The organism is Pseudomonas sp. B414, from assembly GCF_055408445.1.
In genome coordinates this window covers 1-54,348 of record NZ_JBUZTQ010000032.1, presented here as the reverse complement: position 1 = coordinate 54,348, position 54,348 = coordinate 1, and the positions used below count along the sequence as shown (strand labels likewise).

Here is a 54,348-nt window from a genome sequence, read left to right as displayed (position 1 = left end):
CTCCGGTCCTGCTCCGTGGGCACGCCGCCACGGGCCATCCATGGCCCATCGCGGCTCTCCCGGCATCCATGCCGGTCGACCCACTACGCAGAACCTCCACTCGGCCTCCCGGAGGGCGAGTAAATCAAAAGCCAGATCAAAAGCAGATCAAAAACCCAATCAAAAACTCTCAGGTATGCAGTGCTGTTTACCTTTACTCCAGCATACAAGCAGCCTCGTTCCTTCACCTGCGGTTACAGAGGCAGGTCAGCCTGAAAATGCTCCGCCAGCAGTGCCGCAAACGCATCCCGCGGGCTGTGCAGGCCGGTTTCGCTGTGCCAGAAAAACAGGTTGGGCATGGGCGCCAGTTCGGCAAAACGATAGGTGGCCAGGTGCGCAGTGCCGCCAAAACGCTCCAGTATCCCCTCCGGCACCAGCGCCAGCCCCGCACCGGCACTGACGCAACCAATGATGCTGCCCCAGTTGGCGTAATCGACACTGTTGATCTCCAGGCGGTGTTCAGCCACCCAGTTTTCCAGCGCCGCCCGGTACGGGCAGCCCACCGGCCACATAAACACCGTGTGTTGATGTACATCGCCAAGCCCGGCAAGTGGCTCCAGTTCCGGGCTCGCGATCAGCACCAGTTGTTCGTGATACAGGGTCGTTTTCGACAGTTTGGGCAGATTGATTCCGCCTGCGACCAGCACCCCGTCAAGGCGGTGGTGTTTGACGTCTTCAAGCAGTTGCTGCGACTTGCCGGTGACCAGCTCAAGAGACACCTGCGGGTAGCGCTGATGAAATATCGCCAGTATCGGCGGCAGCCGCCCCGTGGCACAGGACTCGATAGCGCCGATGCGCAGTTTGCCGGTGGGGATGGCGTGAGGTGTTACGGCACGTTTGGCCTGATCGACCAGAGCCAGGATCTGCTCGCTGTAACCCAGAAACACCAGGCCCGCCGCACTGATGCGCAACCCCCGGCCAGCACGGGTAAACAGCGCTGTGCCCAGCTCGCTTTCCAGTTGCTTGATGCGGGTGGTGATATTGGACGGCACGCAATGCAGCTGTTGGGCTGCCAGCGCAATGCTGCCGCATTCGGCTACGGCCTTGACCATGCGCAACTGGCTGAGCTCCATTGTTCACTCCTGATGAATTCTGGGCTCTTTATATCTCACTTGTGGCCGATTGCGAGCGCGATAAACACTGCTCGCCACTTCATTCGGGTTTACAGGTCGTTAACGTGTCGCTTTCTCTCAAACTTGTGGCGGCCATGGCCGCCGTGGTGCTGTGTTGGGCTTATTCGCCGATCGGCATTCATATCGGCCTGGAGAGCTATTCGCCGGGGCATCTGGCCTTGCTCAGGTTTTTGATTGCATCGGCGTTTATGGCGGTGATTGCCCTGTTCGCGGGCATTGGCCTGCCGCGGCTGCGGGATGTGCCCTGGTTGATGCTGCTGGGTTTTTTCGCGGTGGTGCTGCATCACGTGGTGTTGAATATGGGCCAGCGCTGGGTCAGCCCGGGTGCTGCGAGTGTGCTGGCGCAGACGGCACCGCTGTTCAGCACGCTGATTGCCGCCATTTTTCTCAAAGAGTCGGTAAGCCGCTGGCGCTGGTTGTGGGTAAGCGTGGGGCTGGTGGGTGTGGTGCTGGTGATATGGGCCGACAAAGGTGTGGGTGAGTTCCACCCGCAAGGGTTGTTGCTGTTATTGGCCGCGTTGTCATGGAGCATCTACTTTGCGCTGCAAAAGCATTATGGCAATCGCTACAGCCCGCTGACTGTTGTTTGCTATATGGTCTGGGTCGGGACGTTGATGCTGTGCGTTTACTGGCCCGGGCTGGTGGACGAGATGCGCAATGCTCCGGCGCGGGTCAATTGGGCGGTGTTGATTCTTGGCCTGTTTCCCAGCGCATTGGCGTATCTGTTGTGGGGTTATGTGCTGGCGCACACCGAGGTCAGTCGCTCGGTGGGGGTGATGTACCTGATCCCGCCAGTGGCCATGGTGATGGCGGCGGTTGTGCTGGGCAGTGCTGTTGCGCCGGGTGTGGTGCTGGGTGCTGCGATTGTGGTGGGCAGTGTGATTGTGATGAGCCGGCTCAAGGGTTAAAGCCGATAAAACCCCTGCGCGTTCTGCCACAGTGCCCTGCGCGCGCCGTCTTCACCCAGTGCATCTATCAGCAAGGCGATATCGTTGTCCTCAAACGCACGGGGCGCGCGGGTTGAGGGGAGGTCGGTGCCGAACATCAGGGCGTGCGGGTTGGCGCTGTGAATCTGTTGCAGTACGTGCGGTACGGCGAAATCGACCCGGCCAAAGCCGCAGGCCTTGATCCGTACGCCGTGTTCGGCCAGGCGCAGCAGGCAGGGCAGGCCTTCGTGGCTTAAACCCAGATGGTCGATGCTCAGCGCTGGCAAGCGGCGCAGGCGCTCTTCGATGGCTGCCAGCTCGCGTGAGTCGATATACAGCTCTGAATGCCAGCCCACTTGCTCATGGACACGCTTGGCCAGGGCTTCAAGTTGGTCAAGCTGCTCGGAGCCGCCGCGCTTGAGGTTGAAGCGCAGGGCCCGAACACCGTGTTGGTGCAGGGTGTGCAACTCATCATCGGTGACGCTGGCGGGCAGTTGGGTGACCCCCACAAAGCCCGGGCCGAGGCGTTTCAGGGCTGCGATCAGGTAAGTCTGATCAAAGCCCTGAAACGACCCCGAAACCACCGCGCCGCCGACGATGCCCAAAGGCTTTACCCGTGACAGGTACTCATCAACGCTGAAAAACTCGGGCAAGTAACCGTTGTTGGGGGTCAGCGGGTAAGCACTGTCGATGATATGGCAATGAGCATCGAAGATCGGGGGCATGGTGGTGCTACCTGTGAGTTTCAGGCTGAGAGGGGGCAGGTATTGCATATCACGGGCTCACAAAAAACCTGTGGGAGCCGGGCTTGCCCGCGATGGCATCACCGCTACTTCAGGCAAGCCGCGCCGCCTGCATCGCGAGCAAGCCCGCTCCCACAGGAACTAGCCCAGTTCGCTGACGTAAGTGCCTGTGCCCTTGAGGATGTTCTGCAAGGTTTCTTCAACTTCAGCCAGGTCCGCCGCCGCGGTGCTGTGCAGGATTTCCAGAAAGTCGTCGCCCTTGAGCACGTCAGCATCGCCCGCGCCTATTTCGATCAGCAGGCGGGTAGGGCTCAGGGTGACTTTAACCCCGTCCAGTGTCGATGGCTCGTCCTCAAGGGTGATTTCCAGCTCGTCTTCGTCCGGGTAGCGGGTCATCAGGAACATTTCGCCGCTGTCAGTGTGGCAGCACAGCATGGCCATGTTGTCTTCTTCGTCGTCGCACGGGTTGGCGAGCAGGTGGTCGGTGGTCATTTGCATGGGGAATTCCTGGCGCTCTGGGCGCGGGTAGGTCGAACAGAGGCCGATTTTGCCAGCCCGAACCGATTTATGCAGGTTTGAATGGTGAAACAGCGTAAATGGACAGTCATTTCTGGTGTTGAAATAAGAAAGTACGGCGCTTTTATGAAGGTTTTTCGCTTGTGAATGCTAGGGTTATTCAGTGACAGCCCCCTGAGGTTGCGTCCCGATGACCGAATATGTCGCCGCACCGTAAGCAGGCCGTACAGCGCAATCGTTAAGCTGCGCGGTGATTGTTATCCGTAAAGGCACAGCCTGTTTCGCCGGCAGTGGCCTTTGCAGATACCCATCCTGGAACGTGAATGTGACCCATGGGTCACGGCCAGCTTCACCTCCCTGTCATGCTGTGCTTTCAAGGTGTATGGCCAAGGTGAATGTCAAGGCAGCCCCTGCACAGCATTGGCAACTCCCCACGCGGGAACAGCATGCGACGCTTCTCTCAATAACAAGCCCAAGCGGAGTACCACAGATGGCGTTCTTCACCGCAGCCAGCAAAGCCGACTTCCAGCATCAACTGCAAGCGGCACTGGCGCAGCACATCAGTGAACAGGCACTGCCACAAGTGGCGCTGTTCGCTGAGCAATTCTTCGGCATCATTTCTCTGGATGAACTCACCCAACGGCGTATGTCCGACCTCGCCGGCTGCACGCTGTCGGCCTGGCGTCTGCTCGAGCGCTTCGACCCGGCCCAGCCGCAAGTGCGGGTCTTCAACCCGGATTACGAACGCCACGGCTGGCAGTCGACCCATACCGCGGTTGAAGTGCTGCATCACGATTTGCCGTTTCTGGTGGACTCGGTGCGTACCGAGCTGAACCGTCGCGGCTACAGCATCCACACCCTGCAAACCACAGTGCTGAGCGTTCGTCGCGGCAGCAAGGGCGAGCTGCTGGAAGTTTTGCCCAAGGGCAGCACCGGCGAAGGCGTTTCGCAAGAATCGCTGATGTACCTGGAAATCGATCGCTGCGCCCATGTCGCTGAATTGAATGTGCTGAGCAAGGAACTGGAACAGGTTCTGGGTGAAGTACGGGTTGCCGTGGCGGACTTTGAGCCGATGAAGGCCAAGGTGCAGGAGTTGCTGACCAGTATCGACAACTGCCAGTACCAGGTTGCGGCGGATGAAAAGGCTGAGATCAAGAGCTTTCTGGAATGGCTGGTGGGCAACCACTTTACCTTCCTTGGCTATGAAGAGTTTGTGGTACGTGACGAGGCCGACGGCGGCCATATTGAATATGACCCGCAGTCGTTCCTTGGCCTGACCAAACTGCTGCGCGCCGGGCTGACGCCTGAAGACCTGCGCATTGAAGATTACGCGGTCAGTTATCTGCGCGAACCGACCCTGCTGTCGTTTGCCAAGGCCGCACACCCGAGCCGTGTACATCGCCCGGCTTACCCGGACTATGTGTCGATCCGCCAGATCGATGCCGACGGCAAGGTGATCAAGGAATGCCGCTTTATGGGCCTGTACACCTCCTCGGTGTATGGCGAAAGCGTGCGGGTGATCCCGTATATCCGTCGCAAGGTGGCCGAGATCGAACGCCGTTCGGGCTTCCAGCCCAAGGCTCACCTGGGCAAGGAACTGGCGCAGGTGGTCGAAGTTCTGCCCCGTGACGACCTGTTCCAGACCCCGGTGGATGAGCTGTTCACCACCGTGATGTCGATTGTGCAGATCCAGGAGCGCAACAAGATCCGCGTGTTCCTGCGCAAGGACCCGTACGGCCGCTTCTGCTACTGCCTGGCCTATGTACCGCGGGATGTGTACTCCACTGAAGTGCGGCAGAAAATCCAGCAGGTGCTGATGGATCGCCTGCAGGCTTCGGATTGCGAGTTCTGGACCTTCTTCTCGGAATCGGTTCTGGCCCGCGTACAGCTGATTCTGCGGGTTGACCCAAAAAACCGGATCGATATCGACCCGCTGCTGCTGGAAAAGGAAGTGGTCCAGGCCTGCCGCAGCTGGCAGGACGACTACGCCAGCCTGGTGGTTGAAAGCTTCGGCGAGGCTAATGGCACCCAGGTGCTGGCTGACTTCCCGAAAGGCTTCCCGGCAGGTTACCGCGAGCGCTTTGCCGCGCACTCGGCCGTGGTCGACATGCAGCACCTGATGAGCCTGAGCGAGAAAAACCCGCTGGTGATGAGCTTCTATCAGCCGCTGGGTCAAAGCGCCGGACAAGAATTGCATTGCAAGCTGTACCACGCCGATACGCCGCTGGCGCTGTCCGATGTGCTACCGATCCTGGAAAACCTCGGCCTGCGCGTATTGGGCGAGTTCCCGTACCGTCTGCGTCACGCCAATGGCCGTGAGTTCTGGATCCATGACTTTGCCTTTACTGCTGGCGAAGGCTTGAACCTGGATATTCAGCAGCTCAATGACACGCTGCAGGATGCCTTCGTGCATATCGTGCGCGGCGATGCCGAGAACGATGCGTTCAACCGCCTGGTACTCACCGCTGGCCTGCCGTGGCGCGACGTGGCCTTGCTGCGTGCCTACGCCCGCTACCTGAAGCAGATCCGCCTGGGCTTTGACCTGGGTTATATCGCCAGCACCCTGAACAACCACACCGATATCGCCCGCGAATTGACCCGGTTGTTCAAGACCCGCTTCTATCTGGCGCGCAAGCTGACCACCGAAGATCTGGAAGACAAGCAACTGCGTCTGGAACAGGCGATTCTGACAGCCCTGGACGATGTTCAGGTGCTTAACGAAGACCGCATCCTGCGTCGTTATCTGGACCTGATCAAAGCCACCCTGCGCACCAACTTCTACCAGCCGGATGCCAACGGTCATAACCGTTCGTACTTCAGCTTCAAGTTCAACCCGCACCTGATTCCCGAGTTGCCCAAGCCGGTACCGAAGTTTGAAATCTTCGTCTACTCGCCACGGGTTGAAGGCGTGCATCTGCGCTTCGGTAACGTGGCGCGCGGTGGCCTGCGCTGGTCGGACCGTGAAGAAGACTTCCGTACCGAAGTGCTGGGCCTGGTAAAAGCCCAGCAAGTGAAGAACTCGGTGATTGTGCCGGTGGGCGCCAAGGGTGGTTTCGTGCCGCGTCGCCTGCCATTGGGCGGCGGTCGTGACGAGATCCAGGCTGAGGCGATTGCCTGCTACCGGATCTTTATTTCCGGCCTGCTGGACATCACCGACAACCTCAAGGACGGTGCCCTGGTGCCGCCTCTTAACGTGGTGCGTCACGATGGCGATGACCCGTATCTGGTAGTGGCTGCCGACAAGGGCACCGCGACCTTCTCCGATATCGCCAACGGCATTGCCATCGATTACGGCTTCTGGCTGGGCGATGCGTTCGCCTCGGGCGGCTCGGCCGGTTATGACCATAAAAAGATGGGCATTACCGCCAAGGGCGCCTGGGTCGGCGTGCAGCGCCACTTTAAAGAGCGCGGCATCAACGTTCAGCAAGACAGCATCAGCGTGGTCGGCGTCGGCGATATGGCCGGTGACGTGTTCGGTAACGGCTTGTTGATGTCCGACACGCTGCAATTGGTCGCGGCCTTCAACCACCTGCATATCTTTATCGACCCGAACCCGGAGCCTGCCAACAGCTTCGCCGAGCGCCAGCGCCTGTTTGACCTGCCGCGCTCGGCCTGGTCGGATTACGACACCGGGATCATGTCGGCGGGCGGCGGGATTTTCTCCCGTAGCGCGAAAAGCATCGCCATTTCCCCGGAGATGAAAGAGCGCTTCGCTATCACGGCCGACAAGCTGACCCCGACCGAACTGCTCAATGCCTTGCTCAAGGCGCCGGTGGATCTGCTGTGGAACGGCGGCATCGGTACTTACGTCAAAGCGAGCAGCGAAAGCCACGCCGATGTCGGCGACAAGGCCAACGATGCATTGCGCGTCAATGGCAATGAGCTGCGCTGCAAGGTCGTGGGCGAGGGCGGCAACCTGGGCATGACCCAGCTGGGTCGTGTCGAGTTCAACCTCAATGGCGGCGGCTCCAACACCGACTTTATCGACAATGCCGGCGGTGTGGACTGCTCTGACCACGAAGTGAATATCAAGATCCTGCTCAACGAGGTTGTGCAGGCTGGTGATATGACTGAGAAGCAGCGCAACCAGTTACTGGGCAGCATGACCGACGAAGTCGGCGGTCTGGTGCTGGGCAACAACTACAAGCAGACCCAGGCGATTTCGCTGGCGGCCCGTCGTGCTTATGAGCGGATTGCCGAATACAAGCGCCTGATGAACGATCTGGAGGCCCGTGGCAAGCTGGACCGTGCCATCGAGTTCCTGCCGTCCGAGGAGCAGCTCACCGAGCGCGTAGCGGCAGGCCACGGCCTGACCCGTGCCGAACTGTCGGTGCTGATCTCGTACAGCAAGATCGACCTCAAGGAGGCCTTGCTCAACTCCCGGGTGCCGGACGACGACTACCTGACCCGTGACATGGAAACCGCGTTCCCGCCGATGCTGGTCAGCAAGTTTGCCGAAGCCATGCGTCGTCACCGCCTCAAGCGCGAAATCGTCAGCACCCAGATTGCCAATGATCTGGTCAACCATATGGGCATCACCTTTGTCGAGCGCTTGAAAGAGTCGACCGGCATGAGTGCCGCCAACGTGGCCGGTGCCTACGTGATCGTGCGTGATATTTTCCACCTCCCGCACTGGTTCCGTCAGATCGAAGCGCTGGACTATCAGGTCCCGGCTGAAATCCAGCTGGCGCTGATGGACGAACTGATGCGCCTGGGTCGTCGTGCTACCCGCTGGTTCCTGCGCAGCCGTCGCAACGAACTGGATGCCGCCCGTGATGTGGCGCACTTCGGTCCGCATCTGGCAGCGCTGGGGCTCAAGCTCGACGAGTTGCTGGAAGGTCCGACCCGCGAAGGCTGGCAGACCCGCTATCAGGATTACGTCGAAGCTGGCGTCCCTGAGTTGCTGGCGCGCATGGTGGCCGGTACCACGCACCTGTACACCCTGTTGCCGATTATCGAAGCGTCGGATGTCACCGGGCAGAATGCTGCCGATGTGGCCAAGACCTACTTCGCTGTGGGCAGTGCGCTGGACCTGACCTGGTACTTGCAGCAGATCAGCAACTTGCCGGTGGAAAACAACTGGCAGGCGCTGGCTCGTGAGGCGTTCCGTGACGATATCGACTGGCAGCAGCGGGCAATTACCATCTCGGTATTGCAGATGCCCGATGCCGGCGAAAGTATCGAAGCGCGTCTGGCCCTGTGGCTTGAGCAGAATCACGCGATGGTAGAGCGCTGGCGCGCGATGCTGCTGGATCTGCGTGCCGCCACTGGCAATGACTACGCCATGTACGCGGTAGCCAACCGCGAACTGCTGGACCTGGCGTTGAGCGGTCAATCAGGGATCTGACAGCCTGAGTCACCGATAAAAGCCCCGGCTCATTTGCAATGAGCCGGGGCTTTTTTGTTTTCGGGAGCTACCGGCTAATCAGATGCCGATATTGCCCAGTGTTTGCACAATGCTGCGCAGGGTAACGGCCAGAGTCGGATGATCGACCTCGAAGCGCTCTACCGCGAGGTTGACGCTGTCGGCCAGGCTGGAATCGTTGGTGGCTTTTTCGATATTGATCTGAGCCTGGATTTGTGTTGCAAGCTGGTTCAAATGCTCACGTTCTTCCTGGGTGAGCGGCGGGTTCTGTTCCAGTTGCTCGCGCAAGGTGTTGAGTTGTTCTTGCAGGTCGCGGGCAGGCATAGCATTTATCCTTTATTGATAGGCTCTGATATAGACCTTCGCAATGAACAAAAGATCAGTATGTTCAACAGATTCTAGATTAATCCACTCGCGCGCAGTGTGCATGATCTCTATCAAAATGCATGGGCACCGCCCGCTGATTTAAAAAGCATACCGGGGTGTGGAACGTCTCACTTTGATGCAAGTCTGTTGTGGGTATTGCTTGGGGGGCTGCCTAAAAGACATTTGCCGTTATACTGACGGCCTGACTCAGGGCATAGCGCCCAAGTGCCAAGTATTTTCAGGGAGTTTTGCTATGCGCTGGACTGATCGTCTCGCCCAATTGTTTGTCTGTGCCGGTGTGGCCATGCTGCCATTGGCTGCCAATGCCGCCACCGAAGATGACCCGTTTGAAGGATTTAACCGGGTTGTATTCAAGTTCAACGACACCATTGATACCTATGCCCTGAAGCCGCTTGCCCAAGGCTATCAGTTCATCACTCCGCAGTTTCTGGAGGATGGTATCCACAACATGTACCGAAATATCGGCGACATTCGCAACCTCGCCAACGATGTGTTGCAGGCCAAACCTCACGCTGCCGGTGTCGATACTGCGCGTTTGCTGCTCAACACCACCCTGGGTGTGGCGGGCTTCTTTGATCTGGGCACCAAGATGGGCCTGCATCGCAACAGCGAAGACTTCGGCCAGACCCTGGGCCGTTGGGGCGTAGAAAGCGGCCCTTACCTGATGCTGCCGCTGCTGGGGCCAAGCACCGTACGGGATGCCGTAGGCCTTTACCCGGACTCCTTTACCGAACCCTACCGCTATATCAACGATGTGCCTGCACGCAACATGACCCTGGGCATGGAGTTGATTGATGCCCGGGCCAGCCTGTTGTCGGCCGAAAAATTGATCACCGGCGATAAATACGTCTTTATTCGCAATGCTTATCTGCAAAGCCGTGAATTCAAAGTTAAAGACGGGCAGGTTGTCGACGACTTCTAAGTCGTTTGACCGCTGCGCAAAAAACGGCCCCGGTGGCCGTTTTTTGCATTGTTGCAGATGAGAAACACTAAGGTTAAGGGCTTGCCTGACCTAGGTTTTAGTTGCCGTAATCGTGGTTCTTATAACCCGCAGTAATTTAACGTGACGAACACCTCAAGCCGCCATCGGCCTGAGCTTGAAACCCCCCGCGGATGGGAGTACCGTCTGCGCCTTACACGGGCACCTTTGTAGGATCGAGCAACACAGTCGATTTGAATCAGGGATGTTCACAAGCCATTTCAGTTGTTGAGCCCGACGTTTTCGAGCCTCAATGACAACCTAATTCTGGCGCCGTTTGCCCACATGCAAAAAACCAGTGCCACGCTGCTGATCATTGATGACGACGAAGTAGTACGCGCCAGTCTGGCGGCCTACTTGGAAGACAGCGGCTTTAGCGTCCTTCAGGCCAGTAATGGCTTGCAAGGCCTTCAGATGTTCGAGCAAGAGCAGCCGGATCTCATCATCTGTGACCTGCGCATGCCGCAAATGAGTGGTTTGGAGCTGATTCGCCAGGTCGCCCAGCGCTCGGCGCAAACACCGGTGATCGTTATCTCGGGTGCAGGTGTGATGAGCGATGTGGTCGAGGCCTTGCGCCTTGGTGCTGCCGACTACCTGATCAAGCCGCTGGAAGACCTCGCCGTCCTGGAGCATTCGGTTCACCGTGCCCTCGACCGTGCCCGCTTGCAGCTGGAAAACCAGCGTTATCGGGACAAGCTTGAGTCGGCCAACCGGGAGCTGGAGGCCAGCCTGCATTTGCTGCAGGAAGACCAGAACGCCGGCCGGCAGGTGCAGATGAACATGCTGCCGGTCAGCCCGTGGACTATTGATGAGTTCAATTTTGCGCACAAGATCATCCCGTCCCTGTACCTGTCCGGCGATTTTGTCGACTATTTCCGGGTTGACGAGCGTCGGGTAGCCTTCTATCTGGCGGATGTTTCCGGGCACGGTGCATCTTCTGCGTTTGTCACGGTACTGCTCAAGTTCATGACCACGCGCCTGCTGTTCGAGTCCAAGCGCAATGGCACCTTGCCTGAGTTCAAGCCCTCCGAAGTGCTTGGGCACATCAACCGTGGTTTGATCAACTTGAAGCTGGGCAAGCACGTGACCATGGTGGGTGGTGTGATCGATGAAGAAACCGGGGAGCTGACCTACAGCATTGGCGGGCACCTGCCACTGCCAGTGCTCTACACTCCAGACAGTGTCAGTTATCTGCAAGGGCGGGGCTTGCCCGTTGGCCTGTTCAACGAAGCCACCTATGAAGACCAGGTTTTGAAACTGCCGGAAACCTTCAGCCTGACGCTGATGTCTGACGGCATTCTGGACCTTTTGACCGAGCCGACGCTCAAAGAGAAAGAAGCTGCTTTACCGCAACGGGTAAAAGCAGCAGGCGGCAGCCTGGATGGCCTGCGCCAGGTGTTTGGATTAGCTACGCTCGGGGAGATGCCGGATGATATCGCCTTGTTGGTGTTGAGCAGGAATCTTAAATGAGTACCGGTAGAATTCAGTTCGCCGAACAGGATGGCACCTTCGTTCTGAAGTTTGTGGGTGAAGTGCGTCTGACCTTGTGTTCGGCACTGGATGCGACAATCGAGAGGATCTTCACGGCGTTGAATTTCACCGCCATTGTGATCGACCTCACCGAAACCCGCAGTATCGACAGCACCACCTTGGGCTTGCTGGCGAAGCTGTCGATTCTGTCGCGTCAAAAAATAGGCCTGTTGCCCACAGTGGTGACCACCCACGAAGACATCACCCGACTGCTGGAGTCGATGGGCTTCGACCAGGTGTTCAACATTATCGGCAAGCCGATCCCGTGCCCCGAGTGCCTGACCGACCTGCCTTCACAGGACCAGTCCGAAGAAGTAGTGCGGATCAAGGTGCTGGAAGCGCACAAGATCCTGATGGGGCTCAACGACTCCAACCGCGAAGCCTTCCATGACCTGGTGAATGCACTCGAGCGCCATTGATCCTGAAGTCGCGCTAGCAAAAAGGGGCAGTTCCTGCATAGGAGCTGCCCCTTTTTAGTTGCGTGCGGATTAGCGGCCTTGCAGCAGCTCCCCGGCTTGATCCAGCAATGCCAGCGGGTCCTTGGCCTTATGAATATCCACTGACAGCAACTGACGGAAGCGCCGGGCGCCATTGAAGCCCTGGCCCAATCCGAGAATATGCCGCGTGATATGGTGCATCGAGCCGCCCGCGGCGATATGTGCCGCGATATAAGGGCGCAACAGCTCCAGGGCTTGTGCCCGTGAGATTACAGGCGCAGAACTGCCAAACAGCTGTTGATCGACCTCGGCCAGAATATACGGGTTGTGATAGGCCTCGCGGCCGAGCATCACCCCGTCAAACACCTGCAGATGCTCCTGGCATTGTTCAAGCGTCTTGATCCCGCCATTGAGGATAATCTCCAGATCCGGGAAATCGGCCTTCAACTGTGCGGCAACGTCATAACGCAGCGGCGGGATATCGCGGTTCTCTTTTGGCGACAGCCCTTCGAGAATGGCGATACGCGCATGCACGGTAAAACTGGTGCAGCCGGCATCGCGCACAGTGCCGACGAAATCGCACAACTGCTCATAGCTATCACGGCCGTTAATGCCGATACGGTGCTTGACCGTTACCGGAATGGACACAGCATCGCGCATCGCCTTCACGCAGTCGGCCACCAGCGCCGGGTGCGCCATCAGACAAGCGCCGATCATATTGTTCTGAACGCGATCGCTCGGGCAGCCGACATTGAGGTTAACCTCATCATAGCCCGCCGCCTGCGCCATGCTTGCGCACACAGCCAAATCAGCCGGAACGCTGCCGCCCAACTGCAATGCCAGCGGGTGCTCAGTCTCGTCATGGCGTAAGAAACGCTCGGCATCACCATTGATCAGCGCACCAGTGGTGACCATTTCGGTGTACAGCAGGGCGTTTTTGGATAGCAGGCGCAGGAAGAAGCGGCAATGACGGTCTGTCCAGTCCATCATGGGCGCAACACTAAACCGCCGAGACAGCGCAGGGCTTGAATTTACTGGTCTGTAGTGGGTGTTCTGTACCATTTTGCTCTACGTGTGTTCAGCGTGTTTTAGGGCGTTTTCGGGCGTTTTTTGAGTCTCGGTGGTACGATGTACCACTTCAAAACTGACGCGTACCACTTTCAATATGGCGACTATCAGGGCAAGAAAACTGGCGGACGGGACTGTGAGCTACACGGCTCAGATCCGCATCAAGCGCGACGGAGTGCAAGTCTATCAAGAGAGTCAGACCTTCGCCCGAAAACAGGCGGCTCAGGCCTGGGCTCGGAAGCGTGGTGCGGAGTTGGATGAGCCTGGCGCAATTGAGCGGGCGAACCGAACGGGGGTCACGGTCAAGGACATGATCACCCGCTACCTGGATGAAATGGAGAAAGCCCGGCCGCTGGGGAAAACCAAGCGGGCCACCTTGAACGCTATTGCGGAAACCGACTTTGGCAATTTGGTTGATTCTGACCTGAACAGTCAGCAGCTGGTGGACTACGCACTTTGGCGTATGAGTAAAGCTGGCGGTGGGGTGCAACCTCAGACTGCTGGCAATGATCTTGCCCACCTTGGCGCGGTGTTATCAATTGCCCGGCCCGCCTGGGGTTATCAAGTTGATCCGCATGCAATGGGTGATGCGCGTAAGGTGTTGCGAAAGCTCGGTTACAACTTGAAGAGCCGGGAGAGGGATCGTCGCCCGTCTTTGGATGAACTGGGAAAGGTACTCGGTTACTACGAGGAAATGCAGGCGCGTCGACGTAGTTCCATCAATATGCTCAAGGTGGTGGGCTTCGCGATATTTTCCACGCGGCGACTCGATGAGATTACGCGTATTCGCTGGGACGATGTAGATGAGGTCGGTCAGCGAGTGATGGTTCGGGATATGAAGAATCCTGGTCAGAAGATTGGTAATGATGTTTGGTGTTACTTGCCGGATGAAGCGTGGAAGATACTTCAGACGATGCCTAAGGCTGGCGACGATATATTCCCGTATAGCCCTGAGTCTATTTCTACATCCTGGGCGAAAGCGTGCAAGTTTTCGGAAATCGATGACTTGCACTTTCACGATCTGAGGCACGACGGTGTTAGTCGTTTGTTTGAAATGGACTGGGATATTCCACGTGTAGCGAGTGTTTCAGGGCACCGCGACTGGAATTCGCTGAGGCGCTATACCCATCTGCGTGGGAGAGGGGATCGATACGTTGGCTGGGAGTGGCATGACAAGATATTGAAGGCGCCCGTGCAACTGGGCGCCGCATCAATGAAGTGGCTTAACAGACGCGTTTTAACCCGTTGAGCTGGTTACATTCCTTGACTGCGGCCGCCCGCTGCAAGTCGAGGTAGACCGCAAGGTCGGTGATATGGATGCCCTTGGCGCTTTTCTGGCTTGGCTCCAAGCGGGTGATCGGGATTTGAATCTGGCCGGCCAAGACCTTTCGCTGGAACATTTCGGTGGTCAGGTGTGTGAAATAATCCTTGCACACCTGGTCCAGCGGGATTATGGCCCGGCCATTGTACTGGGCCATCAAAATAAAAGCGGTATTCATGGATTGATCTCCTTGGCACGCCGCTCGATACCTTCGGCCTGGCGCTGCTTGCTGCATTGTTCGTGGTTGCCATGTGCCCGCGACGTATTGCATTTGTCGCAGATGGTTTGTAAATCGAGTGGAGGCATTTGCCCGCGGCGGATCCGGACTGTTCGGCGAAGTGCGGTCATGGTGTCACCCGCTTGAACTCGATGGCCCAGACCCACGGGTTGGCGTTCCACGATTCCATTCCGTTGAGCATTGTCCACAGCCCACCGAACAGCTCGCAGGGGGAGTAGTCATTGCCCTCAGGATCGATATCGCGCTCAGCGCTTTTCACACCTTCCGCAAGTGCTTGCTCATGGCTAATGTCCTGCAGCCGCTCGACACGGACGTCGGTGATCTCTAGCAGGATGCGACTGGCCCAGCGCGGCATGTGGATGCTGGGACGCCAGACCAATCCGCCACCGATCCACCCTTCTCGATAAATGCAATGCTCCGGATTGCGGAGCGCAGGCGGTACGCCGTCAATCCTTGAGCCGCAACCGCTCCAGGATACGTAGGTCTCGGTATGATCATCCCAGGCTTCGTGGTCTGCATCTGGATCTGGTAGCCAGGTCTCACGCACCCACAGCCGATCACCGCGTTGGCCGTACGGACAGTTCATCGAAAGGCTGTGCCCGGGCATCACTGGGACGCTGCTGATGTCGGCGCTCCAACCGGCTCCATAGACTTCCCAGAATCGTCCGTTCAACGCTGGCTGGGTCTTCATTGCTCGCCGCGTGACGGTCTTCCGACCGTCCAGAGTGGCACGCACCATTGGCGCGCTGAATAAAATCGGGCGTTCGAAAGATTGCTGTTGGTTGGAAGTCATGGATTACCTCCAGCAAGTTCAGCGCGGGCGATCTGTTCATCGGTAAGGTGATCGTGTTGGCCAATTCCGAGTAGTCGCCGAATGGGCTGACCGACTTCCGATTTCCCTCCTTGATGGTGGTAAAGAGCCCAAAGCAAAAGTGCATCCCGCTCGGTCAACTGGCTTTGCAGGGTGGCGCACTTCTTTGCTGCTTCCTCGGTGATGGTCAATGGGTGGCCAAAAGGTACGCGAAACCCTGCTGCATTACGGTGTCCGCCGCCACCGTACTGTTTGGCGATCTCGGAGACATCCATGCCGGCGTCCGTACTGCGCAGGCTAAAGGTTCGCCCATCGGGAGTGTCGAAGTAAGAGGCGGCGAAGAGTTCGCCTTCAGCCATAAGGTGCCCTGCATCGCTCGCAAACATGAAAGGAAGGTTAGCGACAGGTACATCATGCCCGCCGATGAGCATGCGGCGTTTGGTGGTGCTCACCAGGTCGGCTACGGTCTTTTGGTGCTGGCGATTGATGGCAACACCATCGAGGCGTATCCAGTTGATTTCGTCGGCGAAGAGTCGGTCCCAGGTCGGGAAGTCTTGTGGGTAACTGAATAGGTCCGCCATGATCTCGCGGGTGCCTTCGAGCTTAAATAGCCACAAGTCACGATCCTCAATGTGGTTGATCAATGGCGGACGTGGCTGTTCCGGGAAAAAGAAGTCCCAGGCCAGGCCAGCGCCTGATCGATTCATGTCGAAAAGCGCGTGAAGTTTGCCGGTGCTGTTTTTTGTGTGTGCTTCGTAGTGCAGTTCTGCCGGCGGTACGTCGACCAGGTCAGCCATGGCCGTCTTATGGTGATCAATCACGAGTACCGACGCGGCTGTATCTGCCAGCGCGACGAGCACGTCGTATTTGTAGGAGAAGTCGACAATGATGACGTTCTTGCCGGTGACCTCTGGGGCAGGGTCCCCGTAGCGTGCAGAATGGAATTCGACATCAGGCCCCAAGGCCTTGCGAACAACCCAGGCAGCACCGAAGCCGTCCGCGCAGTTGCCGTGGTAGATGCAGATAGTGGTTGTTTTTTGGTTAGTCATGCTGCTTCCCCCTGTGCTGCTGGCACCAGAAGGCCTGCCATAGCGAGCGCCCGATCACGCAGCGCAAGGGTGTCTCGTTCGAGTTTCTTGCCAGTTCGAAATGCGCTGAAGGTTTCGGCGGCGATTCGCAGTTGATCGGCGATGGCCAGCAGCAACTGACGTTCTGGCTCTCCGAGTTTCGAGGCTGCCAAGGCGCGCTTGTAGTGGGAATACAGTTTTGCGTGTTCACCGCGGGACTGCTCAAGCAACAGCTCCAGGGAACGGATCGCCTCTGAGTTATTGGATTGCTGAATGTTTTTGCCTTCGTCAACGCCTTCAACTCGTCCGTCGATTAGGCCGCTGCGGTAGCCTGCCCAATAGGTGAGTCCAACAAGTACGATCAGAGTGATGAGTGCGCAAACTTGAATTGTGGTCATGTGCTGTGTACCTCGGTAGAGCCCACCGCCGGGATTTTTGGTGAGAGGCCGGCGGCGGAGTGTTGCCTGGGGTTTAGTTACAGGGTGGCTTCGTACAGTGGTACGTCACCGATTGCGCTCTGAATCTTCTGGCGAACGGCGTTGTAAGCCTCTTCAAGTACCTTGTCGGGGCGCACCAGTTCGAACCACATCTGCAGGCGACCTTCCAGAATGCGATAGCGGAAGCGTGCAGGTACGCAGAACGCGTCGCCGCCAAGGAATGGTTTCACGGCAATGAAAAATTGTTCGGGGATGCGCAATTGGCCTGCTTCGCCAGCACGACCATCGATTTCTTCGTTGTAGGTCAGTTGAACCTGGCCGTTGTCGAGGCGGGTGCCTTGGCGGAAGGTGATGTTTTTCTTCGCTTCCAGAGTGCGGCTGATTTCCAGCATGTCGGCAGCGCTTGGGTCGTTTGCTTCGTTTTCGCGCTGAGTGATGTCTTTGACGTTCTCTTCGATGAACTCGGCGAAGGTGGCCTGATCCATGCGCTTACGGTCGGTCTCCTTCCAGCGGCCCCACTCGATGGTGGTAGGGCAGCGATAGGTCGCAACATGGTCGCGCCATGCGGGGCTGTCCGGCTGGTGATAGTCGATGACAGCCGAAAAGGTTCGGCCTTCTGGGCCGTTGCAGAAAACAGCTGTTGCTGGGCTGGCGAATCGGTTCACGTACGAAATGAACGATTCTGCGTCCAGGACCGTGAGTTTCTGGCGCGTGCGGGTAGGGTTTGGCAGCAGGTGTTCAAGGTCTTTGATGCTCACGCTGTCGGGTAACAGTGCAATGGGCGCCGACAGCCCTGGGTGATCAATCGGCTTGCCGATTGCTTGGGCGAGGGTGAAAAGTTCCTGAATCGCTTGTTGCATTGGATATGCTCCATTGGGTGATGCTGTGGTGAGAGGATTTGGAGTCAGGGTTACTGACTGACGTGGCGCAATTTTTCGGGCGCTTGTTCTTCGCTGACGGTGCGTAGCGGCAAATCCTGTTGTCGTGGGTCGCGGCGGGTCAGGTTGCCTTCAGGCGTCAGGAAGAACAGCGATGTGCCGCGCGCCAGGATCGGTTCTTTCGCTTTGACGTCGGCCTTGATGGTCATCTGGCCGCTGCCATCAGGCTTGTAAATCAGCTTGATGTTCAGCTCACCGCCCTTGCCGGTTTGGCGTATAGCGTCGATCAGGCTGTGTTGGGTTTCGCTGAGTTCATCGAGCAGACCTCCGGCCTCGATATCCCTTAACGTGTCGATGAATGGGCGGGCTTTACTCATGTGTGCTGTGCCTCATTGAGTGCGGGTTGTTTGCCCCTGGGCGGCAGTGGCTACCGTTGAATTAGGCCGCGTGCTTGGCCGCTTGAGCATCGAGGTAGGCGGCCAGGTCGTGCAGGTACACAACTGCTGTACCTTTGTTTCCTGCTCCGCCTAGACGGGTGACTTTCAATTGAATTCGCCCGGCGCTGATACGGCGCAGCAGGTAGCGATCGCTAGATATGTGAGAGAAGTAGCGCTCGCGGATGGCTGATAGGGTTGGGCATGGTGTCGCCCATTCCTTTCGCAATTGGTCGATGGTGTTACTCACGCAGCGGCCTCCCCGAGCCCCTCCAATGGGGGCAGCAACTTGAGGCGGATCATTTCGGCGAGTCCTTCTTTGCTCTTGCCCATGGCTGCGGCGCAGATTTGGCCTTTCTCATCAGCCACCACAGCGCCGAAGGGAAACTCGGGCGAGTTGGTTGGGGTGACATAGGCCACCTGGCCTTCTTGAATCACGTCGTTGACGCAACGAAAGACTTCGGCCAGTTCCACTGTGCGGCAGGGCATGCTGTCCAGCAGATCAATCGCTTCGCTGGCGGCGCCGATCAGCGTGGCGCGACTGACCACGCCCGGGCAGTCCAGATAGATTGGAATCAGCCGCAGGGCGCCGAGAGCTTGCGTGTAAGCGTTGAAGTAATTGGTCTTCATGCTGCGGCGTCCTTGTGCGTGATGGCGATGCCAAGCTTCTTTGCCAGCCATGGCACGCCAGCCTCGGTAACCATGACAACGGCGTAGTGCTTGTAGCGGTTGGTGGTACCGATTTGGACGCTACGCGGGTCTGAAAACAGATTGCCGCCGCCACGGTGGTGGCTGGCCAGATCGCCGCTTTGCGTCAGCACGCGGAGCGCACGCAGTTGCTCGCGGAACTTCCGGGGTTTGAGGCCGAGCACGGCAGCCGTTTCGTCCAGGGTGCGGTTCATGGCGCTGTCCTCAGGCGGCAAGCAGAGTGCGGATGCCTTTAATCAAGGCTTCTGACTCGTCCAGCATTCGCTGTATTTGCGTATCGCGGCTGGATTGCTCCGGAGTTGGCTCCGGCGTTTCGGGGGCGAGCTTCTGGTCATCCGTCGTTGAGGCCGGCGCAAGCTGGGCCGACTCAATGCGCCCATTCGCGATGTCTTGGATAAAGTCGCGAAGGTGCAGATGGTTTGCGCGATCTGAGCGTTTGAGGGTCAAGTGACCCGAATGCCCGCCCAGGTCAACGTTGATGACTGCGTTGTCATCGGTGAGCTCGACTTCAAAGGTTGCATGGATGGTTTGCTCTGGTCGTTGAAGAGGGCACATGGCGGTGCCACCAACCTGCAACATGTGGTGCAGGAGCTCTTGTTTTGCGAGTGGAATGAGATAGTTGTTCATGCCGCATCACCACCGAACGGCGAAGAGCTGTCATCGGTTGCGGCAGTGTTGAGAGGCTTGATGGCTTCGGTGCGGCCTTTGCGGCTGGTGATCACCATCAGTCCGGTGCGGCGTTGGATGGCTTCTACGGCGGCGCGGCTACTGCATGCAGATGGGTGCAGGTAGACCGGGCAGCGGGCGGTGCTGTGCTGTGTCGTTTGCATGTCTCGTACTCTTTGGTGAGAGGTGTACAAGACAAACTATACGAATGCTCATAATTGCAGTCAATGCGAATTTGCATAAGTGGTCATGCAGGTGTTAAAAAAACCGCTCAATGGCGGGTTTGACTCAACTTTGGAATGAGCTGAGGTTAGTGCTGGTTAACCGACCCCGCCGCCTCTCCATATCACGCGCCCTAGGAATGGCATTTCATGAATAGCCTCTTCGGTCGCTGGCTCATCTGGATTGGCTATTTTATCCGCGTTGTCGCTTCGAATGACCCAGTTGCCGGAGAGCTGCTGGGTTAACCTTTTAATGCTGTTGCCGCCGTCCGGCCTGCGTATTACATAGACTTGCTTGTCTCTCGGCTCTATCTGCGACGTATCGAAAAGTACAACATCCCCATCGAAAATGTATGGCTCCATGCTGTCGCCTTCGGCATAAATGACATACAGATTTTCAGGTTTTACTTTCATGCGCTGCAACCAGTCACGCTTGAAAGCGAGGCCCTCGGTCGTTTGGACATGCTCATTAAGGTAGCCATTTCCGCACGAACCTTTGGCCTTGAATTGTGGAATCAACGCGTAATCCTTTGCGCTTGGCGAGCCCTCTCTTGCCGGTTCGGATTCACTGCCGAAAAGAAGCCAGTCCGGGGTAACGCCAAGTGGCCGCGAAAGCGCTTCCAGCGTTGATTTCCTTGGGCTTGAGCTTTCGCCGGATAAAATTCGGTTGATGGTAGGTTGTGGTACCGAGGACCTGCGACTTAGCTGGCTCTCGTTCAATCCAACCTCGCGCATCTTGGCTCGAAGGCGCTCTGCAATTTCCACCGGCACACCATACGTTTTTGAATTATGCGAATTGTATTGCTTCGAGTTATCCGTTTTCGTATGATTTGTTATGAGAAAGCTCATGGGAACAGAGTCATGACAATTCAAGAGATGCTTACCTACTTGGCGGTTCGGGGTTATTCCCAGCAGGCGATCGCCGATAAGGTCGGGTCAACACAGCCGACTATTCATCGTGCCAGTAAGGGGGCGGGTATTTCTTACGAGACGGGTAAGGCCATTGAGTGCCTTTACCTTCTCGAGAAAGAAGCGGCTGATCGAGAGTCAGCGCTTTAAAGGGTGCCGGGCTGGGGCCTCTCACCATAAGAATCCCCCAGCCCAGCGGTGGCGTTATGCAGCACACACCAAAACGCCACGTGAAGCACCGACCTGAAACCTCTCACCAAAGAAACTCTAGGTCGGAAGTAACGAGCTACACGCACAGCAAGTCGCTACATAGCGCGTCGGTCCAGGACCTCTCACCATAAGAATCCCCTGGGCCGACTGGAACGATGAACCGTGCTGCACAGCACGATTCGCACAGCACATCGGTCGTGGTCGTAGAATAGAGCGTGTTTGACTCTACGGCCACACCGTAAACAGGGGATTTACGGTTATGAGTCGCACAGATCTATTGCCGGGCGCAGGCCCGGTCCTCTCACTGCGCAAAGCCCTTTATCGGGCAGGCCATGATTATCGGGGCGGTGTGACTGCTCTGGCACTGGACATGGTCATCGATTACGACACCCTCCAGAAGAAACTAAAGCACGACGAAGAGCGCCGGTGGCTTGATCCTGATGAACTGGAAGAGGTCATCCGCCTGACGGCAAATCCCTTGTTGCTGGATGCACTGATGCGCCCCGCTGGCATGGTCTGGTACAAGCCGGAAGCGGCGGCACCGACCAAGGAAGCCTTGCTGGCGGTCAGCAAGGTGCTGCACCAGACGGGCCTGTTTGTTTCCAGCATGCATGAAGGTGCCGCCGACAACATCTGGGAGCGGAGCGAAGTTGAATGCTTGGAGAAGCACGGCGCCGACGTAATTCGCGCGGTGTTGGGCATCATGGCCGGGGCAAGGGAAGCGATGGAGGCCCGTCAAGATGACTGACGTAATCGATATCGCCAACGACCAGGCTGAGTACTTTCTACAGGTTGCATTGGATCGTCGTCCGCGTCCAACCAGCGCCATCAGCGCGCAATTCTGTGAGGATTGCGACGAACCTATCCCGTTACTTCGCCAACAGACGATTCAGGGTTGTGCGACCTGCGTCAGTTGCCAGGGGTTGCGGGAGCGGCGCAGATGAGTGATCACGACAATCGATTGCCTACTGCTGACTGGGCTCAGTTTTACATCGACACATTTGGTTTGGCGCTAGTCCCGATAGAGCCCGGCGAGAAAGGGCCGAAGGGGAAGGGCTGGAACAAGCCGGGTGGCTACTTCACGGAGTCGGCGAAGGCTGCCGCGTTCTGGGAAAAGAAGCCCCAGCACAACCTCGGCGTTGTCTTGGGGCCGAGCAGGATCTGTTCTCTGGATGTTGATGATGTTCAGTGGACTCGACGTGTGCTGTATGACCTGCTGGAAATCGACCTTGATGCAATGGCTCTGGTGTTTCCGACTGTAGTTGGCAACCCGGCGCGCTTCCGCATTATGTTCCGCGCTCCTGATGGTGTTGAGTTGAGTCGGGTTGCACTTGCGTGGCCCAATGAAAAAGACCCTGATGGTTCGATCCACAAGGCTTTGACCGCGAAGGCCAAAGCTGCAAAGGACGCTGGTGATGCGGTAGGTGAAGCCGAGGCGCGTGCCGAGGCTGATGAATATCAGCGCATCACCGTGTTCGAATTGCGGGGCGGACTGGTGCAAGACGTATTGCCGCCATCGATTCACCCAGGCACCGGCAAACCTTACACCTGGCGCACACCGCCAAGCTCTGTCGATGGCCTGCCGGTGCTTGCGCCCGAGCTGCTGAAGATCTGGAACCATTGGGACATCTTCAAGCGCGATGCCGAGGCCGCGTGCCCGTGGGCACCCAAGCCGAAGACGCCTCCGGCGAAAGTCATCAAACGTCCACCGCCTGCCGCAGGCAAGCCGTCTGTTATCGATGAATTTAATCGCAGCCACGACGTTGAAGAGCTGTTGCGGGCGCACGACTACATCAAGCGCGGCAGTAAGTGGCTGTATCCGCACAGTAGCACCGGGATGCCGGGTGTCACGATCAGCGACGGCAAGGTTTATTCTCACCACGGGGCTGATCCGCTCGCGAACGGGCATCAGAACGATGCGTTCGAGGTGTTCTGTTTGCTCGAGCACGGCGGTGATCAGTCGAAGGCGGTGAAGGACGCTGCGCGGATGCTGGGTATGCAGCATTCAGCGAAGCCTGATCCGCGTGATTTTCCCCCGCCCCCATCCGGTGATACGAGCGGGCCGCACCAGCTGGCCGCCAGCCCCCAAAGCGAGGCCGCTCCTACGCCTGACGGGGGGGCGGGGGAGGTTATGACACTTGACCTCTTGCTTCGTCGTTTCGCCCTAGTCGAGGGGACCACGCACGTGTGGGACTGCGACCAGTCGCGGGTAATGAAAAAGTCAGCGTTCGAAGCACGGGTCGGCAAGCCGCTGGCCAAAGCCTGGTTGGATGAGACGGGCAAGCGGTTGATCTCTGATGAGCACGTCCGTGACATTGAGCAGACGCGACGCATGTCGGGCAAAAAAGGTGGGGCCTTGGGCATGCCACCTACCGAGCGCTATGTGTACATCGACGGAACCAAGGACGTATGGGACCGGGAAAAGAAACGGCGTGTAGCGGAAGGCGCGGTAAAAATGGCCTTGGGTGACGCTTACGCGCTGTGGCTGAACAGTAGCGAACGCCGCACCGTGGATGTGGACCACATCGTGTTTGACCCGACCATGACCAAGGATCCGACGGTGTACATCAATACCTTTGATGGGCTGCCGCTGGAACCGGTCAGGGACGATGCTGCTTGTGCCAACTTGCGGTGGCTGATTTCGTTCCTGTGCAACCACGATGAAAATGCGGCGCTCTGGTTGACTCGCTGGCTGGCATATCCGCTGCAGCACCTGGGTGCCAAGATGGATACCGCAGTGCTGATGCATTCCAGCATGGAGGGTTCAGGTAAGAGTCTGTTTTTCGCCGATACCTTGGGCAGGCTTTACGGTCAGTACGCTGCAACAGTTGGACAGACCCAGCTGGAAAGCAATTTCAACGCCTGGCAAAGCCGTAAATTGTGGGCTGTTTTCGAAGAGGTTGTGAGTCGAGATCAGCGCTACAACCAGGTGGGCAAGATCAAGCACCTTGTCACCGGCAAAACGGTGCGGATGGAATCCAAGTTCATCAATGGCTGGGAGGAATCTAACCATATGAACGCGGTTTTCCTCAGTAACGAGATCATGCCGTGGCCGATCAGTGATAGCGACCGGCGAATGCTGGTGGTTTGGCCCTTGGAGACTTTACCGGTCGATCGCCAGAAAGCCATTGGCCAGGAATTGGAGCAGGGTGGCGTTGCGGCCCTTTACGGCTGGCTATTATCGGTTGATTTGGGCGACTTCAATCAGCGAACACGCCCGCCATCAACTGATGCCCGTGAGCGGCTGGTGGCCTTGAGTCGGGCCGGTTGGCAGACGTTCTTGCACCTGTGGAAATACAGTGAGTTGGGTCAGGGGCTTTGGGGACCGTGTCTTTCCACTGACCTTTACTCGCTGTTCCTGGAGTGGTGTCAGCGCAACAAGGAACACGTGATGAGTCAGACGAAGTTCTCGCTGTTCATCAACTCCGAGGTGGAAAAAACTCGTTCGATACCGTGGACAGATGGGAGTAATCGCAAGTTTGGTGCGTTCTTCTTTCCCGTTGACCAGGATGCTTCCCCGCCCCCATCACTGAAGTCGGCCGTGCTGGGCGCGATGGTCGTCGCGTGGCGGGCCAAGGCGAAACTTGCAGGCTGGAATGTGGACAGCTGGGACCACATCAAGGCGGCTGCCGCATGACTACGCCTAAAAGTGTGTTGGGTGTGTCGGGTGTGTGTCGGGTTGGTTTTGGCTACCCAACACAGTTGCAGGCCTTTATTTTCGCGGGTTTTCGTCCGTTGTGTTGGGTGTGTTGGGTTTGGCGTCGCGTGCGCGCATGCGTGACGTTATTTGCATTGAAAGCGATGGGTAGATTTTTTTCTTATGCGAGGACAGAAAAACCCAACAAACCCAACACACCTAACTCAAAGTTATTAAAAGCATTGATTTTAAAGAGATTTATTTGTGTTGGGTTTGTGTTGGGTTGCTGGTTTTCTGTGTTGGGTTCGGTTTTTCGGGGGGAAGGGCGATGATCGAGGAAATGGAAGCATTGATGCAGCATTGGGGCACCCAGCACTGCCAGGTTGGCGACGGTGGTGGTTTGGGAAGTCCGATGGCGACAATCATGCAATACGGGGGATGCGCTCCACGTGGCACGCCTGGATCTCGGGATCTCATGATGTCGGCCGGTGGTGGTATGGATCACGCCAGTAGCGAAGTCGCCGCCGCAGTTGCACAACTTGAACGCCAATCGGAGAAGGGCGCTCAGTTGGCGTTACTGGCTCGCAATCGTTACCTGGTCCAGCCGCCGATGACGGTGCGTGAACAAATGCGCTTGCTACAGCTCGCCGAGGATGCGGACCGGACTTACAGAAACTGGGTTCATCGTCTGCATCAGCAGGTGCAACTCATCCTCACGGTTCGCAGCGCTACAACCCGGGGACTCGATCGACGCAGTGGTGCGCTTGATACCAACCTAACCCGAGCATCAACAAGCAAGCGTGCTCGGGCCTACTAACTACCGTTCGTCGGGGTGCTTTGTCGTATTGTGGTCGTATTGTGGTCGTATTCATGTCGTTTGCTGACCTACCGAAAATCACCCCTTTTCGGTTTTTCCGGAGGGGGGTAAAAAGTGCCCACGATATGAAATTTGCGCCTTGGCGCTCCCCGAGCACGTGCTGTGCACCCGCCCCGGCTCTGACCGGGACATTGAAAACCCTGCCCACCCCGGCGGGGTTTTCTTTTTCCAGTGCTTAGCTTTCCTTTTGAGGCACACCATGACAAACGAGCAACAAGCGCTGGCAGAGATGCCGATCTGGTTAGTAATCGTCCTGGCTTTGGTCGGTGGCGTTTCGGGTGAGATGTGGCGGGCCGACAAAGACGGTGCGCGCGGTTGGGTGCTGTTGCGCCGTTTGGCGCTGCGGTCCGGCGCCTGCATTGTCTGTGGTGTGTCGGCGATGATGCTGATGATCGCCGCCGGCATGTCGATTTGGACGGCAGGCGCCTTGGGCTGTTTGACGGCGATGGCCGGTGCGGACGTCGCCATTGGCTTGTACGAACGCTGGGCCGCCAAGCGGCTGGGCGTATGCGAAGCAGCCTCTCAATCGAATCGCTCTGAATAGCACACACCCACTCGTTAAGCAGGTCTTCAGACATGAATGAATCCAGGCAGCAGCAGATGCTTGCAGGGCAATCTTCTATTGCTCAAAAAGTCTTTGGTTACGTACCGATCCAAACGAGCTGGAGCGTTTCCGCTATCCACGGTGCCGTTCAGGCAGCAAAAGCCACTGGTGCTACAGCCGCTGCAATACGCCGCGCTCTTGGCGAGCTCAAAGACGCGGGTCTTATCCGGGAGCCAGTAGCCGGAAAGTTTCAGCGTGATGCAGCCACCCCAAAACCAAAGAAGGAGCAAGTCGTGACTCAGGTAGCCAAGCAGACCGTTGTTTCGATCAAGAAGCCTGAGGGTGCATTGGATGTGCTGGCGGCACTGTCTGGTGAGGTGGTGATTCTTTCGGACGAGTTCAGCAAGCGCATGAAGGCGTTGGCTGGCCGTATCGAAGAGGTAGCCCTGTCGGTTGAGGCTGAGCGCGAAAGCAATGCTGAAGCCATTGTCAAAGCCAGGCGCCTGCAAGAGGCGCTGCGGGAGTTTGCGTAAGTACTCGGCTTTGCGAACCCTGGGCCTTCACGCGCTCGGGTGTCAGCGAAGCGCTTCCGCCGGTGAGGCGCAGGGACGATGCACCGTTCCGGGGCGCCGAAAATCGCCGGGGACCCTGGGAATATTCAGTGGGTACGGGGTCGCAAACCCGCGGGAAAGTGTTAGCGGACAGTTCACCAGCTTAGTGAACTGGGGTGAACAGGTGAACTCCCCGTATTCATTAGGTGAACAGGACATTTCTTCATGACTGTAATCAGCAAAACGGAGTTTGCCGCACGGCGTGGCTGGGCCAAATCCTACGTTTCCAAGTTGGCTAATCAGGATCGGTTGGTGCTGACTGACGATGGCAAGATTGACCTCGAAGCCACCGAAGCGTTGTTGGCTGAGTCTGCCGATCCAAGCAAAGCGGCCGTCGCCGAGCGACACGACCGGCTTCGCCTTCAGCGGGAAGCTCAAATCGCCGCCGAAGAACCTGCGGTGCCGCAAGTAGGCCAGCCGGTGGACTTTCAGAAATCCCGGGCTCTGCGGGAGCACTACCTAGCCCTCCAAGAGCAAGCCAACTTTCACAAACAGCAGGGCACCCTGGTCGAACGCGTCGCAGTGGAAACGGGCGCGTTCAACGCGGGCCGTCTGTTGCGTGACCAGCTGCTGGGCATGCCACCACAACTCGCGCCGGAGCTCGCTGTTATGTCCGATCCCTGGCAAATCGAAAAGCACCTGACGGCGGCTATCCGTCGCTCGCTTGAGGATGCAGAGCGCTTGTCCTCGGCGGATCTTGAACACGCCCTGACCACGAGTTAATCCCATGCCCACGGAAATCCCTAACGGTGCAGAGGTGTATCGGGAGGCGTATTTTCGTGGGCTGCATCCGGACCCTGACGTCTGGGTCGATGAGTGGGCCGACGAGTACATGCGCATTCCGCGTGACACCGGCGCCGCCGAGCCCGGCCAGTACCGCACCTCACGAACACCGTATGCCCGCGAGCCGATGCGCTGTTTGTCGCCGGCTCACCCCTGCAAGCGCGTAGTCACCATGGTGGCCTCGCAGCTGATGAAAACGCAGATCGCTTTGAACTGGATCGGCGGCCTGATCCACATGGCGCCATCCAACATCCTGACCTTGTTGCCGAGCCTGGGCCTGGCCAAGCGGGTGTCTTCGCGGATCGGCAAGACCATCAAGGCCACCCCGGTACTGCGTGAACGGGTAGCATCCAGCCGCTCGCGAGATTCGCGCAACACCATGGACACCAAAGAGTTCGAGGGTGGTTCGTTGTACGTCACCACGGCGGGCTCGGCAGCCAACCTGTCGGAGCTGTCGGCGCGCTACGTTTACGGCGATGAGATTGACCGCTGGGAAGTGGATATCGGCGAAGAGGGCGACCCCATTGAGCTCGCGGAAACGCGGGGTAGTACGTTCGGCCGCAATGCGAAGTTTTACTTCTCCAGTTCGCCGACGATCAAGGGTGCGTCGCGGATCTCCGATCTGTTCGAGGGCAGCGACCAACGTTACTACTACGTGCCATGTCCGACCTGCGGGCACATGCAAATCCTCGAATGGGAGCGACTGCATTACTCGAAGGACTTCAGCGTGGTGCACTACGAGTGCGCCGGGCCTGAGTGCGACGTGCTGATCGACGAATACCACAAAGGTGAAATGCTCGCCAAGGGCGAGTGGCGTGCCCATGCCGAGGGTGATGGCGAGACAGTCGGCTTCCACCTCAATGCCCTGTATTCGCCGCTTGGCTGGATGGACTGGAAGTCGCTGGCCAAGCAGTTCGAAAAGGCCAAGAAGGCCCAGGCCAAAGGCGACCTCGAACCGATGCAGGTGTTCTACAACACCCGCCTGGCGAAGGTCTGGGACAGCGCGCAAGAGCAAACCAAGGCCGATACGTTGAGAGCCCGGGCGCGCTTGGAAGGCTTCGCCCTCGGTTCGCTGCCGTCCGCCGTGCTGATGGTCACTGGCGCGGTCGACGTTCAGGCCAACCGCCTGGAGTTTATGGCGATGGGTTGGGGTGTCGGTATGGAACGTTGGGTCGTCGACTTTCAGATCGTCGCCGGTGATCCCGCTGACGAACGTACTTGGGCCGCGTTGGATGAATTGCTCAAGGCTAAATATCGCCATCCGTGCGGTGTCGGCCTTGGCATTCTCGCGACAGCTGTCGACTCCGGCGGTCACCACACCGACGAGGTCTACCAGTTTTGCCGCGTTCGCCGTTGGCGAAACGTGTTCGCCATCAAGGGGGCGAGCAAGCCCGGAAGACCAGTGATTGCTCAGCGTCCTTCGATGGTCGACGTGACCTGGAAAGGGCAGACCGAACGCAACGGCGCCGAGCTGTGGTTTGTCGGTACCGACACGGCGAAGGACTGGATTTACAACCGCTATCCGTTCGAGTCGGGACCAGGTGCATTGCACTTTGCCAATGACCTGCCAGACGACTTCTTCGATCAGTGCGTAGCGGAGCGCAAGATCGCGCGCTACGTGCGCGGCCACAAGCGGATCGAATGGGTCAAGGGCAAGGCCGAACGCAACGAAGCGCTCGACCTGATGGTGTACTGCCTGGCCATGGCCCATTACCTGGGCCTCAATCGTTACAAGGAACACGACTGGGAGCGGGTGCGTCAGTCCTTGGCGCAGTCGGGGTTGTTCGACGATGCGCAGGGCATCAAGCCTGTTCAGGGCGAACGTGTCAGCAATGTCGGTCAGGCCACTCCCGTGGCTGTATCGCAACCGGTTCCGCAGAACGTTGCTGCACCGGTTGTGCCATCGCGACCCGCAGCCCCACCTCAACGCCGCAGCTCAACTAGTGGCTACCTGAAGAGACGCTGATATGTCATTCACTCAAAAGCACCTCGACGCGGTTGAGGCGGCCATAGCTCGCGGTGAGAAAACCGTGCGCTACACCGACCGTACCGTGGAATACCGCACCGTCGACGAGCTACTCAAAGCTCGTGAGGAAATCCGCTCGTCGCTGATCAATGCTGCCGGGCCGCGCTCGCGTGTGGTCAGGCTGTACCACGGGGGCAAGGGACTCTAATGGGCCGCCACTATCCGACGTTGACCCGTAACGGATTCGTGTTGCCGTCGAACATCAAGGCCAGTTACGAAGGCGCCGGAGAGGGCCGCCGATCCACTGGCTGGGATGCTCCCGACAACGGAATCAACAGCATCAATACCCCGGCACTGCGCAATCTGCGATCGCGCTCCCGGGCGGCGGTTCGCAATGACCCGTATGCCTTCAATGTGATCGACAAGCGCGTCAGCAACCTGATCGGCAGCGGTATCACACCGAGGCCGAAAACCGACGACGACGCCCTGCGCAAATTGCTGCAGGAGCTTTGGGATGACTGGGTCGATGAGTCGGACGCTGATGAGCGCACCGACTTCAACGGTCAGCAGGCGCTGGTTGCCCGCACTGTCGAAACCTCGGGTGAATGCTTTGTGCGGTTACGACCGCGCAGCCTAGATGAAGGCCTCGCGGTTCCGCTGCAGCTTCAGATACTGGCCCCGGAGTTTGTGCCGCATGACAAGTTCGAAAGCACCAAAAACGGCAACATCATCCGCGCCGGGATCGAGTTCACCCCAGGTGGTAAGCGCGTGGCGTACTGGATGTACCTGTCGCACCCGCGCGATGCAACATCACTGAACGCCGGTTACAACCAGTTGGTGCGGGTGCCGGCCTCGCAGGTATTGCACATCTTCGAGCCAGTCGAGCCTGGCCAGCTGCGCGGCGTGCCGCGATTGTCACCGGTGCTCAAACGCTTGCGCAGTCTGGATAACTACGATGATGCGGTGCTGTTCCGCCAAGAGGTGGCTAACCTGTTCGCCGGCTTCATCAGTCGGCCGACTCCGGACTCCGGGCCTGTGCCGAGGGATCCGGTCACGGGCCAGCCACTGAGTCTTGATCGCGACGGCTTCACGCCAATGGTCGCGCTGGAGCCCGGCACCATGCAGGAGCTCGGACCTGGTGAAGAGGTCGAGTTCTCCAAGCCACCGGATGCGGGCAACAACTATCCGGACTTCATGCGACAGCAGCTGATGGCTGCAGCGGCGGGAACCGGCACGCCCTACGAGATTCTCACCGGCGACATGCGCGAGATTAACGATCGGGCGCTGCGTGTGGTGCTCAACGAGTTTCGGCGCAGGCTGGAACAGCTGCAATTCGGAGTCTACGTGCACCAGCTCTGCCGCCCGGTCCGGGCGGCCTGGATGGACATGGCGGTATTGTCGGGCGCCCTGGTGTTGGCGGACTACGCCCCGCGCCGCCGTGAATACCTGCGTACCCGCTGGGTGCCGCAAGGCTGGGCCTATATCCAACCAGTGCAGGACGTTCAGGCCCGGCGGATGGAAGTGCAAGCGGGCTTCGCCTCTCGCAGTGAAATGGTTCTACGCACCGGCTACGACGCGGAAACGGTCGACGCGGAAAACGCGGCGGACCTGGCCAGAGCCACGACCCTTGGCCTCAACTACAACACTCTCGACGCCGTCGTAACCCTCGACGACAAGGAACAACCATGAGTAAAAAAACGCGCCCGCGCATTTACAACCGAGCCGGGCAGCGTGTGCAGGTGGAGGACAAAACCTGGTACGCGCTGCAAGCCAATGGCGAAGCCGCCGAACGAGTGATCGAGGTGTTCGTTTACGGCGAGATCGGCGCCTGGGGCATCACTGCCAACCAGTTCGTGCAGGACCTGCGCGCCATGGATGATGGCGTCTCACCGGTGGTCGCCGCCTTCAACAGCATCGGCGGTGACCTGTTCGACGGTCTGGCCATGCACAACGCCCTGTCGCGGCTGGGCGAGCGCTGTACTGGCCGCATTGATGCACTGGCGGCCAGTGCGGCCAGCGTCGCGGTATGCGGCGCGTACCGGGTGGTGATCGCCTCCAACGCCATGTTGATGATCCACAACCCGTGGACCTACGCAGCAGGCGACGCCGAAGACTTCCGCAAGGTGGCCGACGTACTCGACCAGACCATGGAAGCGATCATCGCGGCCTACAAGGCGAAGGCGCCGGACATTGATGAGGTCGAGTTGCGCCGGTTGGTTGCCGCTGAAACCTGGCTGACCGCGAATGAAGCGGTGGCCCTGGGCTTGGCCGATGAAGTCGGCGACGGGGTCAAGGTCAAAGCCTGCCTCGGCCAGGGCGGTGTGCTGCAGCGATACCAGCACGCACCAGCTGAACTGCTGGCCCAACTCGATGAAGCACCCGAGCCGGATCCGGATTTGGAGCCGGTCGAACCACCCCAAACGCCGCCGGTGGTCGACTCGACCAAACTGGCGTTGCTGATCACCCAGCGCTGCGCCGAGGCGGGGATCAGCAACCTGGTCACGCCGTTACTCAACTCGACCCAGCTCGAAAGCGAAGAGATTGTTCTGGCGGGTCTGACCCGGGCCAAGGCGGTGAATGATCTTTGCGTCGCGGCCCGCTTGCCGGAATTCAGTGCCGAGTACGTCGCTGCTGGTTTGGATGCGGCGGCGGTGAGGGCGCGCCTGTTCGACAAAATCGTTGGTAGCGGCAAGGGGTTTGAAATCGACAACAGCCTGCCGTTGGACAATGACCCAGCGCCGAAGGTGCTGGCCAAGCAACCTGATCCCACCTCGATCTGGGCCGCTCGACAAGCTGCTCAATCTGGAATTGCGCGCGGCGCGAAAGGAGCAAGACCATGACCATCAAAAAAGAACCGATCCACGCCGGTGAGTTTCTGCTGTCCGAAGGGGCAGGGAACATCTCGCGCGAATCGATCAACGTAGCGGCGGGGCCCGCACTGGACCCGGGACAAATTCTCGGCCTGGTGACGGCTACCGGTGAATTCGCACCGTACTCGCCGACGGCCGAAGACGGCAGCGAAACCGCCGTGGCGATTCTCTTCGGTCCCTTGGGCGAATCGGACGTTGTACGCCGTGGCCGTGCAGTCGTGCGCATGGCGGAGATCAGCGAAGCCCACCTGACCGGCCTCGACCTTGATGCTGAAAAGGCCTTGGCTGCCCACTTTCTGATCGTCCGCTAAGACGCTCAGCCACCTTTATATACCCCGCCTTGAGCGGGGTTTTGCATTTCTGGAGAGTACCCATGGCCGATATCGCCATTTTTGACGACGAAGCGTTTACCGTTACCGCACTCACCGCTGCACTCAACGAACAACCCTATCTGCCGGGGCGCATCAGCGCACTGGGTCTGTTCCGCGAAGAGGGCGTCACCACCCTCACCGTACAGATTGAAAAGGACGGCGACACCCTGGCCCTGGTGCCTGCCGGCGAGCGCGGCAGTTCTGGCCTGGTGGTCGGAGCCAGTAAGCGCAACCTGATTCCATTCAACACCGTCCACTTGCCAGAACGCTTCACCATCAAGGCCGACGAGATCCAGGGTATTCGTGCCTTCGGTACCCGCACCGAATTGCAGGCGGTACAGGACGTGGTCAACGCCCGTCTGGCCAAAGCTCGCCGTCAGCTGGATGCGACTCACGAGTTCCAGCGTATGGGGGCGCTCAATGGTCTGATCCTTGATGCCGATGGCCAGACCCCACTGTTGGACATCTACGCAGCTTTCGGTGTGCAGCGTCAGAAACTGCCCATGGGCCTGGCCGACCAGAACACAGAGCTGCGAGTCAAATGCGGCGAAGCGCTGGACATGCAGGAAGATGCGTTGGGCAGTGTGACCAGTACCGGCTCACGTGCCTTCTGCGGCAAGAACTTCTGGAACAAGCTGATCGTCCATGACTCGATCAAAGAAACCTACCTCAACAGCCAGCAAGCGGCGGCGTTGCGCGGTGATGCCCGCGAAAGCTTTGAGTTCGGCGGCATTGTCTGGGAGCGCTACCGTGGCAAAGTGGCTGGTGTGTCGTTCGTCCACGACGACAAGGCGCTATTGATCCCTGAAGGCGTGCCCGACCTGTACATCTCGGTGTTCGCTCCGGCCGATTACATGGAAACGGTCAACACCCAGGGCATTCCTTACTACAGCATGATCGAGCCACTGCCCTTCAACAAAGGCATGGCCGGTGAGGCCCAGTCCAACCCGCTGCACCTGTGCACTCGACCGCGCGCGCAGATTCTCCTGGAGCTCTAACCGTGGCCTTCCGTGATCTGGTCGCAGACCTCGACGCGGTGGTGTTCGAAACCCTGGGCGACACCGCCCGTATCGAAGGTCGGCCGGAACCAGTGCTTGGCATGTTCGCCGCGCCCTGGCTGCAACCGAAGATCGGCAAACTCAATACCAACTTGCGCGAGCCCCGCTTTGAGATTCGCGTGAGCGATTCCCAGGGCTTGAGCAAGGGCCTGCTGGTCAGCGTCGATCTGCCCGAGCTGGATGGCGGGGGTGATTACGACCTGTTGCAACTGGAACCCAGCGGCGACGGCCTGGTGGCATTGATCCTGAGGAAACGCCCATGAGTGTCGGCAGCTACAAGGAGCTAAAGCGTAACAGCGGGATGCTCACTATCCAGTCGTCGACAGCAGATCTTCATGCCTTTCAGGACTTCGCGAAGTTGGTACCGAAAGCCGCGGCGGCGGCGCAGCGACGGGCAATCAATAAAACCTTGAGGTGGCTGCGCACCCATATCGCCAGGGCTGTCGGCCGGCAGCAGCGGATTGCCATTGGCGCCGTTCGGCAGCGCCTGCGGGCCTACCCGGTGAGCAGCGGCACGATGCGCGGCAAGTTGTGGTTCGGCCTCAACGCCATTGAGGCCAGTCGCGCCGGCAGGCCGCGCCAAGGCACTGGTGGTGTTTCAGTGGCTGGCCGTCGCTTCCAGGGGGCGTTCTTCAAAAAAGTGTACGGGAGCAAAGCCGATATCTGGATTCGCACCTCGAGCAAGCACTTTTCCACGGATGATTATCCGGACACCGAACAGGGCCGACGCCGCTCAGGCTTTGTCGAAGAAAACGACAACCGCTTTCCACTGGCTAAGGCCAAGATTTCGCTGGAACAGGCTCGCCCTCATTTCGAGGCTTGGGTTCGCCGTGCGGATGAGCGCTTGTTGGAAGTGCTTAAACAAGAGCTCAACTTTGAACTGCAAAAGTACCTGAAGGGGACCGCTCGTGTCTGATGAACCTTTTAGCCTCGAACAGCTTTTTGGCACCGTCGAGCAATACCTGCTGGATCATCTTCCGGGTGTGCAAATGGTTGGGTTCTGGCCTGTATTAGAAGGTCGCGCTCCGGCGATCCATCTGCCAGCTGTGTTTCTCGAATTGGCGGAAGCGGAACCCGGCGCCGATCCTGGTACCGGTGAAACAGTGCTGACCTGCAAGTTCGAAGCGCGGATTGTCGTCGATGCAATCAAGGACGATCACCATCGACAGGCTGTGCAACTGGCCACTCAACTGGCCGTCCTGTTACGCGGCCAGTACTGGGGTATCGACAACGTCGGGCCTACGGTGTTCGTTCAAGCCATACAGGACTGGACCAAACCGGAGTTGGATGGTTACACCGTCTGGCTCGTGGAGTGGAACCAGGACATCACCCTGGGTGAGGAGGAATGGCCGTGGCCGGATGATCAACCAACCCATTTGGATATCGACTTCGGTTCGAATTCTGTCGACGTCGTCGCGGGGGTGCCATGAGTCGCGGGGTGACGGGTGAGCATGACCGCATGCTGGCCGCCATGATCATCCCTGGCAAGGTGGTGGACGTGGACCTGCAAAACGCCAAGGTGCGGATTGAGTCGCGAGGCTGGATCAGTCCTTGGGTGCGCTGGCACAGCCAGGGAGCCGGCAAGGCCCGGCACTGGCGAGCGCCGAGCATTGGCGAGCAAGGTTCGCTGGAGTGTCCGAGCGGCGTCCCCGCCCTGGGCACCTTCAAGCCTGGCTTGTACAGCGAGGCCGGGGCGCAGGCGGATAACCGCGACCATGTCGAGGTGTGGCGTTTTGACGATGGCGGGTCGCTGGTCTACGACTGGCATGCCAAAAGCTACGCCATCACGCTGCCCACCGGCACCGTGACGATTAAGGTCGGTGATTCGACCGTTACCGTAACGGATAGCGCCGTGACGGTGGAGTCGGCGGCGATCAAGTTGGTGGGTGAGGTTGAGATTGTCGGCTCGTTACGCGTAACGGGCGACATACACGGAGGCGGATCAATCATCGATACCGCCGGCAACACGCCGAACCATAAGCATTAAACCCAATCATCCATGGCCCGCTCAGTGCGGGTTTTTTTATGCCTGGAGAAAAGCCCATGACAGCTGTGATGGCGAAGAAAGTTACTCCCGATTCAGTACTTGATGTCGCGGCCGTAGTAACCGATCGGGTCGACGCGCCGGGCGCGTCGGTGGAGCCGGTAAAGCGTCCGGTTTTTCGCGACAAGGAATTCACCTCGCGCACCTTGATTCTGCCCAACAAGCGCACCGTTCAAGTCGTGGGCGGCGTGGTGGAAGCCACGGACCCGGAATTGCTGACCTTCCTGCGCACGCGCAGCAGCTTCGAACTGGTCACGGAGTGAATTAGATGATCGGCATGGATCGACGCACCGGCCTGCCGCTGTCGGGTCTGGCGCATGTGCTGCAGTCCATCGACGACATTTTGACCACCCCGCTGGGTGATCGGCGGATGCGCCCGGAGTACGGCAGCGCGATTCGCCGTTATGTCGACCTTCCGGTTAACGCCGGTTGGAAGGGGGCCGTGCAGGCCGAAGCCATCCGCGCCGTGGGCCGTTGGGAGCCCCGCGTGAAGCTGCAGCAGGTCACTGTCGTTTCTGTGCTCGACGGAAAAATTGGTCTGCGGCTGACCGGCGATTACTTGGGCGAAAGCTTTGTGAAGGAGGTCAGCGTATGAACCTGTTGGATCTGTCCAAGTTGCCCGTGCCGGACGTGATCGAAACCCTCGATTTTGAAGACCAGTATCAAACGATTCTGGCGCGGTTTCGGGAGGCGATGGGGGATCAGTGGAGCGCGGCGCTTGAGTCCGATCCGGTGGTCAAGGAATTTGAGCTGTTCGCCTATGAGGTCGTCACGCTGCGCGCACGGATCAATGCCGCCGCCCGCGCCGTGCTGCTGGCCTCGTCCACCAGAAACGATCTGGACGGCGTTCTGGCGCTGCTGGGTGCGCAACGTCTGGAGGGTGAGCAGGACGATGCGTTTCGCGAGCGTGGCCGTCTGGCGCCGTATGGCTTCAGCACGGCGGGGCCGCGTCAGGCCTACAAATATCACGCGCTGAGCGCCCATGAAGACGTCCGCGATGTTTGGGTGGATCGGCCGACGCCCGGCGTGGTGCGCGTCACGGTGCTGAGTCGCGTCGGTGATGGCGTGCCCACGGCCGACGTGTTGGGCGCGGTGCGCGCTGTGCTGAATGCCGAGGACGTGCGGCCGCTGAATGACACGGTGCTGGTCGAGCCGGCGCAGTCGATTCCTTGGCAGCTGCACGCCCGGCTGCACTTTGCCAGCGGGGCGGCCTATGGCCCGATCATGGACGCCGCGCAGGCGGCGGCTGAGGCGTATGCGGTCGCACAACACAAGATCAATACGCCGATCCGGGCCAGCATGGTGATTGCGGCCTTGGGGCTTCCTGGAGTGTCTGATGTCGAGCTGTTGAGCCCGACGCAGGACATCGATGCGATGACGCAGGGCGCCTCGTATTGCACCGGCATCGTGCTGGAACCGGTGGTGGATTATGTCTAGTCCGGCGGATCTGCTGCCCAGCAATAGCACGCCGCTGGAGCGGGGGCTGGCTGAAGCCGGCAACGTCCGGCAGTTAAACCCGGATGTGATCCGCACCCTGTGGAATGCGGACATCTGTCCGGCTGAGTTTCTGCCGCACTTGGCGTGGTCGTTGTCGGTGGACTTTTGGGAGCTGGCCGACAGCGACGAACGGCGCCGCGAGCTGATTCGTGGGGCCATCGAATGGCATCGCAAGCGTGGCACGCCCTGGGCAATCAAGCAGGCCCTGGCGGCGTTTGGTTATCCGGTCATGGAGCTGATCGAGCAAGCCAAGTACCTGCAGGAATGGAAGGCCGCTGGCGGCCATGTGCTCGACGGCAGTTGGCGACTGGATGGCTCGGTGGTGCTGGTTGTGCCCGGGAGTCCAGCCAGTGGCGAATTGGTGCGGCGTTCTGCGCTGAATCACTGGGCGGAATATGCCATCCGCCTTAACGCGGCAGATGGCATTTGGACGCACGCCGATCAGCAGAAAATCCGCAAAGTGGCCGAGTCATTCGCACCAGAACGCAGCCAGCTGGTGGCCTTGATCGCCGCCGTGGAGGCCCGGTTTTCGGCGGGTGTCACGCTGAAGTCATTGGCCGTACGTGTGCGGGCTCGCTTGCAGGGCAAGCAGCGTTATCAGCCATTGGCACGGCGCACCCTGGATGGCAGTTGGACGCTGAGCGGCGGCACGGCGCCTTTGCTGCTCGATGGCTGGCCGCTGGATGGGCGGCCCTTGAACGGACTACGCCTGACCGGCGTGGCGCTGGATAACAGCCACGGCACGCTTCGACAAAAAATCACCCATCGAATGGGCTTTGCAATGGGCAATAACGGCCTGAAGTGCAGCGTGCTGATGCGCGTGAAACGAAACGGTGTCGTTACTGAGGTTCCGCTATGAGCAATCCAATCGCTACACCCATTTTTACAGCCTACCGCCGTCAGGTGGCGCTGAGCGCCGCGACCGGCGCGGCCATTTCGCCCATCGCGTTCATGGCCTTTGGTACGAGTGAAAAACCCGCCTCGCCGGATGAAGACACTGCACTGGGGGCCGAGTTTGCGCGCATTCCGGTGGTGGGCGTCGTCAACGGCGTGAACGTTACCGTAACGGGCGTACTGACTGGCGCGCTGGCCGGTACGCGGCGGGTCACTGAAATGGCGGTGTTCACTGCCAGCGGCACGCTGGTGGCGCGCCGGGTGATGAAGCCCAAAGAGTTCGAAGACTTCACCGAGCTTGAAATCATTTTGACCCTGGAATACTGAGGACGCGCAGCATGCCGTTGAATCCAATTGACAACCCGGTTCTTTCCAGAACGCTGCCCGAGCTGACCGTCAACAGCGTGGGCCATCCCGACACTTGGAACCCGATCAACCAGACGTTACTGAACAACGATGTAGCGCTGGACAACTCGATTCAAAAGGTCGACACCAAGGCCGCCCAGCTGGGGGAGCGGATCGACGGGTTGGAAGCGTCCAGCGCGGTGTCGGTGCGCAAGGCGGTGGGTTTGGGCTGGACCTATGGCGGTAACGCCATCCTGTTCGAACTGTTTGACCCTGCCTATACCCTGATCGATCTGGCGCCCATCAGTGTGATTCAGGGCGTCAAAAACGATGACTCGCTGGACGTGGCCGATACCAGCAAACTCAAGGTCGGCGAGTATTATTTGCTGACCGATCCGACTGCTGTCGATGGCAATGGCGCGGTCACCCCGCTGACGATCATGGTGCAAATCGCGGCGATTTTGTCGGGTACGCGGGTGCGTCTGACCGCGAATCTGGCGCAGGCATGGGGGACGTCGGCGGTGCTGGCGCGGTCCACCATGACCGTTCAAGGTGCGTCGGCGGCGACCGTGGTGCCGGGCGATATGTACCTGACCCGAATTATCAACATTGGCACCGATGCCGAGGGCGGCGCGCTGGTCATTCGCCGCTCGTTGAATTCGGGGGTGGCCACGCTGTATTACCGTGATGCCTATCAGCCGACTTGGAAGGCCACCGGATGGTCGCTGCGCCGTACCGGCGGCGATATTCCGCCGGGTTTCGCGGACTATGAGTACGTGTTGCCGATGCGCGGTGAGGGTTCGCTGCGCATGGATTATTCCGGCGAACCGATGAACGTGCAGCACATGGTGGCCCTGGGCAGTCCGACCGGCCTGGGTGGCTTTGTCAACCCGGACCAGCGCCCGGCCGCACCAGTCACTAGCACGCCTGCCAATGCATTGACCAGCGTGCCCGAGCGTCCCACGTTGTCGATTGCGGGCTACTTCAGTCCGGTCGGTAGCCCGCAGGGCGCTGTGCAGTTCCAGCTGGCGACAGTCGGCACCTTCGCGCAAATTCTGCTCGACACCGGGCCGCTGCCGCCAGCGCTGTCATACTCGGTCCCGGCGGGTGTGTTGGTGGCCAACAAAGTGCATTACTGGCGCTCGCGGGTGATGGACGTCGGTGGCTTGTGGTCGGACTGGTCAGCGGCCGGGTACTTCACCACCGCCGTGACGTATGCCTATGTGGTGGTTCCGACCATGACCGGGCCGGCGGCGAATGCGGTGGACGTGCCCGAGCAACCTACATTGTCCTGTTCAGCGTTTGCTGTGGTGGGTTCGGCGCAGACGCATTCGGCCTCTCAGTGGCGCATTCGCTCGCAGGGGGGCACCTACGCCGCCCCGGTATGGGATAGCGGCACCGATGTTACAAACAAGCTGTCGGTGGTGGTGTTGGCGGCGAAGTTGCTGGCGGGGCAGTCGACTTATTACGCCCAGATGCGTCAGCAAGGTTCGGTGACGGGTTGGTCTGAGTGGTCGCCTGAGGTGAAGTTTACGACCAAGGCGCAATTTGCCAACGTGATCGGCATCGCCCTGCTTACGCCCGGTGGTGGTTCGGGGACGTGGTCGCGGATTGATGAAAACGGCGTGGCGAAAGTCACCGATGCGGCGTTTTTCAGCTCGCACCCGATCTATGGCGCCATTCAGGACGTCACGATTGACGGGCAGGCCATGGTCAAAATCCCCGCCTTTTATGTCAAGGCGGGGGCTATCGCTGCCGGTCCGAACGCGGGTAAGCGCGCGTGGTGGGTGGCTGATCAGCCCTTGGCGGGGTTCGTCCTGCATCCCGCCTTCATGGAAGCTGGTGCGGCCATTCCTCAGTTCTGGGTGGGCAAGTATCCGGGGTCTTCGGGTGACAGTGCGCGGATGGATTCCAAGCCGGGTGTGAAGCCGTTGGGAAGCATCGATTTTACCGCGATGAAGACTCGTGCAACTAACCGAAACATTCAGGGTGTGACCGGTTATTCGATGTGGTCGTACTACCAGCTCCAGGCGATTCAGCTTCTGACGCTGATTGAAATGGGGGGGGCGGACAGCCAGGCTCTGATCGGTGTGGGTCATACGTCTAATTCCCCCGTCAACATTCAGAACGTAGACCAGAGTGTTGTGGCGACCGCCACATGGCGCGGCATTGTCGGCTTGTGGGGGAACGTGTTTCAGATGGTGGATGGCCTGCAGGTTGATGCGACAGGCAAATTCAAAATTTGGGACAAGGCCGGTTACCGGGCGTATGTGACGACCACTCAGGCAGCCCCGATTGATGGTTTTCCGGTCACGTTTTCGGTGGATGCTGGTGTTAGCCACGATCTCAGTTTTGGATTCCTGCCAGCGACTACGGACGGCAGCGCAGGTAATGGTTCAACGGGCGATGACTACACGCGAAACCTGAGCACCATCGCCCTGCATGGCGGTTATTACGGCGCCGGATCGGCAGCTGGCTTATTCAGTTTGAATATGGCTAACCAGGCGGCTGCCTATAGTCCTCAATTTTGTAGTCGCTTGGCGAAGGTTTAACGGCCTATCCACCTGTGCTTACACCTTGTTTTTTGAAGGGGCTTTGCTCTTAGGAGAGCGCAATTGAATATCGAAAATGGAACCCTGACCGTTAACGGCCAGACTGTTGTGCTGCCTGTGATTCAGGCCGACGCGTTGGTGCGCGTCTGGTTGGTGCCGCCGGAGTACCGCGAAAACGGCTTGTTTGTCGCGGTGATTCTGCCCGGCCAGCCGCCCGAAATTCCGGCCTGTTCGCTGGCCGATGCCGAGTACTTGGGCGAACTGGAATACCCAGCGGCCGAGTCGCACAAGCTGGAGGCGGCGAAGGCCGCCAAGTTGGTCGAGCTGAATGCCGGCTGTGAGCAGGCGCTGTCGAGCCTGACCGCCAGTTACCCGCCCGGCGAGCTGCAAAGCTGGCCGCAGCAGGTGAAGGAAGCCGATGACCTTACGGCCAATCCCGAGGCGGAAACGCCGCTGCTGACGGCCATCGCCACGGCGCGCGGGCTGACGGTGGCCGAGCTGGTCGAGCGGGTGCGCCTCAAGGCCGAGGCCTATGCGCAGTTGTCGGGCTCGGCCATTGGCCGCCGGCAGGCGCTGGAGGATCTGTTGGCCTTGGCGCAAACCCTTGAGGACGTGGGGGCCATCGTATGGTGATGCGAATCGCGCAGGCCGTGGCGCTGTTGCTGGTGTGTGCGCTGGCCGCCGGCCTGGGGCTGGTGTGGATGTTCTGCGCGGTGCTGGCCAACAGCACGCGCGGCCATCGCCTGGCGGTGTCGTTCGACCAGTTGGCCAACACCGCGTTTGGCGGCCATGAGGACGAAACGATCAGCTCCCGGGCGGGCAAGGCACGGCTCAAGGGCCGGCGCTGGGGCTGTGTGCTGTGTAAGTGGCTCGACTGGTTCGATCCCGATCACTGCGCCACGAACATCGAATCCGACCGAGGCAAGCCTCTGGACTGACCCTAACGGGCGTTACGCGTAACGCCGCCTGTTTCACCCAAGGCCCGCCCCGTGCGGGTTTTTCCGTTTCTGGAGATTGCGTTTATGAGTTCTACCGATTTTTTCCACGGTGTCACCGTCGCCAACGTGAACACCGGCTCGCGCACTATTGCGCTGCCGTCGTCCTCGATCATCGGTCTAGTGGACACCGTGCCGCTCGGCTTCGGCGCGCTGGCAACACCGGGCACGGCCAAGCCGGGCGTGCCGACACTGATCACCACCGAACGCGAGGCGATTGCCGCCTTCGGTGAGGGTTCGGCCATCACCCGCGCCTGTCAGGCGATCTATCTGCGCGCCAAGGCGGTGATCGTCGCGGTGGCGGTCGAGACGTTGGCCGACGTGGCGGCGCTGACCTCGGCGGTGATCGGCGGCGTCAAGGCCGATGGCACCCGCACCGGCCTGCAGGCGCTGCTCGATGGTAAAAGCCTGTTTAACGCCCAGCCTCGGCTGTTGATCGCTCCGGGGCATTCCTCGACGCAAGCCGTGACCACGGCCATGGATGCCCTGGCGGACAAGCTGGGCGCGATTGCCATCGTCGACGGTCCGCGCACCACGGACGAAGCGGCGATTGCTTACACCGAGGAATTCGGCAGTAAGCGCCTGTTCATGGTCGACCCGGGCGTTAAGTACTGGGACACCACGGCCAACGCGACCGTCGATGCGCCGGCGTCGGCCTGGGTCGCCGGCCTGTTCGCCTGGACCGATGCCACGTACGGATTTTGGGCCTCGCCGTCGAATAAGGAATTTGTCGGGGTCACCGGTACAACCCGCCCGATTGAGTTCAACGATGGCGACAAAACCTGCCGAGCCAACCTGCTCAACGCGGCGCATATCGCGACGATCATCCGCGATGACGGTTATCGCCTGTGGGGCAACCGTACGCTGTCCAGCGATCCGAAATGGTCGTTCGTCACCCGGGTGCGGACCATGGACATGGTCATGGCGGCGATTCTCTACGGCCATAAATGGGCGGTGGATCTGCCGATCACCAAGAACTACGTCAAGGACGTGCTGGAGGGCCTGAATTACTTCATGCGCGACCTCAAGGCGCGGGGCGCAGTGATCAATTTCGAGGTCTACGCGGACACCGAAATGAGCACGGAATCGCAGCTCGCCGAGGGTCGCGTGTTCTGGCACCTTCGTTTTACCGACGTGCCGCCTGCAGAAAACCCAACGTTCCTGGTTGAAGTCACCAACCAGTGGATCACCGAAGTTCTCGATACCCGGTCCTAAGGGGGCTGCTACATGATTCCTCAAACGCTTTTTAACACCAACCTGTTTGTCGGCGGCATCAGCTTTCAAGGCGACGTGCCGAGCTTCACCCTGCCCAAGGTGGCGATCAAGACTGAAGCCCACCGAGGCGGCGGTATGGATGGCGAAATCGACATGGATATGGGCATGGAAAAGCTCGACTGTGGGTTTACCACCACGGGCGTGCGCCGCGAATCCATGAAGTATTTCGGTCTGGCCGATCAGTCGGCGTTCAGCGCCTCATTCCGTGGCTCGTTCAAGGGCCAGAAAGGCGACTTTACCGGCGTCATTGCGACCGTGCGCGGCATGCTCCGCGAGGTCGATCCGGGCGATTGGAAAGCCGGCGATAAGGCCGAAATCAAATACGCCGTCTCGCCGACCTACTACAAGCTCGAAATTGACGGCTCGGTGATCTATGAGATCGACATTATCAACTCTATCCGCGTGATCGATGGCGTGGATCAGCTCGCGAAAATGCGCGAACAACTGGGCATTTAAGGGATTAGAACCATGAGCAACGTAAACAAAATCGACGCCGACCAACTGCCGGACTGGCTGCAGGTCACCCCGGAACATGCGGTGGTCACCCTGACCAAGCCCAGCATCGTCAATGGCATGAAGGTCGACACCATCACCATGCGTTCGCCGACGCTCAAGGAGTCACGCGACAGTAACGAGTCGCACCCCAAGGATGAAAACGCCGCCGAAATGATGCTGTTCACCAGCCTTTGTTCGGCGTGCAGAGCGGATCTGGAGGGGCTTTCCGTCAAGGACTATGTGCGTCTGCAGCGTGGCTATTTTCGTCTGGTTACAGAGGACTGAATTTAGTTTTCATGCGCTGCGACTGGCGGCAAGGCGTCTGGCCAAGGTGACCGGGTTCACCTTGGCCGAGATCGAGGCGATGCCGTTTTATGAGGTGGTGTGGTGGCTCAAGGATGAGTAACCCCCGCCCGGGTGATGGGGTAACGACATGGCGAACGGATTAGCCCTCGGGCTGGTGATTGGCGGCGCCGTCAGCGCGTCGGTCGGCAAGGCATTTAACGACGTGGAGGGGCGCGTTAAGCGCCTGGATAACACCGCTGCAAAAACCAAGGTGCTGCAATCGGTCGTCGGTGAAACCAAGCGCCTGCAGGAGGAATGGCGCAAGGCGCACACCAGCGGTGCGGCGACCGCTGACGGGCTACGGCGCAAGCTGGAGGCCAACCTTGATGTCCTCAAGCGCCAAGGGGTTCAGGTCAACAACCTGGGCAAGGCGTATCAGCGCCTGGGGCGTGAAGCCCGCAGCGCTGAGCTTAAGTCGTTGGGTCAGGCGCAGATGCGGCAGGGCGGCGCCGGGCTGCGCAATGTCGGTACGGGGGTCGCTGCAGGCGCGGCGGCCATGGTGCTGCCGGCCAAGATCAGCGCGGATTACAACGCGATCATTCGGGATATTGCGATCAAGGCCGGCATTGCCAACCAGCCGCAAGAGGCGCAGGTCTCAAACAAGATCATCGACACGTCACGCGCCACCGGCATGGGGCGCAATGAGGTCGCGGATCTGGTCAATGCCCTGGTCGGTGCGGGCATGGACCTGAACAAGGCCATGGAATATGCGCCGGTGGCGGCCAAGTTCGTCGTTGGTCAGGGTGCGGACGGTGTCGACACGGCCAAGATGATCAACGCCTTGGGGCAGAACGCCAAGATCACCGACCCGGCGCAGTTGCAGCAGGCGCTGGAGGCGATTGCCTTTCAGGGGCAGGCGGGCAGCTTTGAAGCCAGCGACATGGCGAAATGGTTCCCCGAACTGCTGGCCGGGATGGGCAAGCTGGGTATCACCGGTAACGATTCGGTGACGCAGCTGGGGGCCATGCTGCAGGTGCAGATGAAAACGGCCGGTAGCAGTGATGAGGCGGCCAACAACCTCAAGAACTGGATGGAGAAAATCGGTTCCGGTGAGGTGGTCAAGGCCTACAAGGATGCGGGCATCGACTATCAGGCGTCGATGAACACCGGGCTACAGAAAGGCCAGTCGACGCTTGAGTCGAGTTTCGCCCTGGCGCAGAAATACGTCGAAGCCACGGACCCGAAAAAGGCCGCGCTTATGGCCGAGTCCGTGGCCAAGATCAGCCAGGAGGCAGACCCGGCCAAAGCCAAGGAAATGATGGGCTCCCTGGAGCAGGCCCTGCGCACCGGTGATCTGTTTGCGGACATGCAGGTGAAGGCGGCGCTGACGGCCTACATGCAGAACAAGGCCTTGTATGAGCAACTGAAAAAGGACTCGGCCGGCGCTTCGGGCATTCTCGATAAGAACCTGGCCGAACGGCGCGAAACCTCGGCACAGAAATGGAACGAGGCTGTGCAGGCCTCAAATGACGCCTTGCGCAGCATCGGGGATGCCCTGCAGCCGATCACCGACCGCGTGGCTACGGGAATCCTCAGCGTCTCCAGAAGCCTGGGAGAGCTGGCCGACAAGTCACCTCAAGTGGTCAGTGGCGTGGTGGCTGTCGGCGGCGCCGTGGCCGCACTGGCAGGCTTGTACAGCGCCGCCAAGGTGGTTCGGGGGGCGATGAACATCGGCCGGGGCACGCTGATGGGCAATCCCAACGTTGTGCAAAAGGTCGAAGTGGTCAACAGCTTAGGCCTGGGTGGCGGCCCGGCTGGTTCGGGCGGTCCTGCAGGCGGTCGCGGCGGTTCCAGTGAAGGCGGCCGGGGTCGTGGCCGTCGGCGCTGGTGGGGCGGCCGGCGCACGCCGGAGCCGGTCAGTGCATCGCCGGCCCCTGCTGCGGCGAAACCGCGCATACAGGTGTATTCGAATGGCACAGCGGTGCCGCCCAAGTCGGGGGGCTTGAGTGGCTGGAAGCCGCCGACCTCGGCGCCTGCAGCGCCGGCCGCTGGCACGGCTCGCTCGCTGGTTCCATCCACCCCTGCGCCGCGTGCACCGCGCCTGGGCGGTGAGCTGCGTGGTTCTGTGCCGGCGGAACTGTTCAACGCCGTGCTGCAGGCGAAAGAGGTCTACGACACTGCCGAAACCCAAGACGAAAAAGCTCAGGGTTACGGCGAAGCCGCCGGCACCTTGGCGGGCACGCTGGCCGGTATGGCGGCGGGTGCGGCCATTGGCTCGGCGGTGCCCATCATCGGCACGGCAATTGGCGGGATGATCGGTGGTTACCTGGGCAGCAAGGGCGGCGGGGCGCTGGGCGGTTATACCGGGCAAGCGCTGTTTGGCAATTCGGATCTGTCCAAGGCGCAGCCCATCACCCCGATGTTGATGGCGCCGCGTCCAGGCCCGGAGGTGCCGAGTCTGGCGAAGTTCGCCAACGCGTATGCCCCATCGGGTGCGGACGGCGTTACGCGTAACGGATCGGGCGGCAGTGTCATGGCCGAGCTGATGAAAAAGCCTGACCCGCAAAGCCCGGCCCTGTCCCTGCTGACTCCGGCAAAAACAGAGTCTGCAGTCGCGCCGCCGGCGAAGCTGGAGCAAACCAACACCTTCTCCCCAGTGTTTCAAATCACCGTCCAGGGCGACGCCAAAGACCCGCAGCAACTGGTTAATCAGCTGTTGCCGGAGATTCAGCGCCGGCTCAATGACATGGCCCAGCAGACCGCGCGGCGCAGCATGTCCGACGAATCGCACGCCTAAGGAGGCTTATGGAATACCTGACTAAGCTGCAATCGGGCCTGAAATACATGGTAGAGGCGGGAGAGGTTGGCCGCGCCAATGTCGGTGGCATGCTCGATCCGGTCAACGGCGCCATCAGTCAGATTTCCGGCGCCGCCAGTGACATGGAGGGTATCCCGTTTATCGGTCCCGCCATCGGCGCCAAAATCAACCGGGTGATGGGGGCCATCGGTAACGCGCAAAGCAAGATCAATCAGGTCGTTGCGACCTATGACCGCGCCGAGCAGACGGTTGTGATGGTCAAGGAAAAGGCCGCCGTCCTGGGCGAACAGTCCACGCGCGCCCAAGCCGTGGCCAGCAAGCTGATTGCCAAGACTCAACCCCAAGTCGAAACGGTGGTGCCCACAGATGCGCTCGTCCCGGGCACGACGCCTGCGCCCGAAGGGGTGGGGGCCTATCCGCACTTGATGGTGTTGTTGCCGTTGGCGGCGAATGCGCAGCCGTTCTATTTCAACTTGGGCACGGCCGCCTTCGACGCGCTGCAGCGCACGACGGCGTATCGCTGGGCCAGTCAAGAGCGCTTAGGCCGGCGCCCGGCACTGCAGGCGGTCGGGATGGGTGAGGAAAAGTTGACCCTCAAGGGCGCGATCTTTCCGAGCTTCAAGGGCGGCTTAAAGCAGCTCGACCACCTGCGGGCCATCGGCGGGCGGCTGGTGCCCATGAGCCTGACCACCGGTTATGGCCTGGTGCTGGGCAACTGGTGTTTGAGCACTATCACCGAAGAACAGGGCGCCTTCCTGCAGGGCGGTATCCCGCGCAAACAAACCTTTAGTCTGGAGTTCAGCCGCTATGGCGACGATATGCAGAACATCTGACGGCGATCTGCTGGACAGCATTTGTAATCACCACTATGGCCATCTGCGCGGCACCATGGAAGCGGTGCTAGCGGCCAACGAGGGGCTGGGCAGGGAGCCGCAGCCGTTCCGGGCGGGCCTGCGCATCGTGTTGCCGGACGTGGTTGAATCCGTCAGTACGTCGGTCCAGCTCTGGGACTGACTCCCCTCATCTAAACCCTTCGCCTCATCCCAAAGCCCCGCCCTGTTCGGGGTTTTGCCGTTTCTGGAGATCCTGCTTTGAAGCCTGTGCACCGCATCATTGCCGATGGCAAGGACATTACCGACCTGATTAATGACCGACTGCTGACGGCCCGAACCCTCGATAAGCCCGGCATCGATGCCGACGACTTCGAATTGCGCCTGGATGACCGGGACGGCGAAATGGTGCTGCCAAAGCGCGGCGCCAATATCGCGGTTTACCTCGGTTGGGAAGGCGACAAGCTGACCCTGTTGGGTCGGTATACGGTCGACGAGGTGGAGTTCTCCGGGCCGCCTGACACCATCGTCATACGCAGCAAGTCCAGCGACACGCGCAGCGCCGCGAAAACCACCCGAAGCGGCAGCTGGGAGGGGGTGAGTCTGGCCAGCATCGTGGCCGACATTGCCAAGCGTAATGGCTGGGTGCCGGAGTGCCCGGTGACCACCATCGTCGAGCGGGCCGACCAGTTGGGCGAATCCGATCTGAGTTACATCACCCGGCTGGCCAAGCAATACGACTGCACGGCCAAGGTGGCAGACGGCAAGTTGTTGGTGCTGCCCCGCGATGGCGGCAAAAGCGCGAGCGACAAGACGCTACCGGTGGTGACGATCCGCAAAAGTGACGTCAGTCGCTATCAGTTCCGTTTTGGTGACGATGCGGTGAAGAAAGCGGCCCGGGCCAGTTATCAGGATGGCAAGGGCGAGCTGGTCACGGTCGAGGTGGGCAACGACGACACTGCAGGACTGCCGCCCGTCTATACCGACCGCCACCTTCACCCCAACCGGTCGGCGGCCGAGGCGGCAGCCAAGGCCCGTCTGGCTGGCTTCAATCGCTCCACGGCCAATGTGCGGCTGGAAATGAACGGGCGTACGGACCTTTTCGCGGAGTCGCAAGTGCACGCCCTGGGCTTCAAGGAAGGCGCGGACGGTGTGTATCTGGCGGACTCAGTAGAGCAGCTGTGGAGCGCTGCAGGCTGGACTACCACGGTCGAGTGCAACGCCGGGAACAAGGGCAAGGCTGATGCCAAGGGCAAGAAGAAAGCGAACGCGCCGCTTAAGGTCGTGAATCTGTAACCGTTGTCACGCAACACCACCGCCGCCTTGAGCGGTTTTTTTGTACCTGGAGACTGAAAAGACGAAGCCCCGGCGAGCTGTAATCACCAGGGCTTCTATTTTCTCTAGGCGACCGACCCAGAGAACGTGGCGCAATGCTACCAGTGGGCATATAAAAGCAAAACCCCGGCGGTTCGCAGTCGCCGGGGCTTCTATTTTCTCCCGCATCCCTTAATACATGGAGAACGTGGGCGGAATGATATCAACGCCGCCGCAATGAATCACCCCAGCTATCGACTACAAATTTCGGCTATCCAGCCCGCCAAGCGCGGGCTTTTTTCGCCTGGAGAAAAGTTATGACCGCAACTGAAAAAGACCGCGACATCCTCGCCCGCACACTTTGGGGGGAGGCTCGCGGCGAAAACCTGGCCGGTCAAATCGCCGTCGCCTGGACGATCCGTAATCGCGTTGACGACGGCAATGCCAAGTCGTGGTGGGGGGAGGGGTATGCCGGCGTCTGCCAGAAACCGTACCAGTTCAGCTGCTGGAACAAGAACGACCCGAACTTCGCCTACCTGAGCGGCGCGAAGCAGATCCCTTTCCGGGAGTTTGCCCAGGCCCAGATCGCTGCGGACCAGGTGATGTCCGGGAAAGTGCCCGATCCTTCCGGCGGCGCTACGCACTACTACGCGACCACCATGCCGAAGCCGCCGGTGTGGGTGAAGGGCGCCAAGCAGACGTTGAAACTCGGCCGCCACATCTTCTTCAAGGATGTGCCATGACAGCCTTTACCAGACTCTCCCGAGTTCTCGCCAAATCTGAAGAGGATCGGCTTTTCTTCGAATGTCCAGGCTGCCAGATGGTCCACGGGATTTCCCATGGACCTGGTCCGGGCCCGCGCTGGGGCTGGAATGGAAATGTCGACGCGCCGACCTTCACTCCTTCGGTGTTGGTGCGCTATCGCTGGGTTGATGGTGATCGGGTCTGTCATTCGTTCGTGATCGATGGCCGCATCCAGTTCTTGGGCGACTGCACGCATGCGCTGGCCGGCCAGACTGTCGACCTGCCTGATTGGGAGGATGAGCAATGACGCCCGCGGCACTCAAGACGGCGCTGGCCGGTGTGCTCGCGTTGCTGCTGCTGACGGCTGGTGGAGTTTGGAAGGTGCAGGACTGGCGCTACGGCAAGCAGCTCGCCGAGCAGTCCGGGGCCCATCAGGCCGACCTGACCGCCATCAGCAATGCGGCGGCCGCACAGCAACGCACCGAACAGGATAAGCGGCTCGCGCTCGAGCAGCGCCTTGCGGCCAGCGACCAAACCCACCACGAGGCTTTGACCAATGCTCAAAAAGACCAAGCTCGCCTGCGCGATCGCCTTGCCACTTCTGATCTGCGGCTGTCAGTCCTCCTTGCCGAGGATTCAACCGGTGGCTGTTCAGTGCCAGCCGGTACCGGCGCCGGCGGCGTGGTTCATGGAGGAGCGCGCGCCCGACTTGACCCAGCGCATGCTCAACGAATTATCGGAATCACCGGAGACTGCGACCAGGGATTGATCGCGCTGGCTGCGTGCCAGGCGTACGCCAAAGAAGTCTCAGCACCGAAGTAAAAAGAGCGGCCGGATTGAATGCGTCAACATCCACCCCGGCCGCCGTCCCTGCAGAACCTCCCTGCAAGTCCAGCCAAGGCTCTCGCTTCGTGCACAAAGCGCGGCGAGCCTAGCACCTGTTTATCCATACAGTAAAGGTCTTGCTTTTTATGTCCACACCCATCATCCCTTGGATGGGCGGCAAACGCCGCCTGGCCGACCGCCTCATTCCGCTTTTTCCGCCACACGAATGCTACGTCGAAGTCTTTGCCGGCGGTGCCGCGCTCTACTTCTTGCGCCCCCAGGCCGCGCCCGTTGAAGTCCTCAATGACATCAACGGCGACCTGGTGACGCTGTACCGCGTCGTGCAGAACCACCTCGAAGAATTCGTGCGCCAGTTCAAATGGGCGCTCAGTTCCCGCCAGGTGTTCGAGTGGCAGAAGATGACCCGCCCTGAAATCCTCACCGACATCCAGCGTGCCGCCCGATTTTTCTACCTGCAGCACCATGCCTTCGCCGGCAAGGTCACCGGGCAGACGTTTGGTACAGCCACCACCGGCCCGGCCGTCAACCTGCTGAGGATCGAGGAAAACCTCTCGGCCGCTTGGCAGCGGCTGTCAGGCACCTACATCGAGCATCTCCCTTGGCTTGACTGCGCCGAACGCTACGACCGTGCCCACACCTTCCACTACATGGACCCGCCGTACTGGCAGACCGCAGGCTATGGCGTGGACTTCCCGTTCGAGAACTATGAGCGGATGGCCGACTTCATGCGCCGCTGCAAGGGCAAGGTGATGGTCAGCATCAACGATCACCCAGATATCCGGCGGGTGTTCGATGGCTTTCATTTCGAAACGCTAGATATCCGCTACAGCACCACCAATCAGCGGCAAGGAAAGGCCGAGTTGAGCTGTGAGCTGGTGATCATGAACTGGGAGCCGTCTGCGTTGGGAGGGCTATTCTAATACTCTAGGGAGACGCTGCAAAAATAGCCAACCGTCCCCACCCTTGGCACACTGAGTACCTTCAACCCGCCACCCTCTCCGTGAGCGTTACGCGCGTGCAGAAGACCTTCTCCGAACTCGAATACACCGGCAAGAAAAAGCAGACTCGCCGAGATCGCTTCCTGGCTGACCTTGAACAACTGGTGCCCTTGGGCACAGCTGGAGGCGCAAGTGGCGCCGTTCTATAGCGATACTACAGGCAAGCGCGGACGCCCTGCGATTGGGTTGTCACGCATGCTGCGCATGTATGTCGTGCAGCAGTGTTTCGGTTTCTCCGATGAGGGTTGCGAAGATACCGTCTACGACAGCCAGGCCATCCGTGGTTTTATGGGCATCGACCTGGGCCGCGAGTCGGCACCGGATGCCACTACCTTGCTGCGTTTTCGCCGCTTGCTGGAAACCCATCAGCTAACGCGGGTGCTGTTTGAAACGATTAACCTGCATCTGGCCAGCCGGGGTCTGCTGCTCAAGGAAGGCACTATCGTCGACGCTACCCTGATCGCCGCGCCGCCCTCGGTCAAGAACCGAGAAGGCAAGCGTGATCCTGAGATGCATCAGGCCAAGAAAGGCAATCAATGGCACTTCGGGATGAAGGCCCACATTGGTGTCGACGCCACGTCGGGGCTGGTGCACAGCGTGGTAGGAACGGCCGCCAACGTGGCGGATGTCACCCAGGTCGACCAGTTGCTGCACGGTGCCGAAACCTATGTTTCGGGTGACGCTGGATACACCGGTGCGGCCAAGCGACCGGAGCATGCTGAACGGGACGTTATCTGGTCGATTGCAGTCCGGCCAAGCAGTTACATGCAGCACGGCGAAGGCAGTGTGCTGTACCGGGTCAAGCGCAAGATTGAATACGCCAAGGCGCAACTGCGTGCCAAGGTCGAGCACCCCTTCCAGGTAATCAAGGTGCGCTTCAATCATCGCAAGGTTCGCTACCGTGGGCTGGAAAAGAATACGGCGCAGTTGTTCAGTCTGTTTGGGTTGGCCAATCTGAATGCTGGCCAAGCGGTATTTGCAACGGGCGGCGGGATAAATCCGTCTGAAAGGCGGGGTTGACCCGCAAATCAGCAAAATGAGGGCGAAAATCGGCCCTGGAAATGCAAAATAAGGCCGGTAGGTTGAAAAAACCGGCTTGGATATGGGGGGCGGTGCGAACGGGTTCATTGTTCAGCGACTCCCTAGAGGAACATTTAGCTCTGATGAGGAATGGATGACTATTTGTAAGCATTTGCTTACGCCTTTATAAGACATTGACATATTTGAACTATTTTAGTGGCTATTTGCTACTTAGCGGAGGCAGTATGTGGTGAAGTCGACGTAAAAACGTTCCGTGCGGGCATTGGACCTGTTGCAAATATTCAAAAAATTGCCACAAAAAAGACACACGCTCCGGGTTACTTTGCGCTTCATTTGAGCAGGAAAAACCTTAAACCTCGTACAGTTTTGGGCTCTGTTGTGCTCAAAAACACTTATTGGTCATGGAGCTACGTCTTCAAGGCCGATCATTATGGATTTACCAGTTGCCATCGTGGATGGCGTTAATCAAAGGGATAAGCATGACCATTACTCAGACTAACTTAGCCGAGCTGTACGTTTCTTTCTTCAATCGTGCGCCTGACTCCGCTGGCTTGGCTTATTGGGTTGACCAACTTGATAAAGGCGCCCTGAGCCTTGAGGATATCTCCAAGAACTGGATGTCGGAACAGGCTGAAGGTCTCGCCAAATACCCAGTGGCACTTACTCATACCGATTTCATTACCCAAATTTATCAATCTACGTTGGGTCGTGCACCTGATGCCGAAGGTCTTGCTTATTGGCAGGATCAATTGACCAACAACAGTGTAGGTCGTGATGTGTTCCTGGCCGCCGTCATCAATGGCGCTAAGGCGAACTCCTCGGCCCAGGGTGTGCTCGACGCAGCTACTCTGAGCAACAAAGCTACTGCGGGCGTAGCGTTTGCGGATAAAGGTCTTAATGACCTCACATTGGCCGGTCAAGTCGTTGCCTCCGTCAACAGCAACCCTGAAACCCTGGCTGCTGCTCAAGCAGTGATCAAATTGGTACCGGCCACCGCTGCCGGTGTGACCCCAGCCTTGATCACTCTGCTGTCGAAAACCTTCGACAGCATTATCAATCTGAACGCTAAAGCTCCGGGCGAAGTAGGCGACCTGGCGACCTACCTGACCGCCGTGGCGAATCAGGCCAGCGGGACGACTGATCTCAGTACTTTGCTGAACAGCGTATCTAATACCGTGACCAAAGCTGCAACGGACAGTGCGGCGCTGGATAATCCCGCGTCGCTGGCTGGTGATGCTGTAACAGCAGCCACGCCATCGACAGGCGGTGGCGGTGTACCTGCCACCCCTACCTTCACTGTGATTGGCAGTGCGAATGTCACCAATATCACCCTTGACAACACCAAAGCTGAGAAGGTGTTGGTTGAAGTTCACGCTACTTCCACGGCAGCGCCGGCTGTCGGTACGCCTGCTGCAGTGATCGCTGCCAAGGGCGGCACGGTGGAACTGACCGTGGCCAACCTCTCGGCGGATGACCTGGTGAAATTCACCATTGACGGTGTTGAGCAGACCTTCACGGTCACCACCGAAGCCTCGGCTACCGACATCGCCGGTGCAATCAATGCAGACGCGGCTCTGAATCTGCTGGTTACGGCCAGCGACGTTGATGGCAAGCTGTTGCTCGAATCCAAGGATG

62 protein-coding genes and 1 pseudogene are annotated in these 54,348 nt (G+C 59.3%); 45 read left to right on the top strand and 18 right to left on the bottom strand.

The window, feature by feature from the left end:
- Nucleotides 1-233: 233 nt before the first annotated feature.
- On the bottom strand, nucleotides 234-1,112 hold the full coding sequence (locus ACZRMH_RS21095; protein ID WP_464015109.1) for a LysR family transcriptional regulator: 879 nt from the start codon (nucleotides 1,110-1,112) through the stop codon (nucleotides 234-236).
- 134 nt (nucleotides 1,113-1,246) lie between these two features.
- Here ACZRMH_RS21095 and ACZRMH_RS21090 point away from each other — a divergent pair, with 134 nt between their 5' ends.
- Complete coding sequence (locus ACZRMH_RS21090; protein WP_464015110.1) at nucleotides 1,247-2,080, top strand: DMT family transporter; 834 nt, start codon at nucleotides 1,247-1,249, stop codon at nucleotides 2,078-2,080.
- Here the strand turns inward: ACZRMH_RS21090 and ACZRMH_RS21085 are convergent.
- Both ACZRMH_RS21085 and ACZRMH_RS21080 read right to left on the bottom strand, forming a co-directional pair.
- Nucleotides 2,077-2,823, bottom strand: a complete 747-nt coding sequence (locus ACZRMH_RS21085) for an amidohydrolase family protein (protein ID WP_464015108.1) — start codon at nucleotides 2,821-2,823, stop codon at nucleotides 2,077-2,079. The genes ACZRMH_RS21090 and ACZRMH_RS21085 overlap by 4 nt on opposite strands.
- A 159-nt stretch (nucleotides 2,824-2,982) precedes the next feature.
- A complete protein-coding gene (locus ACZRMH_RS21080; protein ID WP_464015107.1) occupies nucleotides 2,983-3,339 on the bottom strand; it encodes a hypothetical protein in 357 nt (118 codons plus the stop codon).
- Nucleotides 3,340-3,847: 508 nt separating this feature from the next.
- On the opposite strand from ACZRMH_RS21080, the gene ACZRMH_RS21075 reads away from it, so the two are divergent.
- Complete coding sequence (locus ACZRMH_RS21075; RefSeq protein WP_464015106.1) at nucleotides 3,848-8,704, top strand: NAD-glutamate dehydrogenase; 4,857 nt, start codon at nucleotides 3,848-3,850, stop codon at nucleotides 8,702-8,704.
- Nucleotides 8,705-8,782: 78 nt separating this feature from the next.
- Here the strand turns inward: ACZRMH_RS21075 and ACZRMH_RS21070 are convergent, their stop codons facing one another.
- Nucleotides 8,783-9,046 (bottom strand): DUF4404 family protein, encoded by a 264-nt coding sequence (locus ACZRMH_RS21070; protein WP_464015105.1) that lies wholly within the window; start codon nucleotides 9,044-9,046, stop codon nucleotides 8,783-8,785.
- Between the two features lie 295 nt (nucleotides 9,047-9,341).
- Here ACZRMH_RS21070 and ACZRMH_RS21065 point away from each other — a divergent pair, with 295 nt between their 5' ends.
- From ACZRMH_RS21065 to rssC, 3 genes are all read left to right on the top strand, one after another.
- The gene (locus ACZRMH_RS21065; protein ID WP_464015104.1) at nucleotides 9,342-10,031 is read left to right on the top strand and encodes an MlaA family lipoprotein; all 690 of its coding nucleotides are present in this window, start codon (nucleotides 9,342-9,344) and stop codon (nucleotides 10,029-10,031) included.
- A gap of 342 nt (nucleotides 10,032-10,373) precedes the next feature.
- Nucleotides 10,374-11,558, top strand: coding sequence for a two-component system response regulator RssB (gene rssB / locus ACZRMH_RS21060; protein WP_464015103.1), 1,185 nt, complete (start codon nucleotides 10,374-10,376; stop codon nucleotides 11,556-11,558).
- On the top strand, nucleotides 11,555-12,037 hold the full coding sequence (rssC, locus tag ACZRMH_RS21055) for an anti-sigma factor antagonist RssC (RefSeq protein WP_464015102.1): 483 nt from the start codon (nucleotides 11,555-11,557) through the stop codon (nucleotides 12,035-12,037). Before rssB ends, rssC begins: the two co-directional genes overlap by 4 nt.
- Nucleotides 12,038-12,106: 69 nt before the next feature.
- Here the strand turns inward: rssC and dusA are convergent, their stop codons facing one another.
- Nucleotides 12,107-13,117 (bottom strand): tRNA dihydrouridine(20/20a) synthase DusA, encoded by a 1,011-nt coding sequence (gene dusA, locus ACZRMH_RS21050; RefSeq protein ID WP_464015101.1) that lies wholly within the window; start codon nucleotides 13,115-13,117, stop codon nucleotides 12,107-12,109.
- A 103-nt stretch (nucleotides 13,118-13,220) separates the two neighbouring features.
- Between dusA and ACZRMH_RS21045 the strand changes: the two genes are divergently transcribed.
- Complete coding sequence (locus ACZRMH_RS21045; protein ID WP_464015100.1) at nucleotides 13,221-14,372, top strand: tyrosine-type recombinase/integrase; 1,152 nt, start codon at nucleotides 13,221-13,223, stop codon at nucleotides 14,370-14,372.
- On the opposite strand, the gene ACZRMH_RS21040 is transcribed toward ACZRMH_RS21045, so the two are convergent.
- From ACZRMH_RS21040 to ACZRMH_RS20980, 13 genes are all read right to left on the bottom strand, one after another.
- Nucleotides 14,347-14,622: a pyocin activator PrtN family protein gene (locus tag ACZRMH_RS21040; protein WP_464015099.1), complete on the bottom strand. Its 276-nt coding sequence runs from the start codon at nucleotides 14,620-14,622 to the stop codon at nucleotides 14,347-14,349. The two genes, ACZRMH_RS21045 and ACZRMH_RS21040, sit on opposite strands and share 26 nt — an antisense overlap.
- Nucleotides 14,619-14,792 carry a hypothetical protein gene (locus tag ACZRMH_RS21035; protein WP_464015098.1) on the bottom strand — a complete coding sequence of 58 codons (174 nt, stop codon included), beginning with the start codon at nucleotides 14,790-14,792 and terminating at the stop codon, nucleotides 14,619-14,621. The genes ACZRMH_RS21040 and ACZRMH_RS21035 overlap by 4 nt, the downstream gene beginning before the upstream one ends.
- Entirely contained in the window at nucleotides 14,789-15,475 is a 687-nt protein-coding gene (locus ACZRMH_RS21030; protein ID WP_464015097.1) for a hypothetical protein, read from the bottom strand. Before ACZRMH_RS21030 ends, ACZRMH_RS21035 begins: the two co-directional genes overlap by 4 nt.
- The gene (locus tag ACZRMH_RS21025; RefSeq protein WP_464015096.1) at nucleotides 15,472-16,542 is read right to left on the bottom strand and encodes a phosphohydrolase; all 1,071 of its coding nucleotides are present in this window, start codon (nucleotides 16,540-16,542) and stop codon (nucleotides 15,472-15,474) included. Before ACZRMH_RS21025 ends, ACZRMH_RS21030 begins: the two co-directional genes overlap by 4 nt.
- Nucleotides 16,539-16,958 carry a hypothetical protein gene (locus tag ACZRMH_RS21020; RefSeq protein ID WP_464015095.1) on the bottom strand — a complete coding sequence of 140 codons (420 nt, stop codon included), beginning with the start codon at nucleotides 16,956-16,958 and terminating at the stop codon, nucleotides 16,539-16,541. Before ACZRMH_RS21020 ends, ACZRMH_RS21025 begins: the two co-directional genes overlap by 4 nt.
- Nucleotides 16,959-17,035: 77 nt before the next feature.
- Complete coding sequence (locus ACZRMH_RS21015; protein ID WP_464015094.1) at nucleotides 17,036-17,857, bottom strand: YfdQ family protein; 822 nt, start codon at nucleotides 17,855-17,857, stop codon at nucleotides 17,036-17,038.
- 50 nt (nucleotides 17,858-17,907) lie between these two features.
- Entirely contained in the window at nucleotides 17,908-18,252 is a 345-nt protein-coding gene (locus ACZRMH_RS21010) for a hypothetical protein (protein ID WP_464015093.1), read from the bottom strand.
- Nucleotides 18,253-18,313: 61 nt separating this feature from the next.
- Complete coding sequence (locus tag ACZRMH_RS21005) at nucleotides 18,314-18,559, bottom strand: pyocin activator PrtN family protein (RefSeq protein ID WP_464015092.1); 246 nt, start codon at nucleotides 18,557-18,559, stop codon at nucleotides 18,314-18,316.
- Complete coding sequence (locus tag ACZRMH_RS21000; protein WP_464015091.1) at nucleotides 18,556-18,939, bottom strand: hypothetical protein; 384 nt, start codon at nucleotides 18,937-18,939, stop codon at nucleotides 18,556-18,558. The genes ACZRMH_RS21005 and ACZRMH_RS21000 overlap by 4 nt, the downstream gene beginning before the upstream one ends.
- Nucleotides 18,936-19,211, bottom strand: a complete 276-nt coding sequence (locus tag ACZRMH_RS20995) for a hypothetical protein (protein ID WP_464015090.1) — start codon at nucleotides 19,209-19,211, stop codon at nucleotides 18,936-18,938. The genes ACZRMH_RS21000 and ACZRMH_RS20995 overlap by 4 nt, the downstream gene beginning before the upstream one ends.
- Before the next feature lie 10 nt (nucleotides 19,212-19,221).
- Nucleotides 19,222-19,644, bottom strand: a complete 423-nt coding sequence (locus tag ACZRMH_RS20990; protein ID WP_464015089.1) for a hypothetical protein — start codon at nucleotides 19,642-19,644, stop codon at nucleotides 19,222-19,224.
- Complete coding sequence (locus ACZRMH_RS20985; RefSeq protein ID WP_464015088.1) at nucleotides 19,641-19,847, bottom strand: hypothetical protein; 207 nt, start codon at nucleotides 19,845-19,847, stop codon at nucleotides 19,641-19,643. The genes ACZRMH_RS20990 and ACZRMH_RS20985 overlap by 4 nt, the downstream gene beginning before the upstream one ends.
- Before the next feature lie 156 nt (nucleotides 19,848-20,003).
- Nucleotides 20,004-20,753: an XRE family transcriptional regulator gene (locus ACZRMH_RS20980; protein ID WP_464015087.1), complete on the bottom strand. Its 750-nt coding sequence runs from the start codon at nucleotides 20,751-20,753 to the stop codon at nucleotides 20,004-20,006.
- Nucleotides 20,754-21,282: 529 nt separating this feature from the next.
- Here ACZRMH_RS20980 and ACZRMH_RS20975 point away from each other — a divergent pair.
- From ACZRMH_RS20975 to ACZRMH_RS20785, 39 genes and pseudogenes are all read left to right on the top strand, one after another.
- Nucleotides 21,283-21,771: a phage regulatory CII family protein gene (locus ACZRMH_RS20975; protein ID WP_464015086.1), complete on the top strand. Its 489-nt coding sequence runs from the start codon at nucleotides 21,283-21,285 to the stop codon at nucleotides 21,769-21,771.
- The gene (locus tag ACZRMH_RS20970; protein ID WP_436275732.1) at nucleotides 21,764-21,967 is read left to right on the top strand and encodes a TraR/DksA C4-type zinc finger protein; all 204 of its coding nucleotides are present in this window, start codon (nucleotides 21,764-21,766) and stop codon (nucleotides 21,965-21,967) included. The genes ACZRMH_RS20975 and ACZRMH_RS20970 overlap by 8 nt, the downstream gene beginning before the upstream one ends.
- Nucleotides 21,964-24,660, top strand: a complete 2,697-nt coding sequence (locus ACZRMH_RS20965; RefSeq protein ID WP_464015085.1) for a bifunctional DNA primase/polymerase — start codon at nucleotides 21,964-21,966, stop codon at nucleotides 24,658-24,660. The genes ACZRMH_RS20970 and ACZRMH_RS20965 overlap by 4 nt, the downstream gene beginning before the upstream one ends.
- Complete coding sequence (locus ACZRMH_RS20960; protein WP_464015084.1) at nucleotides 24,657-24,992, top strand: hypothetical protein; 336 nt, start codon at nucleotides 24,657-24,659, stop codon at nucleotides 24,990-24,992. The genes ACZRMH_RS20965 and ACZRMH_RS20960 overlap by 4 nt, the downstream gene beginning before the upstream one ends.
- A complete protein-coding gene (locus ACZRMH_RS20955; protein WP_464015083.1) occupies nucleotides 24,989-25,477 on the top strand; it encodes a hypothetical protein in 489 nt (162 codons plus the stop codon). The genes ACZRMH_RS20960 and ACZRMH_RS20955 overlap by 4 nt, the downstream gene beginning before the upstream one ends.
- Before the next feature lie 259 nt (nucleotides 25,478-25,736).
- Entirely contained in the window at nucleotides 25,737-26,081 is a 345-nt protein-coding gene (locus ACZRMH_RS20950) for a phage holin family protein (protein WP_464015082.1), read from the top strand.
- 32 nt (nucleotides 26,082-26,113) lie between these two features.
- Entirely contained in the window at nucleotides 26,114-26,614 is a 501-nt protein-coding gene (locus tag ACZRMH_RS20945; protein ID WP_464015081.1) for a hypothetical protein, read from the top strand.
- Nucleotides 26,615-26,857: 243 nt separating this feature from the next.
- The gene (locus ACZRMH_RS20940; RefSeq protein WP_464015080.1) at nucleotides 26,858-27,415 is read left to right on the top strand and encodes a terminase small subunit; all 558 of its coding nucleotides are present in this window, start codon (nucleotides 26,858-26,860) and stop codon (nucleotides 27,413-27,415) included.
- 4 nt (nucleotides 27,416-27,419) lie between these two features.
- The gene (locus ACZRMH_RS20935; RefSeq protein ID WP_464015079.1) at nucleotides 27,420-29,441 is read left to right on the top strand and encodes a phage terminase large subunit family protein; all 2,022 of its coding nucleotides are present in this window, start codon (nucleotides 27,420-27,422) and stop codon (nucleotides 29,439-29,441) included.
- 1 nt (nucleotide 29,442) lies between these two features.
- A complete protein-coding gene (locus ACZRMH_RS20930) occupies nucleotides 29,443-29,649 on the top strand; it encodes a phage head-tail joining protein (protein WP_463886233.1) in 207 nt (68 codons plus the stop codon).
- A complete protein-coding gene (locus ACZRMH_RS20925; protein WP_464015078.1) occupies nucleotides 29,649-31,130 on the top strand; it encodes a phage portal protein in 1,482 nt (493 codons plus the stop codon). Before ACZRMH_RS20930 ends, ACZRMH_RS20925 begins: the two co-directional genes overlap by 1 nt.
- The gene (locus tag ACZRMH_RS20920) at nucleotides 31,127-32,281 is read left to right on the top strand and encodes a head maturation protease, ClpP-related (RefSeq protein WP_464015077.1); all 1,155 of its coding nucleotides are present in this window, start codon (nucleotides 31,127-31,129) and stop codon (nucleotides 32,279-32,281) included. The genes ACZRMH_RS20925 and ACZRMH_RS20920 overlap by 4 nt, the downstream gene beginning before the upstream one ends.
- Nucleotides 32,278-32,622, top strand: coding sequence for a head decoration protein (locus ACZRMH_RS20915; RefSeq protein ID WP_464015076.1), 345 nt, complete (start codon nucleotides 32,278-32,280; stop codon nucleotides 32,620-32,622). The genes ACZRMH_RS20920 and ACZRMH_RS20915 overlap by 4 nt, the downstream gene beginning before the upstream one ends.
- Nucleotides 32,623-32,684: 62 nt before the next feature.
- Nucleotides 32,685-33,680 carry a major capsid protein gene (locus ACZRMH_RS20910; protein ID WP_464015075.1) on the top strand — a complete coding sequence of 332 codons (996 nt, stop codon included), beginning with the start codon at nucleotides 32,685-32,687 and terminating at the stop codon, nucleotides 33,678-33,680.
- Nucleotides 33,681-33,682: 2 nt separating this feature from the next.
- Nucleotides 33,683-34,003, top strand: a complete 321-nt coding sequence (locus ACZRMH_RS20905) for a head-tail joining protein (protein ID WP_464015074.1) — start codon at nucleotides 33,683-33,685, stop codon at nucleotides 34,001-34,003.
- The gene (locus tag ACZRMH_RS20900) at nucleotides 34,000-34,656 is read left to right on the top strand and encodes a hypothetical protein (protein WP_464015073.1); all 657 of its coding nucleotides are present in this window, start codon (nucleotides 34,000-34,002) and stop codon (nucleotides 34,654-34,656) included. The genes ACZRMH_RS20905 and ACZRMH_RS20900 overlap by 4 nt, the downstream gene beginning before the upstream one ends.
- On the top strand, nucleotides 34,649-35,170 hold the full coding sequence (locus ACZRMH_RS20895) for a hypothetical protein (protein ID WP_464015072.1): 522 nt from the start codon (nucleotides 34,649-34,651) through the stop codon (nucleotides 35,168-35,170). The genes ACZRMH_RS20900 and ACZRMH_RS20895 overlap by 8 nt, the downstream gene beginning before the upstream one ends.
- Nucleotides 35,167-35,727: a phage baseplate assembly protein V gene (locus ACZRMH_RS20890; RefSeq protein WP_464015071.1), complete on the top strand. Its 561-nt coding sequence runs from the start codon at nucleotides 35,167-35,169 to the stop codon at nucleotides 35,725-35,727. The genes ACZRMH_RS20895 and ACZRMH_RS20890 overlap by 4 nt, the downstream gene beginning before the upstream one ends.
- Before the next feature lie 56 nt (nucleotides 35,728-35,783).
- Nucleotides 35,784-36,047, top strand: coding sequence for a hypothetical protein (locus tag ACZRMH_RS20885; protein WP_464015070.1), 264 nt, complete (start codon nucleotides 35,784-35,786; stop codon nucleotides 36,045-36,047).
- A gap of 5 nt (nucleotides 36,048-36,052) precedes the next feature.
- Nucleotides 36,053-36,379: a GPW/gp25 family protein gene (locus ACZRMH_RS20880; protein WP_464015069.1), complete on the top strand. Its 327-nt coding sequence runs from the start codon at nucleotides 36,053-36,055 to the stop codon at nucleotides 36,377-36,379.
- Nucleotides 36,376-37,221, top strand: coding sequence for a baseplate assembly protein (locus ACZRMH_RS20875; RefSeq protein ID WP_464015068.1), 846 nt, complete (start codon nucleotides 36,376-36,378; stop codon nucleotides 37,219-37,221). The genes ACZRMH_RS20880 and ACZRMH_RS20875 overlap by 4 nt, the downstream gene beginning before the upstream one ends.
- Nucleotides 37,214-38,140: a phage tail protein I gene (locus ACZRMH_RS20870; protein ID WP_464015067.1), complete on the top strand. Its 927-nt coding sequence runs from the start codon at nucleotides 37,214-37,216 to the stop codon at nucleotides 38,138-38,140. Before ACZRMH_RS20875 ends, ACZRMH_RS20870 begins: the two co-directional genes overlap by 8 nt.
- Nucleotides 38,137-38,502 (top strand): hypothetical protein, encoded by a 366-nt coding sequence (locus tag ACZRMH_RS20865; protein ID WP_464015066.1) that lies wholly within the window; start codon nucleotides 38,137-38,139, stop codon nucleotides 38,500-38,502. Before ACZRMH_RS20870 ends, ACZRMH_RS20865 begins: the two co-directional genes overlap by 4 nt.
- A gap of 11 nt (nucleotides 38,503-38,513) precedes the next feature.
- Nucleotides 38,514-41,072, top strand: coding sequence for a hypothetical protein (locus ACZRMH_RS20860; protein ID WP_464015065.1), 2,559 nt, complete (start codon nucleotides 38,514-38,516; stop codon nucleotides 41,070-41,072).
- Between the two features lie 63 nt (nucleotides 41,073-41,135).
- The gene (locus ACZRMH_RS20855) at nucleotides 41,136-41,705 is read left to right on the top strand and encodes a hypothetical protein (protein ID WP_464015064.1); all 570 of its coding nucleotides are present in this window, start codon (nucleotides 41,136-41,138) and stop codon (nucleotides 41,703-41,705) included.
- On the top strand, nucleotides 41,699-42,010 hold the full coding sequence (locus ACZRMH_RS20850) for a hypothetical protein (protein WP_463890576.1): 312 nt from the start codon (nucleotides 41,699-41,701) through the stop codon (nucleotides 42,008-42,010). The genes ACZRMH_RS20855 and ACZRMH_RS20850 overlap by 7 nt, the downstream gene beginning before the upstream one ends.
- Nucleotides 42,011-42,094: 84 nt before the next feature.
- Complete coding sequence (locus ACZRMH_RS20845; protein ID WP_464015063.1) at nucleotides 42,095-43,282, top strand: phage tail sheath subtilisin-like domain-containing protein; 1,188 nt, start codon at nucleotides 42,095-42,097, stop codon at nucleotides 43,280-43,282.
- A gap of 12 nt (nucleotides 43,283-43,294) precedes the next feature.
- Complete coding sequence (locus ACZRMH_RS20840; RefSeq protein ID WP_463890573.1) at nucleotides 43,295-43,798, top strand: phage major tail tube protein; 504 nt, start codon at nucleotides 43,295-43,297, stop codon at nucleotides 43,796-43,798.
- Between the two features lie 12 nt (nucleotides 43,799-43,810).
- Nucleotides 43,811-44,122 carry a phage tail assembly protein gene (locus tag ACZRMH_RS20835; RefSeq protein WP_464015062.1) on the top strand — a complete coding sequence of 104 codons (312 nt, stop codon included), beginning with the start codon at nucleotides 43,811-43,813 and terminating at the stop codon, nucleotides 44,120-44,122.
- A gap of 148 nt (nucleotides 44,123-44,270) precedes the next feature.
- The gene (locus tag ACZRMH_RS20830) at nucleotides 44,271-46,919 is read left to right on the top strand and encodes a phage tail tape measure protein (protein WP_464015061.1); all 2,649 of its coding nucleotides are present in this window, start codon (nucleotides 44,271-44,273) and stop codon (nucleotides 46,917-46,919) included.
- Nucleotides 46,920-46,927: 8 nt separating this feature from the next.
- Nucleotides 46,928-47,773 carry a phage tail protein gene (locus ACZRMH_RS20825; protein ID WP_464015060.1) on the top strand — a complete coding sequence of 282 codons (846 nt, stop codon included), beginning with the start codon at nucleotides 46,928-46,930 and terminating at the stop codon, nucleotides 47,771-47,773.
- A complete protein-coding gene (locus ACZRMH_RS20820) occupies nucleotides 47,748-47,954 on the top strand; it encodes a tail protein X (protein ID WP_464015059.1) in 207 nt (68 codons plus the stop codon). The genes ACZRMH_RS20825 and ACZRMH_RS20820 overlap by 26 nt, the downstream gene beginning before the upstream one ends.
- A 77-nt stretch (nucleotides 47,955-48,031) precedes the next feature.
- Entirely contained in the window at nucleotides 48,032-49,066 is a 1,035-nt protein-coding gene (locus ACZRMH_RS20815; protein WP_464015058.1) for a contractile injection system protein, VgrG/Pvc8 family, read from the top strand.
- Between the two features lie 335 nt (nucleotides 49,067-49,401).
- Nucleotides 49,402-49,827, top strand: a complete 426-nt coding sequence (locus tag ACZRMH_RS20810) for a cell wall hydrolase (RefSeq protein WP_464015057.1) — start codon at nucleotides 49,402-49,404, stop codon at nucleotides 49,825-49,827.
- Nucleotides 49,824-50,135: a ubiquitination-like system serine protease family protein gene (locus ACZRMH_RS20805; RefSeq protein ID WP_464015056.1), complete on the top strand. Its 312-nt coding sequence runs from the start codon at nucleotides 49,824-49,826 to the stop codon at nucleotides 50,133-50,135. Before ACZRMH_RS20810 ends, ACZRMH_RS20805 begins: the two co-directional genes overlap by 4 nt.
- Nucleotides 50,132-50,650 (top strand): lysis system spanin subunit, encoded by a 519-nt coding sequence (locus ACZRMH_RS20800; protein WP_464015055.1) that lies wholly within the window; start codon nucleotides 50,132-50,134, stop codon nucleotides 50,648-50,650. Before ACZRMH_RS20805 ends, ACZRMH_RS20800 begins: the two co-directional genes overlap by 4 nt.
- A 149-nt stretch (nucleotides 50,651-50,799) precedes the next feature.
- The gene (locus ACZRMH_RS20795; protein ID WP_463890556.1) at nucleotides 50,800-51,594 is read left to right on the top strand and encodes a DNA adenine methylase; all 795 of its coding nucleotides are present in this window, start codon (nucleotides 50,800-50,802) and stop codon (nucleotides 51,592-51,594) included.
- A 95-nt stretch (nucleotides 51,595-51,689) separates the two neighbouring features.
- Nucleotides 51,690-52,669: pseudogene (locus ACZRMH_RS20790) on the top strand (IS5 family transposase).
- A 523-nt stretch (nucleotides 52,670-53,192) separates the two neighbouring features.
- Nucleotides 53,193-54,348 (top strand): DUF4214 domain-containing protein (locus ACZRMH_RS20785; protein WP_464015054.1); only part of this gene is annotated, 1,156 nt, incomplete at its 3' end.

Excerpts from the sequence above, each read along its gene's own strand:
- ACZRMH_RS21095 (WP_464015109.1), bottom strand. The coding sequence starts at position 1,112 with ATGGAGCTCAGCCAGTTGCGCATGGTCAAGGCCGTAGCCGAATGCGGC.
- ACZRMH_RS21090 (WP_464015110.1), top strand. The coding sequence starts at position 1,247 with ATGGCCGCCGTGGTGCTGTGTTGGGCTTATTCGCCGATCGGCATTCAT.
- ACZRMH_RS21085 (WP_464015108.1), bottom strand. The coding sequence starts at position 2,823 with ATGCCCCCGATCTTCGATGCTCATTGCCATATCATCGACAGTGCTTAC.
- ACZRMH_RS21080 (WP_464015107.1), bottom strand. The coding sequence starts at position 3,339 with ATGCAAATGACCACCGACCACCTGCTCGCCAACCCGTGCGACGACGAA.
- ACZRMH_RS21075 (WP_464015106.1), top strand. The coding sequence starts at position 3,848 with ATGGCGTTCTTCACCGCAGCCAGCAAAGCCGACTTCCAGCATCAACTG.
- ACZRMH_RS21070 (WP_464015105.1), bottom strand. The coding sequence starts at position 9,046 with ATGCCTGCCCGCGACCTGCAAGAACAACTCAACACCTTGCGCGAGCAA.
- ACZRMH_RS21065 (WP_464015104.1), top strand. The coding sequence starts at position 9,342 with ATGCGCTGGACTGATCGTCTCGCCCAATTGTTTGTCTGTGCCGGTGTG.
- rssB (WP_464015103.1), top strand. The coding sequence starts at position 10,374 with ATGCAAAAAACCAGTGCCACGCTGCTGATCATTGATGACGACGAAGTA.
- rssC (WP_464015102.1), top strand. The coding sequence starts at position 11,555 with ATGAGTACCGGTAGAATTCAGTTCGCCGAACAGGATGGCACCTTCGTT.
- dusA (WP_464015101.1), bottom strand. The coding sequence starts at position 13,117 with ATGGTACAGAACACCCACTACAGACCAGTAAATTCAAGCCCTGCGCTG.
- ACZRMH_RS21045 (WP_464015100.1), top strand. The coding sequence starts at position 13,221 with ATGGCGACTATCAGGGCAAGAAAACTGGCGGACGGGACTGTGAGCTAC.
- ACZRMH_RS21040 (WP_464015099.1), bottom strand. The coding sequence starts at position 14,622 with ATGAATACCGCTTTTATTTTGATGGCCCAGTACAATGGCCGGGCCATA.
- ACZRMH_RS21035 (WP_464015098.1), bottom strand. The coding sequence starts at position 14,792 with ATGACCGCACTTCGCCGAACAGTCCGGATCCGCCGCGGGCAAATGCCT.
- ACZRMH_RS21030 (WP_464015097.1), bottom strand. The coding sequence starts at position 15,475 with ATGACTTCCAACCAACAGCAATCTTTCGAACGCCCGATTTTATTCAGC.
- ACZRMH_RS21025 (WP_464015096.1), bottom strand. The coding sequence starts at position 16,542 with ATGACTAACCAAAAAACAACCACTATCTGCATCTACCACGGCAACTGC.
- ACZRMH_RS21020 (WP_464015095.1), bottom strand. The coding sequence starts at position 16,958 with ATGACCACAATTCAAGTTTGCGCACTCATCACTCTGATCGTACTTGTT.
- ACZRMH_RS21015 (WP_464015094.1), bottom strand. The coding sequence starts at position 17,857 with ATGCAACAAGCGATTCAGGAACTTTTCACCCTCGCCCAAGCAATCGGC.
- ACZRMH_RS21010 (WP_464015093.1), bottom strand. The coding sequence starts at position 18,252 with ATGAGTAAAGCCCGCCCATTCATCGACACGTTAAGGGATATCGAGGCC.
- ACZRMH_RS21000 (WP_464015091.1), bottom strand. The coding sequence starts at position 18,939 with ATGAAGACCAATTACTTCAACGCTTACACGCAAGCTCTCGGCGCCCTG.
- ACZRMH_RS20995 (WP_464015090.1), bottom strand. The coding sequence starts at position 19,211 with ATGAACCGCACCCTGGACGAAACGGCTGCCGTGCTCGGCCTCAAACCC.
- ACZRMH_RS20990 (WP_464015089.1), bottom strand. The coding sequence starts at position 19,644 with ATGAACAACTATCTCATTCCACTCGCAAAACAAGAGCTCCTGCACCAC.
- ACZRMH_RS20985 (WP_464015088.1), bottom strand. The coding sequence starts at position 19,847 with ATGCAAACGACACAGCACAGCACCGCCCGCTGCCCGGTCTACCTGCAC.
- ACZRMH_RS20980 (WP_464015087.1), bottom strand. The coding sequence starts at position 20,753 with ATGAGCTTTCTCATAACAAATCATACGAAAACGGATAACTCGAAGCAA.
- ACZRMH_RS20975 (WP_464015086.1), top strand. The coding sequence starts at position 21,283 with ATGAGTCGCACAGATCTATTGCCGGGCGCAGGCCCGGTCCTCTCACTG.
- ACZRMH_RS20970 (WP_436275732.1), top strand. The coding sequence starts at position 21,764 with ATGACTGACGTAATCGATATCGCCAACGACCAGGCTGAGTACTTTCTA.
- ACZRMH_RS20965 (WP_464015085.1), top strand. The coding sequence starts at position 21,964 with ATGAGTGATCACGACAATCGATTGCCTACTGCTGACTGGGCTCAGTTT.
- ACZRMH_RS20960 (WP_464015084.1), top strand. The coding sequence starts at position 24,657 with ATGACTACGCCTAAAAGTGTGTTGGGTGTGTCGGGTGTGTGTCGGGTT.
- ACZRMH_RS20955 (WP_464015083.1), top strand. The coding sequence starts at position 24,989 with ATGATCGAGGAAATGGAAGCATTGATGCAGCATTGGGGCACCCAGCAC.
- ACZRMH_RS20950 (WP_464015082.1), top strand. The coding sequence starts at position 25,737 with ATGACAAACGAGCAACAAGCGCTGGCAGAGATGCCGATCTGGTTAGTA.
- ACZRMH_RS20945 (WP_464015081.1), top strand. The coding sequence starts at position 26,114 with ATGAATGAATCCAGGCAGCAGCAGATGCTTGCAGGGCAATCTTCTATT.
- ACZRMH_RS20940 (WP_464015080.1), top strand. The coding sequence starts at position 26,858 with ATGACTGTAATCAGCAAAACGGAGTTTGCCGCACGGCGTGGCTGGGCC.
- ACZRMH_RS20935 (WP_464015079.1), top strand. The coding sequence starts at position 27,420 with ATGCCCACGGAAATCCCTAACGGTGCAGAGGTGTATCGGGAGGCGTAT.
- ACZRMH_RS20930 (WP_463886233.1), top strand. The coding sequence starts at position 29,443 with ATGTCATTCACTCAAAAGCACCTCGACGCGGTTGAGGCGGCCATAGCT.
- ACZRMH_RS20925 (WP_464015078.1), top strand. The coding sequence starts at position 29,649 with ATGGGCCGCCACTATCCGACGTTGACCCGTAACGGATTCGTGTTGCCG.
- ACZRMH_RS20920 (WP_464015077.1), top strand. The coding sequence starts at position 31,127 with ATGAGTAAAAAAACGCGCCCGCGCATTTACAACCGAGCCGGGCAGCGT.
- ACZRMH_RS20915 (WP_464015076.1), top strand. The coding sequence starts at position 32,278 with ATGACCATCAAAAAAGAACCGATCCACGCCGGTGAGTTTCTGCTGTCC.
- ACZRMH_RS20910 (WP_464015075.1), top strand. The coding sequence starts at position 32,685 with ATGGCCGATATCGCCATTTTTGACGACGAAGCGTTTACCGTTACCGCA.
- ACZRMH_RS20900 (WP_464015073.1), top strand. The coding sequence starts at position 34,000 with ATGAGTGTCGGCAGCTACAAGGAGCTAAAGCGTAACAGCGGGATGCTC.
- ACZRMH_RS20890 (WP_464015071.1), top strand. The coding sequence starts at position 35,167 with ATGAGTCGCGGGGTGACGGGTGAGCATGACCGCATGCTGGCCGCCATG.
- ACZRMH_RS20885 (WP_464015070.1), top strand. The coding sequence starts at position 35,784 with ATGACAGCTGTGATGGCGAAGAAAGTTACTCCCGATTCAGTACTTGAT.
- ACZRMH_RS20880 (WP_464015069.1), top strand. The coding sequence starts at position 36,053 with ATGATCGGCATGGATCGACGCACCGGCCTGCCGCTGTCGGGTCTGGCG.
- ACZRMH_RS20875 (WP_464015068.1), top strand. The coding sequence starts at position 36,376 with ATGAACCTGTTGGATCTGTCCAAGTTGCCCGTGCCGGACGTGATCGAA.
- ACZRMH_RS20870 (WP_464015067.1), top strand. The coding sequence starts at position 37,214 with ATGTCTAGTCCGGCGGATCTGCTGCCCAGCAATAGCACGCCGCTGGAG.
- ACZRMH_RS20865 (WP_464015066.1), top strand. The coding sequence starts at position 38,137 with ATGAGCAATCCAATCGCTACACCCATTTTTACAGCCTACCGCCGTCAG.
- ACZRMH_RS20860 (WP_464015065.1), top strand. The coding sequence starts at position 38,514 with ATGCCGTTGAATCCAATTGACAACCCGGTTCTTTCCAGAACGCTGCCC.
- ACZRMH_RS20850 (WP_463890576.1), top strand. The coding sequence starts at position 41,699 with ATGGTGATGCGAATCGCGCAGGCCGTGGCGCTGTTGCTGGTGTGTGCG.
- ACZRMH_RS20845 (WP_464015063.1), top strand. The coding sequence starts at position 42,095 with ATGAGTTCTACCGATTTTTTCCACGGTGTCACCGTCGCCAACGTGAAC.
- ACZRMH_RS20840 (WP_463890573.1), top strand. The coding sequence starts at position 43,295 with ATGATTCCTCAAACGCTTTTTAACACCAACCTGTTTGTCGGCGGCATC.
- ACZRMH_RS20835 (WP_464015062.1), top strand. The coding sequence starts at position 43,811 with ATGAGCAACGTAAACAAAATCGACGCCGACCAACTGCCGGACTGGCTG.
- ACZRMH_RS20830 (WP_464015061.1), top strand. The coding sequence starts at position 44,271 with ATGGCGAACGGATTAGCCCTCGGGCTGGTGATTGGCGGCGCCGTCAGC.
- ACZRMH_RS20825 (WP_464015060.1), top strand. The coding sequence starts at position 46,928 with ATGGAATACCTGACTAAGCTGCAATCGGGCCTGAAATACATGGTAGAG.
- ACZRMH_RS20820 (WP_464015059.1), top strand. The coding sequence starts at position 47,748 with ATGGCGACGATATGCAGAACATCTGACGGCGATCTGCTGGACAGCATT.
- ACZRMH_RS20810 (WP_464015057.1), top strand. The coding sequence starts at position 49,402 with ATGACCGCAACTGAAAAAGACCGCGACATCCTCGCCCGCACACTTTGG.
- ACZRMH_RS20805 (WP_464015056.1), top strand. The coding sequence starts at position 49,824 with ATGACAGCCTTTACCAGACTCTCCCGAGTTCTCGCCAAATCTGAAGAG.
- ACZRMH_RS20800 (WP_464015055.1), top strand. The coding sequence starts at position 50,132 with ATGACGCCCGCGGCACTCAAGACGGCGCTGGCCGGTGTGCTCGCGTTG.
- ACZRMH_RS20795 (WP_463890556.1), top strand. The coding sequence starts at position 50,800 with ATGTCCACACCCATCATCCCTTGGATGGGCGGCAAACGCCGCCTGGCC.